The organism is Actinomyces bovis (genome assembly GCF_900444995.1).
GTDB lineage: Bacteria > Actinomycetota > Actinomycetes > Actinomycetales > Actinomycetaceae > Actinomyces > Actinomyces bovis.
Genome location: NZ_UAPQ01000009.1, coordinates 1 through 57,671 on the forward strand (window position 1 = coordinate 1; position 57,671 = coordinate 57,671).

Here is a 57,671-nt window from a genome sequence, read left to right on the forward strand (position 1 = left end):
CCCCGCTACGAGATCGCCAAGACCTACGTCGCCATCGTCGAGGGCCAGGTCGAGCACTGGGTCCCGCGCAAGCTCAAGCGGGGTATCGAGCTCGAGGACGGGCCCGCCCAGGCGGACCGCGTCGTCGTCAAGGACTCCGGGCCCGCCGGCTCCATCGTCGAGATCACCCTGCACTCGGGGCGCAACCGCATCGTGCGCCGCATGCTCGACGCCGTCGGGCACCCCGTCACGCGCCTGGCCCGCACCCGGCTGGGGCCGCTGACCGTCGGCTCACTGCGTCCCGGGCAGATGCGACGGCTGACCGGCGACGAGGTCGCCGCCCTGCAGCGGGAGGTCGGACTGTGAGCACAGCCGCCCCCAGCGGACCAACCCGCACGCCGTTGTCTCGACCACCGGGCCGGTGCTCGTCGTCGGCACCGGGTTGCTCGGCACCTCCCTCGCCCTGGCGCTCTCCGCCGCCGGCATCGAGGTCCAGCTGGGCGACACCTCACCGACCTCCCTGGCCCTCGCCCGCGACATGGGCGCCGGGCGGGTCCGCGAGGCCTCCAGCCAGCAGCCGCGCCTCGTCGTCGTCGCCACCCCGCCGGACGTGGCAGCCGCCGTCGTCCTGCGCGAGCTCGAGGCCCATCCCGAGGCCGTCGTCACCGACGTCGCCAGCGTCAAGGACCGGGTGCGCGCCGAGGTCCTGGCCCACGCCGGCGAGCACGCGCGCCGCTACGTCGGCTCCCACCCCATGGCGGGGCGTGAGCGCTCCGGCGCCGCCGCCGCCGACTCCGACCTGTTCGTCGGACGCCCGTGGGTCATCGTCGCCGACGGCGCCGACCCGGCCGCCGAGCTCGCCGTGCGCAACCTCGCCGTGGACGTCGGCGCCACCCCGATCCGCATGGGCTCAGCGGAGCACGACGCCGCGGTCGCCGCCGTCAGCCACGTGCCCCAGCTCATGTCCTCCCTGCTGGCCGCGCGCCTGGAGGACCTGCCCGAGAGCGCCCTCGCCCTGGCCGGGCAGGGGCTGCGCGACACGACCCGCATCGCGGCCTCCGACCCGCGCCTGTGGGCCGCGATCCTCGTGGGCAACGCCGGTCCCGTGGCGGGGCTGCTGCGCCAGGTGCGCGCCGATCTCGACGCGCTCATCGGCGGCATCGAGCAGGCGGCGCTGGACCCCGCCTCCGAGCAGTACGCCGCCCACGGGGGTGTCGAGACCATCCCACCGGGCGCCGTCGGGGCCGTCATGGACGTCATGGGCCGGGGCAACGCGGGCCGCTCACGCATCCCCGGCAAGCACGGCGGAGCGCCGCGCCGCTACACCGAGGTCCAGGTGCTCGTGCCGGACGTCGCCGGCTCGCTGGGCCGCCTGTTCTCCGACGTCGGCGAGGCCGGCATCAACATCGAGGACTTCTCCATGGAGCACTCGGCCGGGCAGAGCGCCGGCGTCGCCATGCTCTCGGTCGTGCCCAGCGCCGCCCAGGCACTGGAGGAGGCGCTGGACTCCCGCGGCTGGCGCGTCGTGGTGGTGGGCTGAGCCGTGCGTGTCCTTCTCCTGGGCTCCGGCGTCATCGGATCAAGCTACGGCCTGCTGCTCAGCCGGGTCACCGACGTCGCCGTGCTGGCGCGCCCCGAGCGCGCCGAGGAACTCTCCCGGGGCGTGCGGGTGACGCTGCGCGACCCCGCGGGCCAGCGGTGCCGCACCGCCACCTGGCGCCCGAAGGTCCTCACGGTGCCCCCGGACGAGGGACACGGGCCGGACCTGGTGCTGGTGAGCGTCGACCGGACCCACCTGTCCCACGTGCTGCCCACGTTGCGCCGGCTCGCCGGGCACGCCCCGATCCTGTTCATGCTCAACCACTGGGACATCACCGGCCAGCTCGACGGCGTCCTGCGGCGCAGCGACTATCTCTTGGGCTTCCCGGGGCAGGTCGGCGGTGGTCGGTCGCCGGGCGCGGTGGACGCCACCCTGTTCCCGCACGGAACCGTGCTCGAGCGCGGCGAGGGCCGGCGACGGGCGGAGGCGGACGCCGTCGGCACCCTCCTCACACGTGCCGGGCTGCGGGTCACGCGGCACGGCGACCTGCCCGGGTGGCTCGCCGTCCACTACCTCCAGCAGTCCGTGACCCCCGGTGCGCTGGCCGAGGCCGGAGGCTACGACGCGCTCGTCGAGGACCGGCGGGCGCTGCGCCGCATGGTGCTGGCGCTGCGCGAGGGGCTGGCCGTGTGCCGGGCCCGGGGCATTCGCACCGGGCGGATCATGCCGGCACCGGCCCTGGCCCTGCCGACCGGACTCGTCGCCGCAGGCCTGGGGCGCATGCTCGGGCAGGAGCCCACGCGCCGCATGGTGCTCGGACACATGGCCCACGGCCTGCCCGAGTGGCGTACGGGCCTGCGCGACGTGGCCGAGTCCGGCCGGCGCCTGGGCGTCGACATGCCCGTGTGGTGGTCCTACGAGGAGCAGCTGGCGGAGCCCACGGCCTGAGCAGGGCGGGTCGCGGTGGCGGGCCGAGCGTGCACGATCTCATGGGCGGTGCGCAGGGCCAGGTCCCGGGGCGCGTGGCAGGCTTGGGCGCAGATCGTCACCACGCCCCGGACCGGGCGCTGAGCAGGAGGCTGCCATGGGAATTGTCGTCGCCATCGACGGACCGAGCGGATCGGGCAAGTCCACCGTCTCTAAACGTGTTGCCCACGCTCTGGGATTGGCCTATTTGGACACTGGCGCCATGTATCGGGCCGCCGCTTGGTGGTGCGAGCACTCTGGCGTTGATTTGACTGACGCCGCTGCTGTCACCCGCGCGGTCTTTACCATGCCGCTAGAAATGGGCTTGGATCCGCAGGCTCCGGGTGTCACCTGCGACGGCCAGGACATCAACCAGGCCATCCGCGACCCGCATATTTCCACCGTGGTTTCTAAAGTGGCCACCAACTTGGATGTACGTGCTGAGTTGGCTCGTTTGCAGCGCGAGATCATCCAGCGCGAGGCCTTGGGGCTGACCGGCAGCTTTGCCGGAGGTGCGGGCATCGTCGCTGAAGGGCGGGATATCACCACGGTGATTGCTCCCGATGCCGACGTGCGCCTGCTGGTTACCGCTTCTGAGGAGGCCCGGCTGGCTCGGCGCGCCGGTGATCTGGAGGCGGCGGGTAAGAGCGTGGACGCGGCGGCGCTGCGGGATCAGGTGGTGCGCCGTGATTGCGACGATGCCACCGTCTCCCAGTTTCTTACCGCCCCTGAAGGCGTGACCTTGGTGGACTCCTCAGATATGACGTTGGAGGAGACCGTTGCGCAGGTGCTGGGCCTAGTGGAGGAGGCTGTCAGCGCTGCTGCTGAGCTGGATGCGGAGCAGGAGTTGCAGGTCCAGGCGATGCGCGTAGGCCTGGAGGATTACGAGCTGGATGAGGAGGACCTGGCACTCCTGGAGTCCAATGAGGATGTGCCCTTGGCTCCGCACGTGGAGGCGGGTTTGCCGGTGCTAGCCGTGGTGGGGCGCCCGAATGTTGGCAAGTCCACGCTGGTGAACCGTGTGCTGGGCCGCCGCGAGGCCGTAGTGCAGGACACTCCGGGTGTTACTCGCGACCGGGTGTCTTATCCGGCGGAGTGGTCGGGGCGTCGTTTCACGATTGTGGACACGGGCGGCTGGGAGGTTGACGTTGAGGGCTTGGATGCCGCCGTCGCCACTCAAGCTGAGGTGGCTGTGGAGATGGCTGATGCCGTGCTGCTGGTGGTGGACGCCCAGGTGGGCATCACTGAGACAGATGCTCAGGTGGTGCGGATGTTGCGGCGCTCCGGTAAGCCGGTGGTGTTGGCTGCGAATAAGGTGGATTCTCCGGCCCAGGAGGGCGACGCCGCTAGCTTGTGGAATCTGGGCTTGGGGGAGCCTTTCCCGGTCTCGGCTTTGCATGGGCGGGGTAGTGGCGATGTGCTGGATGCTTGTTTGCAGGTGCTGCCGGAGGTCTCCCGGGTGGCGCCGCCGGCCCCTGATGGTGATTTGCGCCGGGTGGCGCTGGTGGGGCGGCCGAATGTGGGCAAGTCTTCTTTGCTGAACTCTTTGGCGGGTTCACAGCGTGTGGTGGTTAATGAACTGGCGGGCACGACTCGTGACCCGGTGGATGAGGTGCTGGAACTGGATGGCCGCCAGTGGGTCTTTGTGGATACTGCGGGGATTCGCCGTCGGGTGAGGCAGTCGAGGGGCGCCGACTATTACGCGGTGCTGCGCACTCAGGGTGCCATTGAGAAGGCTGAGGTGGCGGTGGTGTTGCTGGATGCCTCGGAGCCGGTCAGTGAGCAGGATGTGCGCGTGATTCAGCAGGCGGTGGATGCGGGGCGGGCGCTGGTCCTGGTGAATAACAAGTGGGACTTGGTGGATGAGGAGCGGCAGAAGCTGCTGGGTTGGGAGACTGAGCATGATTTGGCGCATGTTTCTTGGGCTCCGCACATTAACCTTTCGGCTTTGACTGGCTGGCATACGAATCGTCTGGTGCGGGCCTTGGATGCGGCGCTGGAGGGATGGGAGACGCGTATTCCTACGGGCAAACTCAATGCTTTCCTGGGGGAGTTGCAGGCGGCGACGCCGCATCCGCTGCGTGGCGGGAAGCAGCCGCGGATTCTGTTTGCTACGCAGGTGCAGGCGGCCCCGCCGAGGATCATTATTTTCACGACTGGCTTCCTGGACCCGGGCTATCGGCGTTTCATTGAGCGGCGCTTGCGTGAGGACTTTGGTTTTGTGGGTACACCGATTCAGATCGGCGTGCGCGTGCGCGAGAAGCGCGAGCGCCGCAATCGGTGAGGTCGACTGCGTTATTCGGTTAGGTGGACTGGGCGGTGGGCATGGCAGGCCTCTAGGTAGGGCCTAGAAGGGATCTTGCTGAGGATGTTCACTCCGGTGACCACGATCAGCGGCACGTCTGCCCACTACATTGGCGACCGGGTCAAGCGTGGCTGGGCAACTCGTACCGAGGCCCGGACCGGGGTTGATCGCTGGATCGAGGTGGTCTACAACCGGCGTCGGTTGCATTCCTCGCTCGGGTACCAGTCGCCAGTCGAGTTCGAACAACACAAGCAACAAGCTGACGTATCAATCAAGGATCAAGCCGCGTAAGCGGGACGTGTCCTCAACTTGCGGAGAAGCCCACTGGGAAGATCCACTTAATGATATTACCTTTATCGTCGAAACGTGCCCACCTCGCTCCTAACGGTAAATGAGTTGCATTGTCGAGCCGCAGCCTTGGCGGAAAAAGAATATCCTCGCGATGCTTCTCGTTAAAGGTTGCGTCCATGAAGTTGGCGTCGGTGGTGAAGGTGGCACACTCGAAGGATGCAGGGGAGGTAAAGATTGTGCGTTCGAAGGAAGTGGTACCAATGAAGGTGGCATCCTTGAAGCTGGCGTCGGTGGTGAAGGTGGCACCCTTGAAGCTGACATTGGCAGTGAAGGTCACACACTCGAAGTTGGCGTCGGTGGTGAAGGTGGCACACTCGAAGGATGCAGGGGAGGTAAAGATTGTGCGTTCGAAGGAAGTGGTACCAATGAAGGTGGCATCCTTGAAGCTGGCGTCGGTGGTGAAGGTGGCACCCTTGAAGCTGACATTGGCAGTGAAGGTCACACACTCGAAGTTGGCCAATTCGGTAATGATGGCGCCGTGAAGGTCTATGGTGCAGTCACACCACAGTTGGTCGTCACGGACGGCTTGTTCGATGGCTGAGGACTTGCGGTGCTTGCGGAGATGTTTGCCAAGAACCTCTATCACGGTGGACTCAACTGCTCCGTCATGACTCACGTAGACTTTCTTTGTGGCAGGCTCGCTTGCGCTAGCATTCGCGTCTGTGACGCTTTCCCATGTGCCACGCTTTGTCCGCAAGTATCCGCATAAGATATTGACGACGCGCTGACGGTAGTCACCCTTAAAAGTGTCCGCAACGTACGCAAGAGAATAAACTCCTGCAATCCGAATCTGGGGAGACTCTCCTCCCAAATGTCCTACAGCATTGTGTAGCCTTTGCTCTGCGGCGACACTCTCGGCGCTAGCCCGCTCACGGTATTTGATTACTAGGTAGCCGGTGCCGCCGATTCCACCAATGGTCGTCAGTGACACCTTGATGACGTCTAAGCCGGTCACGTCCTTTCCGGCATTCCGCCAGTTTGTCAGGAAGCGGTCCCAGGTCCAAAAAACACCCTTACCCCAAAGCCATCCCAGCAGCGTGAACACTATGAGTGCCAAGACAACCCATAGGAGAATTACTCGGAACAACGGCCAGTTTCCAAAGCGGAGCAGCTCCACACGAGGTTTGCCCTTCGCCATATTGGCTCCTTCCACCATGTTTGCCGCTAATAGCAACCTGCTATGGAGCAGAGTCTCCGTCGCGCAGACAGCCCAACCTGCTTCTTCTCCGAGACAAGCAGTAATCTAGCGCTCATGGCGTAGGAGAGCTTGCCTTTTGACTCCTTAAAGCCCCTTGTTCTTCGTTGGAAGTAACCAGCTGTAGTTCCACCTCGGCGGGGTCTAGTCCAGTTAGGTAGGCGACGGTCTCGAGCATTTCATCCTGCGCCTCTTCCAGCTGCTTGACCTGGGAGACAGCCCCGAGCTCCGGCACCTCCAGCACCCACCAGTTACCTCTGCCACGCTCAGCGCTCACCGTAAACCTTCTCAACGGAACCCCTCCACAGACACTTAATTGCCGCTACTAACGGCCCACCCCTGACCGCACTAGCCCGCCTACACTGGCCGCATGATCAAGCCTGTTGACGCCACCGAGACCGAAGCCTGGAACACCCTCACCAAGCTACACGAGTCCTTTAACCCTGACCTGCGCGCCTGGTTCGCCACCGACCCCGGCCGCGCCGCGCGCTTCTCCTACGAGATGGGGGACCTCTTCGTCGACCTCTCCAAGAGCTTCCTCACCGACGATATCCGCGACGCCCTTGTCAAGCTGGCGCAAGAAGTGGACGTACCAGGCCGCCGAGACGCCATGTACGCCGGTGAGCACATCAATATCACTGAGGACCGCGCCGTCCTCCACACCGCGCTACGTCGTCGTGAAGATGACGTCCTGACCGTGGACGGGCAGGACGTCATTAAAGACGTCCACGAGACCCTCAACCAGGTCTACGCCTTCGCCGAGCGGGTGCGCTCGGGCGAGTGGACCGGCGTGACCGGCAAGCGCATCGAGACGGTCGTCAACATCGGCATCGGCGGCAGCGACCTCGGCCCCGTCATGGTCTACGAGGCCCTGAGGCCCTACGTCCAGGACGGCCTGGAGTGCCGCTTCATCTCCAACATCGACCCCGCCGACTGCGCCGAGAAGGTCAAGGACCTCGACCCCGAGACCACGCTGTTCATCATCGCCTCCAAGACCTTCACGACGCTGGAGACGCTGACCAACGCGCGCATGGCCCGCGACTGGTTCCTTGCTGCGCTCAAGGCCAAGGGTGTCAGCACCGAGGGGGCCATCGCCAAGCACTTCGTCGCGGTGTCCACCGCCCTGGACAAGGTTGCCGAGTTCGGCATCGACCCGGCCAACGCCTTCGGCTTCTGGAGCTGGGTGGGCGGGCGCTACTCCGTGGGCTCCGCCGTCGGCACCGTCCTCGCCGTCGCCATCGGCCCGGAAAGCTTCCGCGACTTCCTCGCCGGCTTCCACGCCGTCGACGAGCACTTCGCAACCAAGGCCCCCTCCGAGAACGTCCCCATGCTCATGGGGTTGCTCAACGTCTGGTACGTCAACTTCTTCAGGGCCGCCACCCACGCCGTCCTGCCCTACGCGCAGTACCTGCACCGCTTCCCGGCCTACCTGCAGCAGTTGACCATGGAGTCCAACGGCAAGAGCGTGCGCTGGGACGGCACCCCCGTGACCACCGAGACCGGCGAGGTCTTCTGGGGCGAGCCCGGCACCAACGGCCAGCACGCCTTCTACCAGCTCATCCACCAGGGCACCCAGCTCATCCCCGCGGACTTCATCGCCGTGGCCAACCCGCAGCACCCGGTCAAGGACGGTGAGGTGGACGTGCACGAGCTGTTCCTGTCCAACTACCTCGCCCAGACGGCGGCGCTCGCCTTCGGCAAGACCGTCGAGGAGGTGCGTGCCGAGGGCACACCCGAGGAGATCGTCCCCGCCCGTGTCTTCGCCGGTAACAGGCCGACGACGTCGATCCTGGCCCCGGCGCTCACCCCCTCGGTGGTGGGCCAGCTCATCGCCCTGTACGAGCACATCACCTTCACCCAGGGCATCGTGTGGGGCATCGACTCCTTCGACCAGTGGGGTGTCGAGCTGGGCAAGAAGCTCGCCCTGGAGATCGCCCCGGCCGTGCAGGGCGACGAGGCGGCCCTGGAGGCCCAGGACTCCTCGACCCAGCAGCTCATCCGCCGCTACCGCGCCCTGCGCAAGTAAGCGCGACGCCGGGGCGCTGACTGGCTTTGTCTACAGCACAGCAGCCAGTCAACGCCCCGGTGACAGGGGTCACGAGCGGACGATTTCAGTCCAGGCGGGACGGTGGGCTAAGGTTCTACTCGTTCCGAGCGGACCTGCTCCGCGAGGCAACGGGCTGTGGCGCAGTTTGGTAGCGCACTTGACTGGGGGTCAAGGGGTCGTGGGTTCAAATCCCGCCAGCCCGACCAAAAGAACATCACTTCGTGCGTGGCTCCTAGAAGGAGGCCAGCACCGGAATCAGAACCGGGCCGTTCGCCAAGGCATGTCACTCTCCGATGATGGGGAAACAGACATCGGTCACCCAGCTGGCAGGATCGGGGTTCTGAGCGGGCCCAACGCGGTAGATATTGAACATGGGGCCAGTGCGCAGTTCGTGAGCGGCGAGGTAAGTACCAAGAGCGGCGGTAACCTCAGGCATCCCCTCATAGCTGCCCCGCAGAGTAGCAACCACATTGTCGCAAGCAGGCACCTCATAGCATTCAAGGGGAGCTACGGGAGCAAAAGGCTCGGCAACTTGCAACCACACCTCCACCTCGACGTCAGAGTCGCGGTACTCCGGGTCGTGGAAGGTTGCGCCACCAATGCCATCTTCGGACATGGAGGCGGAGCATTGGGCCATAAGCGGGCCTAGCTCTTGCCACAACTGGCCCTCATCGTTGTAAGACGGGAGAACGCGACGCAAAGCAGCGACGGTCATCGCGGGCATACGGATCTGGCGGACGTTGATTTCCATAGTGGACTCCTGAAGGAAGGCATTCATGCGATCGAACGCCGCGCTCATCTCCTCCAACCGGGCACGCTCGACCGATAGTCGCTCGCCGTGATGAGACATGATGGCGTGGAGGCGCTCAGGATCACCACGGTGGGCCATGACCTCTCCGATCTCACTGACTGGCAGTCCCGTATCGCGCAGACGCACGATCCAATGAGCGTCAGTCAGCTGCTCTGGGGCGTAGAAGCGGCGCCCCGTGAACGGGTCGATCATGGCTGGTTCCAGGACCTGCTGCTCCTGGTAGTAGCGCAGCATTCTGATGCTTATAGCCGTCAGTCTGGAGAACAGACCAATTCGCAGCAGGCCTTCACCGTTGTGTTCCATGCCTTCAGTCCACATGCTCACATCGTGACAGATACAAGCCACAACCAGTGGTGCTGTCACCTAGAGCAACTCAAATGGCGCCAAGTGTGTAGTAACAGAGCAGCGCCCGAATGCGCTGCCAACAGTGCCACTCCCGACACTGCTACACCGCTGGGCGTCACCTGCTTGGGCACGCCCGCCACACGCAGCTCATGAAATGCGAAAACACCGTAACCGAGAACCAGCGGTGCCGTCGCCACACCTGAGGTGTAGCCGCGCATCATCAAACTGGAGCCGATGTGGGCAAAGCCATGCAGACTCCAAGCGGCAGCTGCATTCTGAAACCAAACTGATCGACCGCCACTACGAAACCCAGCTAACGAGGCGCCTACCCAGTGCATACCAATCAGACCTACGGCCAAGTTGATATGCGCCTGGTTTACACCCTGTTCACGGAGCGAGAGGGGGAGTGGAAGCCACTCAGGCAGGCGCTGCACGACCTTCGCCGTCGAGGACCGCATAGTCAGGAGTTCTTCAATGTCGTTGGCGAAGTAGCACAGTCCTAGACCGAGAGTGGCAAGGTCCAGTCTGCTAAGCCCGAGGCTGTTCATGATGGCACCATAAGGGGAATCTACCCCCACATGTCCGCCAGATCAGTCAGCGGCGTCAGCAGTGCTGTCGTAGTCCAAAGTGCCTCCAGCAGGCGGGGCAGCCACCGGCCGACCGCTGCGTTCGAAGCGCGCCCAGCGGGAGCCGAAAGGCAGGCCGGTGGGGTCCTGGAACTGGTTGGAATCCCGCAGTGCAAAACGCACTCGGCCCTCATTGCGCAGTGCGTGGTTAAAGACCGCTCCGGTGAAGCCATCCGAGTTGCGCAAGAAGCTCTGCTGGAAAGCTACCGAGTCAAGGAAAGTCGCATCCTTGAAACTGGCGAACCAACTAAAGGTCGCAGCAGAAAAGACAGTTTCATCGGCGAAAGCTGCCGCGGAGAAGTCCGCCAGACGGCCAAAGGTCGCGCCTCGGAAGACAGCAGGCGCCTTGAACACGGCCTCCTGAAAATCTGCCTTCTCCTCGAAATGCGCCTCAGCGAAGTCAATCTTCGCATTGAACACCGCCCCACTCAGGTCAACTGGGGCCAGAAAAGTCACTCCGCGGAAAGGCACCACGCTGCTGAGCACGGCCCCGTGCAGATCCAGCTTGCAGTCGCACCACAAACGGCTGTCCTCAAGCTCCTGAGGCACATCTGAGCCCTCGCTCGCCTTCTCACGAGCCTTGCTAAAGTGCTGCGCCAGCACGTGAAGAACCGTGGACTCCACTGCGGTGTCTTCAGAGACGAAGCGGCGCGAAGGGCGCGCCCGCCGTGAACCGGGGGCTGCCGGAACCTCCTGCCAAGAACCGCGTTCAGTACGCAGGTATCCACACAACAGATCCACCACACGCTGCCGAGTGGCGCCACCGCGCGTGTCCGCCACCTCAGCCAGACCGTACACAGCCGCAATCCGCACCTGCGGCGAGGTCGATCCGAGCTGCTCCACCAGAGAACTCAGACGCGCATCAGCCTCACGCCGCTCCGCAGCCGCGCGGTCCCGGAAAGTGATGACCACTAGCGACACGGCGCACATGGTCAAAACGGCCAGCAAAGCCGCCAGGACCCGCACCCCGGGGGCTGCACCGCTAAATGAGGTCACGCTCCAGGATGAAAGCAGCCGACTAAAGAAGCTCCGCTGCGGGTCCCCCCAGAACCAGCCGAGTGCGGTGAAAACCAAAGCGGCTACCACCAGCCAGGCGGCGACGGAACGGCCCAATGGCGAAAGCCGCGGACGCCGCTTCCACGCCGGACCAATCTCTTCACCCGCGCGCTGCGCCGCTTCAGACCAGGCGGTGCGAGTGGCCTTGGCTGCCTGCTTGGACCAGGCGCTGGCCTTCTGCAACTGGGCCGCTTTGGCGGTGGGCTCGGCCGGGACAGTCTGCTCTTGCTGGGTCATGCCTCACCACCAGCGCGGCAGAAGGAAGTGGCTGGTGCCGTGGTGACAACCAGTTGGAGGTTTAAGGACAGGGACATCATGCGGCCAGGCTAACCGTGACTCCTATGAAACCTCCGTCTTGCAACACAAACTGTGCTGAGTGTCCGACGGTCCGCAAAGTCCGCAAGGAATCTAGCCTGCGGGAAATTGGTAGGGGCCCTGAGCTGCGGCTAGCGCGTCTCAGGGCCCCGTTAGGCAAATCGGCAGCGTGGTTCAGTGTGCGGCGCCCTCAGGCTGGACGGTCCAGGTGGGCGGCTCATCGCGGCCCGCCTCCTCATCGGCCTCGGCCAGCTCTGCGGTAGCCTGCACGATGCCCTGGGCGTGGTGCACAGGAGCGTAGACGGTGTAGAGCCGCAGCGGCTCGTCACCAGTGTTGATCACATCGTGCCAGGAGCCGGCTGGAACCTGGATAGACCAGCCATCCTCGACCTCCTGCTCGAAGGTCAGCTGGTCTTCGGCGGGCCCCATCACGCAGCGGCCTTTTCCGGCGTCAATGCGCAGGAATTGGTCAGTCTCGGGGTGGACTTCCAAGCCAATGGATTCGCCTACGGGGATGGACATGAGTGTGACCTGCAGGTAGCGGCCGGTCCAGGCGACGGTGCGGTAGGTGTCGTTGGTGGTGGTAGCCGTCTCGATGTCAAAGGCATTGGGCTTAGGGCCGTTGTCAATGATTTCCATTAGTAAACCTTTCGGATCGCTGGCGAACTCTTCATGAACAATAATAACCGAACTTCGCGACGTCGTCACCCTGATTTCACTAGTTTGGTTTGAACCTGGATACGGGAAGTAGCTGCCGTTGAGCTTCCGCGAAGGCCGTCAGCAGAACTTGGTTGAACAGCACAAAACGCACCAATTCAAGGCTCGCACCCTCAGCGCCGACAGCCTGCGCGATCTCCTGGACGGCCGCCATGGCCTGATGTGCGACGGCGTCGGCATCCCAGCCATAGACGCCAGCAGAGACTGCAGGAAGCGCAACACTGTGGCAGCCGAGCTCTGCAGCACACCACAAAGAGTTCAGAAAAGCTGCTCGCAGCAGGGCTGGATCGGTTTGACCGGCATGGCGGTTCGGCCCGACGGTATGGATCACCCACTTTGCAGGCAAGTCAAAGCCAGGAGTAGCGATTGCCTGGCCGACCGCTAGGCCACCAGGAAGTCGGGTGCGCCTAAGCTCCTGGCAGGCGTGGAGCAACTCTGCTCCGGCAGCCCGATGGATCGCACCATCCACCCCTCCGCCGCCCAACAGGCCAGAATTGGCGGCATTGACTATGGCCTCTACCGCTTGCGTGGTGATGTCACCAAGCTGCACTTCAACCAGCATGGTTACTAGCATGCGCCTTCCAAGACCTACTTGCGGTCGCTTTGCCTAGGTAGGTTTACGCCGTGCCAGAAGCGTCACTCCTAGCGATCAACGCAGGGGGCGGTCGCGAGCGGACCGTAAGGAATGCTCAGAAGACCCCGAGGCGGCTCATATGCGTGATGATTCGCTCCGCAGACTCGGCTGGCCGGAGCTTGGCAGTGTCCAATTGGATGTGCTTACGGCGCCAAGGCTCGTAATCCCGGTCCTGCACTTCCTGCCAGGTGGGATTGCGCATACCGACGACGTCGAGCGTGCGGCTCTCTAAGCGTTGCCGGTGCTCCTGCGGGTCCGAACAGACAAGCTCAACCTCCAGCAGCTTGGAGTCACAGCGGCGCGCTACCTCCAGCCAAGCCTCGCGGGTCAGCTGGAGGGGGTTGACGCACTCTGCCACCACATCCAAGCCTAGGCGCAGTTGGTCAGCAGCTAAGTGATAAGCCACCTCATAGCCCTCGCCACCAGTCAGTAGAGTGCGCCGGTGCTGGGCGCGGGCGATCGCCGTCTCGATCGTGTCTACGCGCAGATATGCCGCTTTGAGGTCCTCAACTAGCAGCCGAGCTACCGTCGTCTTGCCTGTGGCTGGCAACCCGCAAATAACGATCAAGCACGATTCCATGTTCGTAACGCTACCCGCGGTAGGCCAAGCTCTCGACTCGAAATTGGACAGCGTGACAATTCCCCGGATGTGATCTCCCACGCGGGTCAGCGGCCTCAGCATCAGCAGGCCCTGAAGAACAGCAAGCCCTCAGTCCTCATCCCACAGCGCGGAAACATCCTGATGCCTGCCACCACCCATTAGCGCATCCAGCTGGCGCCTCTCCTTCTTGGTCGGACGACCAGCGCCACGCGCGCGAATGATCGCTGCCGGAGCCTCCAAAGGGGACGGTCGGGGAGGGGAGAAGTCCGTATAGCAACGCTGAGCCAACGGCGCGCCCACGCGCTTCACCAAAATGCCCTCCACCCGTAGAAACCGGTCAAAGCCATCTACTCGCAGGCGTACCTCGTCTCCCACACTCACGTGCTGTGCGGGTTTGGCGGTCTCTCCGTTAATCCGTACATGCCCAGCCTTGCAAGCCGCAGTTGCCGCCGAACGCGACTTCAGCTGCCGCACGCTCCACAGCCAAACATCCACACGTGCCGAAGTAAGCCCACTGCCCGCCACGCCATCTTTGTTCAAAGCTGCTGCCACAAGCTGATACTAGGCGCCCAGGCGTCCATAGCGACGCCGTCGGGGCCAGAGCAAAAGGCCGATGCCAAGTAACGCCAGGCCTGCCAGGAGCATCCCCAAGAGCATCGGGTCGTTCCACAGCCGGTGGGCGCTTTGGCTAACCGTCCGGGTGGCCTTGGAAGCGCTGGTGCCATCGCCGCCAGCCACACAATCTGCCAGAACCTGCTGCAGGGCATTGCGGTCGGCTGCCGGCAGGCCCAACTGGTATGCCGAAGCCACGGAGACGAAGCGAGCGGCGTACTCGCAGCGAAACTCCTGACGCGGAGGCCACCAGCCGCGACCAGACTCGGTGCGCCACGAACCATTCGCCGTGGTACCAGAGGGGCAAGTGGCAGGGCCACAGTTGCCCTTGTCCTGATTGGCCTGCCCAGCAACAGCCAGCAAGTTCAGGGGATCATTGGCCACCAGTAGGCGACGTCGCTCATCCCACTGCCAGGCGCCGTGCGCGTAGAGGTAGTTCAGCGGCACCACATGATCGATCTGAACCGCGGGGGAGGAGCCCTCACCCCTCTGGTAATCCACCACAGCGCCGGTGTACGGATCGTGGAGACGACCGGTCCAAACCGTGGCATCACGACACACAAAAGCGCCTTGACCGCGGCCTTCCTCCCGACTCTGCAGACCCTCCGCGCGAGAGTAGTCCGCCTCAAGCAAGTCACGCCCCAAAATGTCATTGCGGGTGTCACAGCCATTGCCATCGATATCCATCCAGGACTCGCCAAACCAGCCTTTGCGGCTGCCATTCCCATCCCAGGACTCCGGCGCCGGGGAGTCCGCAGGCAAGGACTCAAGCGCCCCCAAAGCCTCCACAACGCTCAGCGCCCCCGCATTCGACGCGCTGGCGGGATCGTCTGCAGCCACAGCGAGCTCAGGCAGCAGCAAGGCTGCACCCATAAAGCAGACTGCCAAGGGATGAAGGAAACGCACAGGCCGAGCGTAACGGCGTCGCCACCGCGATCCCGAGTTATCCACAGGCGCGCCGAGACTCCATAAGATGCGGTCGTGCCGATCGAGAAGCCCACTGCGCCCCAGCCGAATATCGAGATGTCTAACCGCCCTGCACGGCCAACAGCGCCCCGGAACCTAGGCCGCGCCGAATGCGCCTGGCGTTCCCAGGTCCTGAGGCTAGAGGCCATGAAGGTGACGCTTGACCTGACGCAGGCCCCACAGGCATCCGCAACCTGCTTCACCGTGCGCACCGAACTCACCGTAACGGTGCAAACGGCAGTTCCCGACGGCGCCTGGGTGGACTTCCTCGGTGAGTCCATCGCAGAGGTCTTGGTGGACGGAGTAGCGCAAGACCCCGACTGGGACGGCTACCGCGTGCAGTTGCCGTCCCTACAACCCGGCCAGCACAACATCACCATCGACGCCGTAGGCCACTTCTCCAACACTGGGCAAGGCCTGCACCGCTTCCAAGACCCCGTCGACGGCGCCACCTACCTCTACACCCACTTTGAACCAGCCGATGCACGTCGCGCCTGGCCCTGCCTAGAACAGCCAGACCTCAAGGCACCATTCACCCTGACAGTGACCCATCCACAAGGCTGGACCCTACTGTCAAACGGGGTACTCGCAGCCAAAGCAACAGCGGAGGGCGCGCCAGGAATGGAAGTCACGCACTTCGCCTCAACCAAACCCCTGCCAAGCTACCTGACGGCCTTGGCAGCTGGCCCCTGGCACCAGGTTACGGGAGAGTGGCGCTCCACCCTGCGGCCAACCGATCCGCCGGTGCCGCTCAGCTGGTCTTGCCGAGCCAGCCTGGCCCAACACCTAGACGCCAAAGAACTCCTGGCCATCACAGCCACAGGCCTAGACCTGTATGACCGCAGCTACGGCTTCCCCTACCCCTGGGGCTCCTACGACTCCGTGCTCGTGCCTGAGTACAACCTTGGCGCCATGGAGAACCCCGGCTGCGTCACCTTTAACGAGGACCACTACCTCTTCCAAGGCCCCGCCACCCGCGCCCAACGCGGCGAGCGAGCCAATGTGATCATGCACGAGATGTGCCATATGTGGTTCGGGGACCTGGTTACCCCCAAGTGGTGGGAGGACACCTGGCTTAAAGAGTCCTTCGCAGATCACCAAGGCACCTGGGCTCAGGCGGAAGCCACCGAGTTTAGCGATGCCTGGGTAGCTTTTGCTGCGGGGCGCAAGGCCTGGGCCTATGAAGAGGACGCCCGCGCAGAAACCACTCACCCGATCGTGGCCACCGTGGAAGACATTGAGGCTGCGCGCCAAACTTTCGACGGCATCACCTATGCCAAGGGGGCGGCCGTCCTCAAGCAGCTGGTGGCCTATGCCGGGCAAGAGGCCTTCACCCAGGCTGCACGCCAGCTCTTCCAAGCGCACGCCTATGGGAACGCAACCTTGGCCGACCTCATGCAGGTTCTGAGCGCCGCCACCGGCAAGGACATGGAAGCCTGGGCACAAGCCTGGCTGCACACCTGCGCCCCTTCAATCATCAACAACCACCTAGAGGTGCAAGACGGGCGCATCAAATCACTGCGCCTAACCCAACAGTGCACAGACCCGCGGACCGACACTCAGGTGCTGCGCCCTCACACCCTCAAAGTGGGCTTGTACTCCTGCGACGGCGTGGGCGCACTTGTGCGCACGCACAGCCTGCCCGTCACTTTTGCTGCTCCGGAGGTCAGGTTGAGCGACGCCGTCGGTCTGCCTGCACCGGACCTGGTGACCGTAAACGATGAGGACCTTACTTACGCCGTCGTGCGCCCTGACGCTGCCTCTGTGCAGGTGGTGCTGCACCACCTAAAGGAGCTGAAGGACCCGCTGACCCGTGCGGTGTGGTGGTCCGTTCTCCACAACCTCATGCGTGACGCCCTGCTGCACCCCGCCTGGTTCATTGCAGCCGTGCTCAGCCAAGCCGACGACAGCACCGCGCCAGCCACTCTGGCCAAGCTGCTGCAGCAGGCCCGCCTAGCCACGCGCTACCTGCCCACAGTCGACCGGCTTCCCGCTCTGCTCAGCTTGGCCGGGGCGGCGGGTGAGGTAAGCGGTCCCGATGCCTGGACCCTGCTGAAGGCCGCACCCGCAGGTTCTGATGCGCAACTAGTGCGCGCGCGAGCCTGGGTGAATGCAGCCGGTGAGCTTTGGCAGGCTAAGCCTAAGGAGATTGACCAGACCGCAAAACGACTGCGAGCGCTGCTGGTGGAGGAGGGCCTGCCGGGGCTGAAAGTCGATCACGAACTGCGCTGGTCTGTGCTGACCTCCCTGGCTCGGCTAGGCCGGCTCCAGGAGGCAGAGATCGTGGCGCAGGAACAGGCTGATCCGAGTGCTGGTGGCGTGACGGCTGCCCTGCGCGTACGGCATGCGGCCCCTGAAGCAGGTATGAAGGAGCTGGTGTTCGAGCGGCTTCTTACTGAACGGTCCTTGAGTAACGATCACCTTGACGCTCTGCTGGCCGCCTTCAGTTCGGACTCACACCTGTGCCTCACTGCTACTTTCACTGAGCGCTACCTAGCTGCGCTGCCTGAGCTTTGGGCTCAGCGCGGTCAGGAAGTGGCTACTCGTTTGGTCAATGGCCTGTTCCCTCATGCGGGCGGCGCCGTCGAGGCTGAGCTTGTTCGCTCATGGCTGGGAGAACACCGTGAGCTTCCCCGTGCGCTTGGTCATCTCCTGCACAAGTACCTAGCTGATCTGAAACGCTCCCTGCAGTGTCAAACCACGTCATTCGCGGATTGATACTGCGCTCTAAGTAGTAGTTGCGATCGTCAAGGAGCGTGCGGAGCCGGAGTGGAACCGATATCCTGCGTCCGTGGGCTCACCGCTATGGTTGGGTCCGAGACAGTGCGCCCGCACTGGCGGAATGGGAAGGGTAGCGATGACAAGCACGCCGAATGATCTGGAGCCGAGTTCCACACAGGTTCTCGGAGCAGTCGACGCCGCTCCTGAGCCCGCCTACGTGCCGGCGGGCCTCAACGGCCAGGATCTAGCCGCCATCCAGGCCCTGCCGGCGGGCACCGCTCTGCTGATCGTGCAGCACGGCCCTACCACTGGGGCTCGGTTCCTGCTGGACGCCCCGGAGACGACCGTGGGACGCCACCCCCGCGCTGATATCTTCCTTGACGACGTCACCGTCTCCCGCAAGCACGCTGTCTTCGTGAAGCTCCCTGAGGGCGGTTACGCCGTGCGCGAGTCAGGCTCCCTCAATGGCACCTATGTCAACCGTTCCCGGGTTGAGATGGCGCCACTGGTGGCTGGTGACGAGGTACAGATCGGCAAGTACCGCATGACCTACCACCCCGGTCCGCTTGCGCCTGCCGGGGAAAAGTGACCTCCGCAGCGGCCAGAGAGCGGCAGCCCAGGGTAGCTGTAACTGTCTCCACGGCGGATAGCGAAACCTGGCCCCACGGCCTATCACATGAGCCCGAGATGAAGATCGGGCAGGTAGTTGACGAGCTCAAACGCGAGTTCCCGGCCCTATCAATCTCCAAGGTGAGATACCTGGAGACTGAAGGCCTGATTAACCCCCACCGGGTTGGCAACGGTTACCGGCGCTACTCCCGTGCAGATGTTGAGCGGCTTCGCTACGCCCTGCGTGCACAACGAGACGAGTACCTGCCCTTGTCAGTAATACGTGAGCGCCTTGAGGAGATGGACACCAGCTCCAGGGGGGCCGCCATGCCGAAGGTCGTGGCGCGCCACGGTCAGGTTGTGGCCGACGGTCCGCTTGACCTCACCGATCTGGTGGAGCGCTGCGGTGCCAGCATCGCCCAGGTGGAGCAGATGATCGAGATCGGTTTGGTCTCGCCTAATGCTCGCGGGCTCTTTGGTCCCGAGAGTGTGCGTGTGGTGGCCGCCGCTATGGCCGCTGTGCGCGGCGGCATCCCCTTGCGCAACCTGCGCGGTGTGCGGATGGCTGCTGAGCGTGAGGCGGACATGATTGATCAGGCAGTCACTCCCACCCGGGCGCGTTCTGACTCTGCTGCAGTGGACCGGGCGGCAGCACTAGCGGGTGTAGTTGCTGAGCTGCACAGCGCGCTGCTGCGCAGGTCTGTGGGGTCACTGGGCTGAAGCGCTTACTGATTGAAGCGCGCTGCCCGTTCGTCAGACAAACGCAGGCCTGACCCGTAGCCTTGGGACGTGCGACCGATGAAGCTCGTTGGCGTGCGATCAACCGCAGCTGATGAAGGACTCGTGGCCGTGCTCTTGGAAGAGCGCGGTCCCGGGATGATCGCGGTACCGGTCACTCCCCGTGAAGGCCTGGCTCTATCTGCGGTAGCTAATGGCTTGCCGCCTACCTGGTTGAAGCTGCTGCACCGGTGTGTGGTGGCCGCAGAGGGAGATGTAGAAGGCGTTTCCGTCAACGTGGGACCAGATGGTGAGTTGCTCGGCTCACTCGAACTGCGCGCCTGCACCGGCATCATGCGGCAGGTGTCTTGCACACCAGGAGAGGCGGTCGCCGTCGCCTCTGCGGCCGAGTTGAGAATCTGCGTTAGTGATCGCTTGCTGGCTCAGCAAGGTGTGGATCTGGGAGAGGCGCCGGTACATGAGTTGATGGCGAAGATGCGAGATCAGCTAGAGCGCGCCCGGGTGGATGATTTCCTGCAGTGACAGGGCTGGCTGACAGGGGCGAGCAGGCGGGAGGTGCGCTTTAAGCGTCCCGAAGTGCTGTTAAGCATGTTACTCGTGTTACTGGAGATGTGAACTAGGTCACTTCAAACAGGTGTTCGAGCTGCGCTAAACTTACGTAATATCAAGTAAAAGTGGTGGTTTTTGAGATTTCGCTTGACCTCAGGTTGAGGTTGAGCGCCACCGGTCTTTCGACACCCCGCGTCGCATGATTGAGGGGTGCTCGGAGCGGCCCTATCGTTTCCCACGTGCTGCCAATCCGAGCAGCCCCGGCATCCCCACCGCCAGAGAGAACCCGATAGGAGCAAGCGTGAGTGCTAACGAGGCTAGAGCCCAACTCCCGCAGCAGCAGCGCGGTCAGGGAATGCTGTTCGGCGACCCGCTCCCGGAGCTCGACTCAGATTCCGGTTACCGTGGTCCCATCGCATGCCGGGCGGCGGGCATTACCTACCGTCAGCTCGACTATTGGGCTCGCACTGGACTAGTGGAGCCTTCTGTGCGGGGAGCCAAGGGCTCTGGCTCGCAGCGCCTCTACTCCTTCCGAGACATTCTGGTTCTCAAGGTAGTCAAACGGCTCCTGGACACTGGAGTCTCACTGCAACAGATTCGCACCGCAGTTGACGCACTGCATCAGCGGGGCGTGGATGACCTGGCTTCAATCACACTCATGAGCGACGGCGCCTCCGTATACGAGTGCACCAGCAATGACGAGGTTATTGACCTAGTGCTGGGCGGACAGGGCGTTTTTGGAATCGCGGTGGGTCGTGTATGGCGGGAAGTTGAGGGGTCGCTAGCCGCTCTGCCAGTCGAGCACGCCGGCGATGTCCCCATGGTGGAGGACGAACTCGCCAAGCGTCGTGCAGCGCGACTGCGCGCTATGTGATTGGACGCTTGAGGCCTAGTCCTCAGTGATCCTTTAGTGACTGCCCAGGAGGCCCATCGCTAGGCGACGGGCCTCCTGCCTTTGGTAGAGCAGACTCAGTGCGTCCGCGCACCTAGTGCATAGGAACGCGTGTAACTGTCGGTCGTGTCCGTAAGAGACACTCGTACCACGCCAGTGGCATCAACCTCGTAGCGCTCTTTTATAAGCCTGCCAGAACCGACGTCGCCCCGCCGCACCTCGACCGAACGCAGATCCTCCACCTCGCGCAGCGCCGGATCGAAGGGGAAGATGATCTCCTCATAGGGAGCCAGCTCGCCCCGCGGTTCCCCACTGGCGTCCACGCTAGAGCACTCCGCTAGGCGGAACCAGCCGATGTTGTGGGCAGAAAGGTACTCGCGCTCAACCACTGTGCCTTCACGCTTGGTCTTGGAGCCCGCCACCAGCGAGTCTTCGCGCAGGATTGGGTCAAAACTGGTCCGCTCGCCAAAGTCCTGTTCACGGAAGACGCCGAAGCCCCGTGAGAGTTGATCTGTCAGTTCATAGCCTGAGTCTCGGTCTGCGGCGATCGCCAGGCCAATCGCGGTTGATGCACCTGGATACGGGGAACGGTTAACGCGCCGACCAAAACGCTCCCGTAGAGCGCGTGCCACTGGCGGGAAGCAGCTGCCGCCACCGACCAGGTAGACGCCTGCCAGTTCAGACAGGTCCGGACTGCCGTCATCAAGCAAGTCCACGAGTGGCGCCATAGCCTCCAGTGAACGTTCAATGAGTGGCTGGCAGGCCTCGTAGAGCTCTTTAGTAGCTACCACAACGTCTTTTCCGGCAACCTCTAAGACCAGACGGCGGGTCTGTGGGGAAAGCCCTTCTTTGGCATCGCGGCACTGTTCCAGCAAGTCGTCGAGCTGGTGCGCATTGAGTGACTCTTCACTGGTGTCTGCAGCGCGCAAGGCCAACTCGGCGAGAATAAGGTCGACGTCGTCGCCGCCTAGGTCGCTCACGCCGCGGGTGGCAAGCACGCGGTGGTCCTTACCGCTGACGCTGACCAAGGAGGTGTCAAAGGTGCCGCCGCCCAGGTCATACACCAGAACCTGGGTGCGGTTTGCACTGACTTGGGAGGCCCGGCGGTGCGTGAACTCAAAACCTGCCGCGCTGGGCTCGTTCAGCAGGGCCGTGACTGAGAAACCTGCCCGGGAGAAGGCGTCCAGGGTGAGGAGTCGCTGCGCGCTGAAAGCGTGTGCGGGGACGGCCACGGTTAACCGTGCGTCAGGTCCTTGTAGCGCAGTGGCGCCTATGTCCGGGTTCTGTTCCAAAAGGAAGCGCAGGTGCTCAAGGTAGGAGACCAGCACCTCCATGATGGATGTTGTGTGGCCGCCGATCTCGACGGGAGTGTCAGCCCGCACGCTGGGGGAGGCGAGGGTACGTTTCAGGCTCCGCAGGTACGGTGCCCCGCTGCGGGCTGCCGCCTCTGCTGCAAATCCGTGCACCAGGCCCTCGTCCGTTAGTGCAGTCAAGGAGGGTAGGTACTCCTTGAGGTCTCCATGGCTGTCGGGGAATGAGACCACTGGGTAGTTGCCGCGGTCTGCGCGAGCGACGACCGTGCGCGTAGTACCCAAGTCGATGCCCAGGTCCAGGCCACGAGATTGTGGGTTTGGCTTCTTTTTGCTTGCAGAGACGTTATTCCGGCGACGTTCAGCCATGTAACGACCCTATAACCGATAAGCCTGCAGCTAGTGGAGCGGCATACCGCAAAGAGAGGACCAGATGACGCACGTTTGACATAGTGCTAACCTCCCGACATGGCTGAAGATCTACAGGCAATGGCGCTTACTGCGATCGCAAGCTCCCAGGCGCAACAGGACCCCGATTACCCGAGCTATCACCTGGCCCCACCCGTCGGGCGTCTAAACGACCCCAATGGTCTCCTGGTCGATGGCTCCACCTATCACGCCTTCTTTCAGTTCACCCCCTTCCACCCTGAACGCAAGCTGGTCTACTGGGGGCACGCCACTTCCACAGACCTGCTCACCTGGCGCCACCACGATCCCGCCGTCGCGCCCGACAGCCCCTACGACCTCAACGGCGCCTACTCCGGCACAGCGCTGGTGCTCGCTGACGCCGAGGTCGCTGTGGCGCCCGGGCGGGCTGGATATCAGTTCTTCTACACCGGCAATCTCAAGGATCCGCAGACCGGAGAGCGCAGCGCCAGCCAATGCCTGGTCACCAGTCAAGATCTGCAGCACTTCAACAAGTTTCCGACAAATCCCGTAGTCCCCAGCCATGCCCCTGGCTACACCGCTCACTACCGCGACCCCCAGGTCTTCCGAGACCCGGCGCGGCCAGGGGAGTACCGGATGCTGCTTGGGGTGCAGCGCGCAAATGAAACCGGCGCCGCCGTCTTCTACCGCTCTAAGGACCTGGTGAACTGGAGCTTTGAAGGCGAACTCCGCTTCCCAGACGCGGGTGACGCGATGGATCACCTGGGCTATATGTGGGAGTGCCCCAATCTGGTGCGCCTCACTGATGAGCTGACGGGTCAAGAACGAGACGTGCTGATCTTCTGCCCTCAAGGAATCGCGCCTGAAGCTGAGGGCTACGAGAATATTTTCCCCTGCGTCTACGCCGTCGGCAGGCTGGAAGGCCTGGATTTCTGCGAATGTGACGGCAGCTTCTTTGAGGTGGACCGCGGTTTCGAGTTCTACGCGCCCCAGGTCTTTGCGCACCGTCCTGGCGAGCCAGGCCCCGAGTTGCTTATGGGGTGGGCAGGCAATGCCACGCAGGACGATCAGCCCTCTCTTAGCTCGTCCGGCTGGGTGCACACAATGACCGTGCCCCGCCTGCTGTCTTTGCGGGCCAACAAGCTCATCCAACGGCCTGTGGTGTCAAGCAATGGGCCCGCGGCCACCGCTTGTGCGCTTTCCGGTGCGACGATAGGCCCTGCTTGGCAGGAAATTCCGGAACTTACCGGCTCGCGACACTGGCAGCTGGCGCTAAACCTGACGCTGGGGGAGCAGCCAAACTTGACGCTTAGGATCGGCACGGAAGACTGCTACGTGGACATAACAGTCGCAGGAAATGTGCTGACCGTAGATCGCAGCACGTCCCGGTACTCCCAGCATGGAGGCCAGCGCAGGATCACCCTGCCTAATGGGGCCAGCACGCAGCTAGAGGTGCTGCACGACGCCTCTGTCACCGAGCTCTACTTGGGTGACGGCGCCCTGGCGTTTACGCTGCGCAGCTTCCTGCCATCTGAGGCTGCAGGGGTGCGGTTGTGCGCAGCAACTGGCCAAAAGCTTGAAGGTCTTCGCGCCCTGCGACACGACTAGCGCCACACTCGCCGCAGGCGCTTGTGATCGGGCTCTTGTGCAGTGGGTTGGATCGCGCTAATATGTCATACGTTTGACATACATTGGTGACATCCTAAGCGTCATCGCTGTGTGATCAAGCCAAGTTCAACGAAGAGCAAACAGCAGATCCCCTTTCACACAACACAGCAGCACTTCAACTCAGCATCACTTCTTGAGAAAGGAGCCCCGTGTGGCTATGGATCACGCCCGCGTGGCGAGAGACGTCATCCGTTACGTCGGAGGCGTCAACAACATCTCCGCAGCTGCGCACTGCGCGACACGCCTGCGGCTAGTACTAGCAGACCAGGAAAAGGTCGATCAGAAGGCACTCGATAGCGACCCGGACCTTAAGGGCACTTTCCTGGCCGGAGGCATGTACCAGATCATCGTGGGCCCGGGTGACGTGGACGTCGTCTACAAGCATATGGTCACCGATGGGGGAGTACGCGAGGTCTCCAAAGACGAGGCTAAGGAGGAAGCTGCTCAGGGAGGCAACCTTTTCTCTCGCTTCATCAAGATGATCGCGGACATCTTTGTGCCTGTGCTGCCAGCACTGATCGCTGGCGGTCTAATGATGGCGATCAACAACGTCCTGACCGCTAACTTCTTCTCCGGCTCTGCCTACATCACGGACAAGAATCCAGAGGGCCTGTACTCCCTGGTAGACAAGTTCTCCTGGCTCACCGACTATGCCGCCCTGATCAACATGATCTCTGCCGCGGCATTCTCCTTCCTGCCGATCCTCATCGGCTTCTCCGCTGCTAAGCGCTTCGGTGGGAATGTCTACCTGGGTGCGGCAATCGGTGGCGCCATGGTCTCCTCCGACCTGCTGAACGCCTGGAACACCGGTGCTGCACTAGCCGGTGAAGCCCAGGTTGAGTACTGGCACCTATTCGGCATGCAGGTGGCCAAGATTGGCTACCAGGCACAGGTCATTCCTACCCTGGCGGTCACCTTCGTCATGTGTGTGATCGAGAAGTGGTTGCACAAGCGCCTCAAGGGCACCGTTGACTTCCTACTGACGCCGCTCGTCACCATGCTGGTGACAGGATTCTTGGCCTTCATCGCCATCGGGCCGGTCACTCGACTCATCGCAGAGGGCCTGACCAACGGCATCTCCTGGGGCTACGACCACCTCTCAGCCTTTGGTGGCCTGCTATTCGGTTTGGTCTACTCGCCGATCGTTGTCACCGGCCTGCACCAGTCCTTCCCCGCAGTGGAGATCCCGCTTATTACCAGTGGCGTTGGTGACTTCATCTTCCCGATTGCCTCTATGGCTAACGTGGCACAGGGTGCAGCCGCCCTGGCGGTCTTCTTCAAGGCTCACGACGCTAAGCTCAAGGGTCTGGCGGGCGCCGGTGGCGCCTCTGCGGTATTCGGTATTACCGAGCCAGCAATCTTCGGTGTCAACCTGCGACTGCGCTGGCCCTTCTTTGTGGCCATGGGGGCCGCAGCTTTGGGCTCCATGGGTGTGGCCCTGTTTGATGTGCGCGGCCAGGCGCTCGGAGCCGCAGGATTCGTGGGTCTGGTATCCATTAAGCCCAACGACATCCCCATGTACCTAGTGCTTGAAGCCCTGACCTTCATAATCTCCTTCGGTGCAGCCTTTGCCTACGCCTCCACCCCGCGGGGCAAGGCCAGTTTGGGAGCAGAGGAGGCAGCAGCCGCTGCCGCCGACGCCGACGATGCTGAGGCGCAGGTAGATGAAGGGGGAGCCGTCTCTCCACTGCCGGAGGGTGCGGAGCAGGATTTTGCCGTCGTAGCACCCCTGGCAGGCAAGGTAATCCCCTTGCCTGAGGTGGAAGACGAGGTGTTCTCCTCGGGTGCTCTAGGTGATGGTCTGGCCATCGAGCCCAGTGGGGGAGCGGTGGTTTCTCCGCTGGACGGGGAAGTCATTCTGGCATTCCCCACCGGTCACGCCTATGGCATCCGCTCCGCCAGCGGCATTGAGGTGCTAGTCCACGTGGGCATGGACACCGTCAAGATTGGGGGGAAGGGCTTTAGCCCCAAGGTTAAGCAAGGCGACCAAGTCCGCAAGGGCCAGTTGCTGGTTGAGGTTGACTGGGACGTGGTCAAGGAAGCCGGCTACCAGACTGTGACGCCGGTAGTGGTTTCCAATGGCGCCCAGTTCGCTGGTGTCAGCGGCAAGACCGCCGGGACTGTGAGCTGCGGAGCCAAGCTCTACACAGTGGAGCCCGCCACAGTCAGCGCCTGATCCTGATAAGAGTGGCCCGCCCTGCATATTGCGGGGCGGGCCACTCTTATTGATCTGCTGTGATGCTCAGGTAGTCCAGCCGTCGACCAGCTCCACGGGAAGGACGCAGGGGAGTGGGGGAGCAGAGTCCTTCACGGGCGCGCCCACCTGCCGCTTTCCGATCTGCTCTACCAGAATGCTCACTGCCTGCTCAGCCAGGTCGGCGATGGGCTGGCGTACTGTTGTCAGACCCGGCAGGGCCCGACGCAGCGCCGTCGTCCCGTCAAAACCGACCACCTTAAAGTCCTCGGGAACCTTTAGGCCACGACGGCGGGCCCAGTCCAGCACGGTAGCGGCGGTGAGGTCATCAGTCGCGAAGACTGCGTCAATCTGTGCCGCCACAGAGTCCAGCTCCTTAAAGATCAACTGTTCGCGTTGGACGTCAGCGGTGTGGAAGGGCACGGTTAGTACGACTGGCTCGGCGCCGGAGTGTTGCAGGGCCTCGCGGTATCCGGTCTCGCGGAGGTTGCGTGGGCCGCTGGAAGAGCTGAGCAAAGCTGGGTGCTTGGCGCCAGCATCGAGAAGCCGCTGCGTGGCTAGCTTTCCTCCGGCAACGTTGTCGCAGCGGACATTTGGGACTCCGGGGATCTCGCGGTCGATGGAGACCAGCGGCATGCGGACCGTGGTGTATTCGGCAATATTCTCGTTGTGGGCCCCGGTGATGATTCCATCCACACGGTTGGAAAGCAGCAGGTCCAGGTACTGCTTCTCACGCTCTACATTGCCCATGGATGAGCAGATAAGCACGCGGTAGCCGTGCTTTGCCAGCGCATTCTCCACGCCAACAGCCAGCTCGCCGAAGAAGGGGAGCGCCGTTGAGGGAACGATTAGCCCGACGGTGTGTGTGGACTTGCCGTGGAGGGCCCGTGCGAGCTGGTTGGGGTGGTAGTCGAGTTCTTTAATGGCCTCGGCTACGGCGTCGCGGGTGCGCTGAGAGAGGTAGCCGCGGTTGTTCAGTACGCGGGAGACTGTGGTCAGGGAGACGCCAGCGAGCTTCGCGACGTCAGCGAGCGTTGGTTCTCTCCGCTCTGCCACGGAGTTCCTCCTTGTAAGACAGTTAGGTGCTTATCTGCCTGACCATGATAGGGGACAGTTACAAAGACGCCATTTGTCGACTGGCTGGCCGCAACCGAATTGGGCCTATGACTTGTCCCTACCGTGCTCCAGCGTGCACAGCTGGGGGAACAAACTGCGATAGACCTCGATCATGGCTCGGGCTATGGCGGCGTGACCGGCGTCATTGGGGTGGATGAGGTCGCCTACGAGCTGGTTTTCATCACCATTTACGGCCTGGCTGACCGCATCGGTTGACTGGAGTCCGACGGCGGTGGCGGTGTCGTGGACCATGGTCCGCACGACGGCGAAGCGTGGGCCCCGCTCCAACCAGGGAAAGAAGGGCGCCACAAGTATGGGCGTGCCAGGCAGGCGAGTGCGCAGGAAGGTCAGATCGTGCTCCACGGCCTGACGGACCAGTTCAAGCTGCGAGGGCAGCAGAGCGGCATCGTTTAACCCCAGGGAGACGGTGACGAGGTCTGGCTCGCAGCGCAAAACCGCCTCCAGCCAGGTCGTGTCGCAGGCGGAAGGTGAGCTCGAGCCGCCTGGGAGTTTTCCGCCGCGCCGGCAGAAGAAACCTAATCCGTCGGCCGCCAGATTGACTTCACGCCAACGCAGATGTTCACAAACCAGCGAGGTCCAGCGGTTGCGTGGATGGGTGATGGAGCCCCAGCCGGTGGTGACCGAGTCTCCCAGGAAAACCGCCGTGGGGAAGGGGGTGGGGCTCGGTGAGGTAGGCATGAGCTGAGCCTAGGTCCTGACTCTCGTGACGGTGGGAGGTGCGCAAGCTTTGCCGAAAATGACATAATGTACATTATCGGCGATACCCTTAGAGTTGATGCATCTACCAGCGGCCCGACTGTCCAGTTAGTGCGTCTGTAGGCGCATGCCTAAGTGGTTTGCTGGAACGGCGCCTGTGGCGCCATGAGTTCCGTGAGCGTCACTTGCCGTAGCGCTTGTAGACGGCCTGCTTGGATACGCCCAAGCTGGCGCCGATGGCCACCCAGCTAAAGCCGGCGTTTCTGGCGCGCCGCACAGCGATCGCTTGCGCCGCATCTAGTTCCTTGCGTTCGGCGGCAATCATGCGGAGCGTGTCTAAGGGGCCGTCTCCAGCGGCGTCTACTGCGGTTTGCATGTGTCATACCGTAGTTGACTTGCGCGGTTTAGGCAATCTCGGCAACGCAGGGTTTTGTCATAAGTAAGACCACAGTTCGACACTAGGCAGTATCGAACTGCCCTACCAGACAGGCAGAATCACCATATGACCAAAACTAGCCAGCCTGCGCAGATCTCCACCGCCGACTCACACGACTACATTCGCGTCACCGGCGCCCGGGAGAACAACCTGCGCGGCTGCGACGTCGTAATCCCCAAACGGAGGCTCACGGTCTTCACCGGGGTCTCTGGCTCCGGCAAATCCTCCCTGGTGTTCTCCACCATCGCCGCCGAGTCTCGGCGCCTGATCAACGAGACCTACCCCAGCTTCGTGCAAGGCTTCATGCCCTCCACCGCCCACCCCGACGTCGATTCCCTGGAAGGTCTCACTCCGGCAATCATCGTCGACCAGGAACGCTTGGGCGCTAATCCACGCTCCACCCTAGGCACCGCTAGTGATCTCAATAGCGCCCTGAGAATCCTCTTCTCTCGCCTGTCCACGCCCCAGATCGGTGGCCCCCAAGCCTTTGCCTTCAACATCCCCTCTGTCACCGGCGGTGGAGCCATAAAAACCGTCAAGGCCGGACGCACCGTCACGCAGCACAAGCACTTTAGTATCCAAGGTGGGATGTGCCCGCGCTGCGAAGGCACCGGCCGCGTCACAGACATTGACCTAGCTGCCGTTTATGACGAGAAGCTCTCCCTGCTAGAAGGGGCCATCAAGGTTCCCGGCTACACCCCGGATGGCTGGCTAGTACGGGTTTTTGCAGAGTCTGGCTTCCTGCCAGCGAGCAAACCTATTCGCAGTTTTACCAAGAAGGAGCTTGAAGACTTCCTCCACAAAGAGCCCACCAAGGTCAAGATCGACACCCACCAGATGACCTACGAGGGACTCTTACCCAAGCTCCGCAAGTCAATCCTTTCCAAGGACCCTGAGGCACTGCAGCCACATCTGCGCGCCTTCGTAGACCGCGCCGTCGTTTTCCAAAGCTGCCCCGAATGCGAAGGCACCCGCCTGGCCGAATCAGCTCGCCAGTCCACCATCGCCGGTATCTCCATCGCGCAGGCCTGCGCGATGCAGCTCAGCGATTTGGCCACCTGGGTCAGCGGACTGGAAGCCGCAGCCAAGGCAGAAACCAAGGCACCAACCGACGCCCAGGCGGTGCAGGGAATCACCGGAGTCGCTCCTTTACTCACCCGCCTGCGTGAAAGCCTGAACGCCTTTGTGAGCATCGGCCTTGGCTACCTTTCGCTGGACCGACCCGCCTCCACCCTCTCAGGCGGTGAGGCTCAGCGCATGAAACTCGTGCGCCACCTGGGCTCTGCGCTCACGGATGTCACCTATGTCTTCGACGAGCCCAGCATCGGTCTGCACCCGCACGACATCGCCGCCATGAACGAACTGCTAATTTCCCTGCGAGATAAGGGCAACACCGTACTGGTGGTGGAACACAAACCCGAGGTAATCGCCATCGCCGACCACGTGATCGACCTAGGCCCCGGCGCAGGCAGCGCTGGTGGCCAAGTCGTCTTCACAGGCAGCGTGGATGAACTGCGCGCAGCCGACACGCTCACCGGCAAGCACCTAGCCTTCCGCGCCAGTCTCAAATCCAGCCCCCGCTCCCCCACCGGATTCATTGAGATCCGCGGTGCCAGCACGAATAACCTGCGCCAAGTCGACGTCGACCTGCCCCGCGGTGTCCTCACAGTCGTTACCGGGGTGGCAGGCTCCGGCAAATCCAGCCTCATCCACGGACACCTCTCCCCTCAAGACGGCGTAGTCACCATTGATCAGTCCCCCATCAAAGGCTCGCGCCGCTCAAACCCCGCCACCTACACGGGCCTGCTGGAGCACATCCGCAAAGCCTTCGCTAAAGCCAACAGCGTCAAACCCGCACTGTTCTCCGCCAACTCCGAAGGCGCCTGCCCCGTTTGCAATGGCGCCGGCGTGATCGACACGGAGCTGGGCTTTATGGAGACCGTAACCACCACCTGCCAGGCCTGCGAAGGGCGCCGCTACAACGACGAGGTGCTCATCTACACCTTCGGTGGCAAGTCGATCGCGGAGGTGCTGGCCTTGAGTGCTTCTGAGGCATTGGAACTGTTCAGTGCCAAGGAGAGCCGCGTGCCCGCCGCCACCAAGATCCTGCGATCACTATGCGATGTCGGCCTGGGATACCTCCGGCTCGGTCAAGCGCTCAACACCCTGTCTGGTGGTGAACGCCAGCGGCTGAAGCTGGCGGTCTACCTACGCGAAGCCGGTGAGGTGCTCGTGCTTGACGAGCCTACTGTAGGGCTGCACCTGGCAGATATTCAGGCAATGCTGGAACTGCTAGATCATCTAGTGGACACCGGCAGGACCGTGGTGGTCATTGAGCATCACCAAGCGGTGATGGCTAACGCTGACTGGATCATTGACCTGGGCCCCGGCGCCGGACATGACGGCGGCCAGGTGGTCTTCACCGGTACGCCCGCTGAGCTGGTGCACAGTCGGGAAACTCTCACCGGCGAATACCTAGCGCGCTATCTCTAATCCCCCAGTGCGGTCCCGACGGCGCGGGCCGCCTGGATCCACTCGTGATCCCGAGGCACCTGCTTAACCTTTCCAGCCACCTGTTTGAGTGGCACTAGCTCGGTGCCCGTGCCACGGTCGCCAACCATGACGCCAAAGTTTCCCTCTGCTACCGCCTGGGCACCTGCCACCCCCAGGCGGGTGCCCAACAAACGGTCGGTAGCGTTCGGAGTGCCGCCACGCTGCACGTAGCCCAGGATGGTTACGCGGGCTTCCAGGCCTGTGCGTTCCTCCAACTGCGTGGCCAGAGTGAAGGTATTGGCCCGGTGAGATGCCTCAAGTCGCTTCACCCCCCGCTTAGCCGCTGCCTTGGCCTCCGGGGTGGAAGCATCAGCCACCAAGGCTTGCGCATCATCGATCTCTGCCCTATCGGCCTTGCTCAGCGCGCCCTCAGCCACCGCTACCACAGAGAAAGTAGAGCCGTAGGAGCGACGCCGCTCAATCCGCTCGGCGATCGCATCGACGTCGTAGGGAATCTCTGGCAGCAGGATCACATCGGCGCCCCCAGCAATGCCTGCCCCCAGGGCCAGCCAACCGGCCCGGTGCCCCATGATCTCCGTGAGGATGATGCGGTGATGAGAGTGAGCCGTGGAATGCAGGCGGTCCACAGCTTCCGTGGCGATCTCCAAAGCAGTGGAAAAGCCAAAGGATGAGTCCGTGCCCACGATGTCGTTGTCGATCGTCTTGGGCAGGTGCAGGACATTCAAACCAGCTTCCATGAGGCGCTTGGCATTCTTGGCGGTGCCGCCTCCACCCAAACAGACCAGGGCGTCGAGCTTATTGGCCTCGTAGTTCTCCACAATCGTGGGGATCATGTCACGGACTTCGCCATCCACCAGCATGCGGTGCACCTTGTCCCGGCTGGTGCCCAGCATGGTGCCACCAATCGTAAGGATTCCCGCTAGGGCACTGCCGTCCAACTCAATGGTGCGGTTTTCAGCCAGGCCACGCATACCATCCCGGAAGCCGATCAGCTCCCAACCGTGCTCTTGAATTGCGGCTTTGCCAAAGCCACGGATAGCTGCGTTCAGACCAGGGGCGTCGCCGCCAGCGGTGAGGATGCCAATGCGCTTGGGAGTCATGGGCCAAGTATTACCCCAAGTGGTGGCCTCAAGCGGCGGCTTTGGTACCGCCTTCAGCAGAGGATGGGCCGAGTTGGTAGGCAAACCGGTAAGATATGTGGCGGTGCGCCTGCCGGGAACCAACCCGTCCACTGAGGCGCCACCAAACTGGTGGGTTCTGCCCCACCGTCCCCACCCACCTAGGAGAGGCAAAAGCATGGCTGACCGCGCACTGCGAGGGATGACCATTGGCGCAAAGTCAATGGAAACCGAGGAGGGCGTTGAGTTCGCCGAGCGGATGAATGTCAGCTATGAGTGCCCCCTGGGGCATATCACCACGCTGCCGATGTCTGTTGAGGCGGAAGTGCCCCCCACCTGGGAGTGCCCCGAATGTGGCCAGGTGGCCAGCCTGCGTGGCGAGGAGGAGCCGGAGGCTGAGGCTCCTAAGAAGGCTCCGCGCACCCACTGGGATATGCTCTTGGAGCGCCGCAGCATTGACGAGCTCAAGGTGCTGCTGGATGAGCGGCTAGAGATGCTGCGCACCGGTGAGATTTACCGCGAGCGCATGTGAAGCGCTGCTTCAGCAGTTGCCTGGCGTTCTAAGCACCAGATTTAACCCGACGGCGGTGCCGCTCCCCTATCCGGGAGGCTGGCACCGCCGTCGTAGCTTTGAGCGCCGATTTAGCGTTTGGCGCGGAACTTGGCCAGGGCATCGGCTGCTGCGTTCAGCCCTTTTTGTGCGACTTCCAGTGCCTGTCCGCCCCGCTTGGCCAAGCCCCAACGGGTGACCAGGGAAAGCTCCTCGGTGAAAATGCCGCCGGAGAGTTTGGACTGTCCGGCCTCGCGCTCCAGGAAGGTAATCGGCATCTCCACGATCCGGCCGCCGGCCTCATCGACCAGCTTGGTCATATTGACCTGGAAGCCGTAGCCCAGCGCCTCTACCTTGCCCAGGTTGAGGCGGCGCAGGAACTCCGCACGGTAGACGCGGAAGCCAGCAGTTGCGTCTTTGACGCGCATGCCGAGCATCGCGGAGATGTAGAGGTTGCCAGCGCGCGACAGGGCCACACGCTTGGCGTCCCATCCCTGGGTGGCGCCCCCGCTAACCCAGCGGGAGCCAATGACTAAGTCTGGGGAATCGGCCATCTCTGCGCGCTGGACCAGCAGCGCTAGGTCCTCGGCGCGGTGAGAGCCATCTGCGTCCATTTCACAGATCAGCTCATAGCCTTCCTTTAGCGCCCAGTCGAAGCCTGCTAGGTAGGCCGGGCCCAGACCGTTCTTCTCGGTGCGGTGCAGGACGTGAATCTGCTCATCTGCGGAGGCACGCTCGTCTGCGTAAGCGCCGGTTCCGTCTGGTGAGGCGTCGTCGACCACCAGGATGTGGCCGGCGGGCAGTTCCTTGCGGACGCGGTCCAGGGCTCCGGGGAGGGAATCAATCTCGTTGAACGTCGGGATGACGACCAGGGTCTTCAAGTTGGGCCTTCCGATGTTTTAGCGACGCTGTGCGCGTCTGCGGGCTACGGCGTCGATTGTGGCGCCAAGGATACCTGCCAGTGCCAGGGCAGCTGCACCGAGCTCTAGAACGATGCCGGGCCACGGTCCTAAACGATCCGCCCAGGTCTGCGAGCTGCGCAGCGGCACCTCGGCAACCAGCCCGGCCTGGGTGTAGGCCTTGGTGGCCTGCTCTACCTGCCCTGCCGGGTTGATAATCGCGGTAATGCCTACGGTGGAGGCCTGCACGACGGCGCGTCCGTGCACCACCGCCTGTACTCGCCCTTGCGCCAGTTGCTGACCAGCCTCAGAGGAGAGCAGGAAGCTGGCGTTGTTGGTAGGTACCACAATCAGCTCGCCTCCCTCCAGCACTCCGGCACGCAGGGCAGAGTCATAAGCGACCTCAAAGCAGATGCCGACAGCCAGGGGCACCTCTCGGCCTTGGGAGGCTGCTGGGACGGCAAGGGTGTGCCCTTCGGTGCCGGGCAGCAGGTCCACGCCAATCCGGTCGACCTCGGTGGTGATGTGGCGGACAAATCCGCGCCAGGGGATGTACTCGGCAAAAGGTACCGGCAGATGCTTGCGGTAGTAGTTCCCCGCCCCCTGCTTCTGGTCCCAGAGCAAGAGGTCGTTGTAGCGAACCGTTCGGCCTGCTGGCCCGTCATTGGCGTACTTGATAGCGCCGACAAGCACCGGTGCGCCTGCCGTCGTTGCTGCCTCTTGTACCAGCGCAGCGGCACGGGGCTCAGCGCGGGGGTCTAGATCGGCAGAGTTTTCCGGCCAGATCACGACGTCGACGCCACCGGGGCCGGTCTCTTGGGCCACGGCGCGCGTGGCTTCCAGGTGGTTGGAGGTGACTTCCAGAGCCCGGCCAAAGGCATCTTCAAAGTCTTTAGCCACATTGCCTTGCACCGCCGCCACGCGCAGCGTTCCCGTTTGAGCCTGCGTGGAGAGCGGAAGCACGGAGGGCAGCACCACCACCAAGGCACCACAAGCAAATACTGGGGCCAGACGGGGCCAGTGGCGGACCCGGAGAGCCTGCATCACCTCTGCCAGGCAGGCGCCCAGGCAGGCCAAACAGGCGGTTAAGGCGATTGAGCCTCCGTAGGCGGCGATGGGCAGCATTGGAGCATCAGCCGCCGCAAAAGCCAAGCGTCCAAAAGGCATGCCGCCCAGGGGCCAAGAGGCACGCAGTTCCTCCACCCCGCACCACAGCAGGGTGAAGGCGCCAACCCGAGCCAGGCCAGTCCACCATTTGGCTTCAGCACCAAAGGCCTTGAGCCTGCTGGCTGCAGCCCACGCCAAGCCCAGGGCTGTCAGGTAGAGCAACTCAGTGATAGTCAACGCCACCCAGCCAACGGCATTGCCCATCGCGATAGCAGCAAAATGCAGCAGCGGTGCAAACAGGCCCAGGCCAAAGCAGGAACCGAGAACCGCCCCGGAGACCAGGCTTGAGCCCCGCAGCAGGGCCCCCCAGAGCCCCACTCCAATAGGTGCCAGCCACCAGGAGCCCTGCAGCGGCAGCGCTCCGCTAAGGGGCGGTGGGAAGGCCGCATAAACGAGCACACCGGCAAGCAAGGAGAACAGAGACCGCCAGATCCAGGCGTGTTTCAAGGCCCCTAGAAGAACCTGCTGTTTCTGGGCGGGCTGGTGCTTGGGGCGAGTCCTCATGCCTGGTTGTGGCGCTTCCGTTTGGGCAGGATCTGGTGCAGACCGGCCCATAGCAGCGCGAGCGTGCAGCCGATGATGGCACCGATCAAACAGGAGACAGCGGTCTTGCAAAGCCAAGCGAGCACCGGATTGGAGACAATCCGCTCGGCCTGCTCTATGAAGGCATAGGGGTAGTGCAGGCCAAAGTGCTCCAAGTTGTGGGAGAGAATCTCTCCTCCCACCCAAAGCATTGCGATGGTGCCGATATAGCCGATGACGGTGAAGGTCCCCGGAGCTGCTCGCACAATCAGACGCCCGAAACCGCGCCCAGGTCCAGTGCTTGCGTTCTGGGCCAGATGTACGCCGAAGTCGTCAGCTTTGATGAGCAACGCCACCAGACCGTAGACCGCAAAGGTTATGAGCAAGGCAATCATGGCTAGAACGATCAGTCGCCGCAGCTGAGTCTCGTTCACCGAGGCAATAGCCAGCAAGATCAACTCAGTTGAGAGCACAAAGTCAGTGGTGATAGCTCGCCGGACAATCGAGTCCTCGTCATTGGCCTGCTCCTCCTGCGCCGAAGCTTCGTGATGCAACCACCGGCCGAGCACCTTCTCTCCTCCCTCAAAGCACAGGTAGGGGCCACCGATTATCAGGGCCACTGGCAGGAGATCAGGGGCTACGGCGGTCAGCAACAAGCCAAGTGGCAAGATGATGAGGAACTTGTTCCGTAGCGAACCCAGGGTGATGCGCTTGATAATGGGCAGTTCGCGGTCCGGGGAGATGCCGGTCACGTACTGGGGGGTGGCGGCGACGTCGTCCACCGCGGCCGCAGAAACCTTTGCGGCGGTCTTCACCGCGATACTCGCCGTGTCGTCAATAGTTGACAGCGTCATCTTGGCGAGGGTCGCGATGTCGTCTAGCAGGGCGAAAAAGCCGGACAAGTGTCACCGTTCCTGAGTCAGGCCGGGCATTTTAAGGCGCAACCCGGCAGGTATGAGCCTACAAGGAGGACCAGGAGACCACGCCGCGCGCCACATCCTGAGCGGCCTGTGCGGCCACCAAATTTAAGGGCGTGCCCTTAGAGGCAACGCCTGCTGGTTCTAGCTTTACTCCGGGAGCATCCATGGGGAAGGCCGCGATCTGGGTCAGCACATCGAGCAGCTGCTTGCACCAGCGCACGAAGTCCCCGGCGGTCAGCTCACAAGCCTCCAACACTTCCCCAAGCTCAGCGCCCTCAGCCCAAGCCTTCACCGGCCCAGCCAGGGCGGCCTCAGCACCAGTGGAGTGCTCAATCCGCGCCAAAGCTTCCAACTCATTGATTCTGCGGGACACGCCCAACTCCGCGCGCAGGACCGCCCCTAGACGAGAGCCCGGAGATACCGGCAGGCCCAAAGTGTTGGAGGTTAAGCGCGGCTCGTAGACGCAGGCGCTAACAGCCCCAGCCAGATCTCCGGAGCTCAGATCCGCCCAGGTGCCGGTGCGCAGGCACTCGGCTATCAGCAGGTCACGTTCGGCGTAAACGCGCGCCAACATCCGCCCCGCCGCTGTCACTCGCAGTTCCCGCTCAGGATGCCCCCGATCCACCGGCTCCAGGTACCCCAGGGTCAGCAGCACCTCGCATACGGCGTCAAAAAGCCTGGAGATGGTGCCCGTGCGAGTCACTACGCGGTTCTGCAATCGCTCCGCCTCAGCCAAAGCCTTAGCCCATTTTCGTCCGATGCGAGCGTGCTGCACCCGGTCAGCACAGGCATGGCAGGGGTGAGCGCGCAGTTGGTGACGCAATTCCTCCAATTGCTCAACGGCGCAGTGGCGGCTGCGCTCTTCCTTTCCGCCACGATGCCGTCGCCTCCCCTCCTCCTGCAGCTGACCTGTACGGATGGCCGTAATCAGGCGACCTACCAGACGGTCGCGGTCGCGCGGGCGGCGCAGCTCAGCACTATCTGGTACCCGCAACTCCCCTACTCGGGTTACGCCATCGGGAGCGGTCTCCGGCGTAAGCATGGTTATCCGCCCATCCTCGCCCAGAACTGTCAGCGCAGGCGTGCCCAAGCGATCCTGACCTACCTCCAACACCACGGCGTGCTTGACCCGCCGTCCTTTCCGGTAGATCACCACTGCGCCGCGGTTCAGCGCGCTCATGCTGCGGCCAGCATCTAAGCGGCGCGCAGCAGAAGTCTCCTGCTTCAGCGTGGACTCGGCCTCAGCAATTTGCTGGCGCAGGCGGGCATACTCGCGGAAGTCGCCCAGATGGCAGGTCATCTGGGCTTCCAGTCCCTCCACACTGCGGCGCTTCCGGCGGGCTGCTGCCGCCAGTTCCACCACGCCACGATCGGCTTGAAATTGGGCGAAGGAGGATTCCAACACCTCCCGGGCTCTCGCCCGGTTGGTGCGCCCCAAGAGATTGACCGCCATGTTGTAAGTAGGGCGGAAGGCTGAGACCAGCGGGTAGGTGCGGCGCGAGGCCAGGGAGGAGACAGTGCTGGGCTCCAGGTCATCAACAGCTAGGACGACGGCATGTCCCTCCACATCGATCCCCCGCCTGCCGGCGCGCCCGGTCAGCTGCGTGTACTCCCCCGGAGTCAGGTTGACATGCGCTGAGCCATTCCACTTGCGCAGGGACTCCAACACCACTGTGCGGGCGGGCATATTGATGCCCAGAGCCAGGGTCTCGGTGGCATAGACAACTTTGACGAGCCCGGCACTGAACAGCTCTTCTACGGTCTCTTTGAACACGGGCAGCAGACCTGCGTGATGCGCGGCCACCCCGCGTTCCAGGGCGCGGGCCCAAGCATGGAATCCCAGCACGGCCAGATCAGCCCCGGGAATATCTGCAACGCGCCGTTCGATTACTTCACGGATGCGTTTGGCCTCAGTATCAGTGGTGAGGTCCACTCCCCCAGCCATGGCTTGGTTGACGGCCTGCTCGCAACCAGCCCGAGAGAAAACGAAGACGATAGCCGGGAGCAGCCGTGCCTCCCCCAGGGCCTGAATAACGGCGGGTCGGGCGGGGGGCCGCAAGCGGGCGACGCGGGCACCATCCACGCCGCGCCTCGGGGCTCTTAGACCACGGGTCTCCCCACGCTTCCATGGCTGGCGGAACCCCTGTCCGCCGCTGCGCTGCTCGCGCTTGGAGACGGCGTTACCCCCGGCTGCGGCGCGCCTCGCAGAGCGCACAGCGTTGAGAAGCTCAGGGTTTAGAGGCGGTTGGGATGTAAGCGCGGCTTCTGCGGCAGCGTCCTCCACTGCTACCGGCACCGAGTACAGGGGCAGCAGCCTGCGGCCCACCAGCATGTGTTGGGTTAGGGGCACGGGCCGGTGTTCGGAGACGACGACGGTGGTTGAGCCGCGCACCTGGTCCAGCCAATCACCAAACTCTTCTGCGTTGGAGACCGTGGCAGATAGGGAAACAACTTGGACCTGCGGGGCCAGGTGGATGATGACTTCCTCCCAGACGGGGCCACGGAAGCGGTCGGCTAGGTAGTGCACCTCATCCATGACCACAAATCCCAGGCGGCTAAGGTCGGAGGAGCCGGAGTACAGCATGTTGCGCAGTACTTCGGTGGTCATAACCACCACCTGCGCGTGTGGGTTGACGGAGGTATCGCCGGTGAGCAGGCCCACCTGATCCGACCCAAAGCGTTCGCACAAGTCCAGGTATTTCTGATTGGACAGCGCCTTGATGGGCGTGGTGTAGAAGGCCTTGAGGGCCTTGGCTAGAGCCAGGTGGACGGCAAACTCCCCCACCACGGTCTTGCCTGCGCCAGTGGGGGCAGCTACGAGCACACCCTCACCTCGTTCCAGAGCTTGGCAGCCAAGCTCCTGGAACTCGTCCAGTTGGAAACTCAAGGTCTCGCGGAAACGGGCAAGCTCAGTGCGCGCTGCCTCCTGACGTCGACGTGCGGCGGCATAGCGTTCTGCAGGCGAGCTCATGGCTTTAGCCTACGTGGCACCTCTGATCCAGCAGGGCCTAAGCCCTGGACTGGCGCAGGCGTACTCAGGCGGGCAGGAGCACTGTGACCACATCACGCACCGCTTCTAGGCACAGAGGTAAATCCGCGATGGCTTCACCGTCGGCCATCGGCTGGGGTGGCCTCCGCCAGCCCTGCTCCGCGGGCAAGGCCTCAATAGTGAGCAGCTGCGTGCGTTCCAAATGCACAGCGGGATCACCCAAATGATCGCCTTTGAAGAGTTGCTTCAGCAGGCGCAGCAGATGCCGGCGCGAAACCGGCTCCAGCCGCAGCACGTCCAGTAAACCGTCCGTGGGTGAGGCTTCCGGAGACAAATCCATGCCACCCCCGAAATACCTGGTATTCGCTGCAGCTAGCAGCAGTGCCGGCCCTTCCCAGGTACCTGAACCTGTGGTTATGCGGTAACCGTAAGGGGCTAGCCGGGCCAGCTCCTCCATGACTGCACGCACGTAGCGGCCTTCACCTGCAGGCCAACTGAGCGTATTGGCCCGGGCATTCACAGCGGCGTCAATGCCCGCTGAGCAGACGGCCAAGGACCACTCGTGCTCATCAGGCACTGGACTGCCATCCGGGCGGGTGGTGTGAATGGCGTCCAGGCGGATACTGCTGCCGCGTCCGGCTAAGGCCTCGGTGATGACAGTGGCGGCAGCATTTGGGTCTCGGGTGGGGAGTCCCAGGTGACGGGCCAGGTCGTTGCCGGTGCCCACCGCCACGATGCCTAGGGGCACGGGGGTTTGGGCCACGACGTCGAGGCCCAAATGCACGGTGCCGTCGCCTCCGACCACCACCAGCGCATCCAGTCCTACCCGGTCCTCCATCAGTGCGGTGGCGCTGCGGCGGGATTCGTCATAGCTGGTGCCATAGGCTTCAACGACGTCGTGTCCCGCGCTGACCAGCGCAGTGGTGACGATGCGGGCGGCGCCACCGTGGCGCCCACGCCCGGAGGTGGGGTTGACGACAAGGCCTACGCGCATGGATAGCTACTGCGTTCTATCAGGGGCTACTGCCAGGGGAAGGGGGCTGCAGGTGTTATTCGGCCAACGCGGCCTCAAGGGCAGCGTCTTCTGCAGCGAGGCGTTTAGCGAGCCGTTTGTCATGTTGTATGGAAATCCCGCAGGCTCCGAAGTAGAGGCCAGTGATCGGTATGGACATAAAAATCACGGACCAAGGGTCAGGCAAGGGGTTAACGATCGCCATGAAGATAACAATGGCGACCACCGCCCAGCGCCAACCCTTGAGCATAGTGCGCCCCTTCATAAGGCCCAATTGGTTCAAGCCCACCATGATCTCTGGGAGCAAGAAGGCCGCACCGAAAGCCAGCACTATTCGCATGACGAAGGACAGGTAGGTGGACACGGACATCACACCTGCTACGGCGTCGGCGTCTGGCATAAAGCTAGTCAGCACGATCACGGCATGCGGGATGATGTAGATGCCCAGGGCCACACCAGCGGTGAAGAGCAGCAGGGCGGCGATGCCGTAGCCCCACACAAAGCGCTTCTCCTTGCTGGTCATACCAGGGGCCACAAAAGCCCAGAACTCGTAGGTCCAGATCGGCGCTGAAAGCAACACCCCTAGCCAGATGGAGAGACGCAATTTGAGGTCAAAGGAAGACATCACGGTCTCAAAGTTCATGACTAGGTTACGGCCATGCTTATTGGCCTCAACAATGGGCTGGGTGATGACCGTATACGCCCAGTCGGATAGGAAATAACCAACCACAGAGCAAATGAGCACCGCAATAGCAGAGATGAAGGCGCGGTTGCGCAGTTCACGCAAGTGGTCCCCAATAGCCATCCTGGCTTCAGGGTTGTTCTTGCGCTTCTTAGTTAACGCGACCTTCGGCAGGCTCGGCACGGTTTTCCTCTCTACACGGTCACCAGGTACCGGCACCTGGCCCGCGAGTGGGGCTCAGGCAACCGGAGGCTTGCAGGCGCGCCCTAATGGGCGGAGCCTGCTCAGGCCTGGGGGGCGGCACCGTCCTGCGGGTTGACCGGCTGCGCTGGGGCGGCCTGGCCGGGCTGGGTGGGCTCGGTGTAGTAGGTGCCCTGCTGCGGCTGAATCTGTGCAGGGGGCTGGGCTGCGGGAGTGTCATCATCCTCGCGCAGCTCCTTGACCTCCTTCTTAAAGACCTTCATGGACTTGCCGATGCTTCCGGCGAGTTCAGGCAGCTTGTTGGCTCCGAAGAGTAGAAGGACGACGACCAGGACGACGATCCAGTGCCAAGGCCTCATGGCTCCCATGTGAGTACCTGCTTCCAAGATTGAGGTGGGTTGGCCGAACGTGGCGAGTCTAGCGGTACGCGCTGCATGTGCCGAAAACGCAGGCGTGAGGTTCCACCCAAGGCGTATGAAACTCTTGGGTAGTGCTGCCCGGGGATCAGGCGGGGTAGGCCGCCAGTCCGGCCTGCGCGGCAGCCGCTGCTCGTTGTCTGAGCGCGGCCGGTTCTACCGCCAGCACATGCCGCCCTGCCGAAAGCACCAGGCGCGTTAACCAGTATTCATCACGTCCGCGCACCACCACACGCCAGCGACCGTCCTCCAGCTCAGTGGCGGATTCGCAAGGAATCTCCTCAACCAGCCAGCGGCCTGTGGGCGCCAGTGTCAGTTCCATGCGGGGCCGCTGGTCTGCAGCAGCTTTGCGACGACGGTTCACGAGTCGGTGGGTGACGGTGCCTTCCAGCAGCTGGGCGCTAAGCACCCGGTCCAGACGGAAATCGCGTTCCGCCTGAGCGTGATGGCACCAGGCCTTCAGGGTCAGGTGACTGCCGTCACCGCTCAGGTTCAGCGGCTCAACATCGCGGCTGGTGTGCACGTCATTTGCGGAAACGTATTCCAGGTGGAGCAGGCGATGCTCGCGCAAGGCCTGCCGGACTCGCTCGATGACGTTGGACGCCGCCTGTTGCAGAGTCGCTTTGGGGTGGCTGGATGCTGCCGCGCTGGGCTGAGCAGCTGTGGCCTGACTGCTTGGAGAGGCATGACCTTCCAACGCCGCTTGGATCACCACTTGGGTCTGTGCCAGCGCGGCAGCTGTGTTGTGATCATTGGCAAAAACGCCCTGCAAGACCCGCAGCGCGAGCAGGAGGCTAGCCGCCTCATGGCGGGAGAGTCGGACGGGCGCGTCCAGGCCAAGCCCCTGAGTTAGGTACAGCTCACCGTCCTCTTCCAATGCGTCATAGTCAAAGTCCACTAGGTCTCCCCCGGCCATGCCGGGCAGCCCAGTCATCCACAAGGTGAGTATGTCCTGGCGCAGTTGCTCCGCCTCCACGTTGAAATGCCGCGCCGCCTCTTGGAGGCTTACGCCTGGGTGTGCGCTCACCCAGGCTGGCAAAGCCATAAGCCGGACGAGGCGCTCTGAGCCCGCTGGTCTGGCCATGCTCAGTCCTCACTCTCTTCGTCAGCGGCTTCTAGGGCGGCGACGGCGGCTAGGTGGGCGCGCACGGCCTCCTGCAGATCTTGCGGTGCTAGAACCACGACGTCAGGGCCCATAGCGGCCAGGAGTCCCGCAAAACCCAGGGCGTCGTCGTAAGGCACGCAAACCAGGTCCCGGCCTGCCGGAACAGTTAGCTCCCCTACTTTCGGCGGTGGAGTGACGGCAGCGGCTCGCAGGGCCAGTCCTTTGCCCGGGCTCAGCGCCAGGATCGCCGTCTGTTGCTGTGCTGTGGTCTCCAGGCGGCGTTGGAAGGCGCCTGGCTCACCAATGGGAGCGACTTTGCCAATGATTCGCTGCAACCGAAAAGTCAGCTCACGCCCAGAGTTGGGTTCCACCGCCTGGAGGTACCAGGCTCCTTCGCGCAGCTCCAAGAAGTGGGGCTCAACAGTGCGGCAGGAGACCTGCCCCGAAGAAGGCGAGGCGTAGTCAAAGCAGATTAGGCAGCATTGATCGACGGCGGTCAGTAGTTCCGCGGGCACGCCGGCGTCCACCTTCAGGTTGATCTCACTGCCCGCACCGGTGGGGGTGTCCGCCACCGCCAGCAATTTGGTAACTGCCCGGCGTGCAGCCGCAGGTAAAGCTCCCTGCTGCCAGGAGCGAGCCGCTAGCAGCAGGGCGTCGGCCTGCTGAGAGTTCAGGTGGATAGTTGGCAGCGCGTAGTCCGAGTCCGCGATCCGGTAGCGGGTTTCCACGCCCTCAACCGCTGCTCCCTCACCTTCGGTACGGATCTGGATGCCGAGCTCACGCAAAGTGTCCTTATCTCGCTCAAACTTGCGGCGTTGAGAAGGTCCAGTGCCGTCATATCCTGCGACGCTCTCCAGCAGTTGCACGGCAGTCAGACCAGCTAAGGAGTGGCGCAGTGCGTGAAGCAGGTTGAGTTGGCGTTGCTCAGCCGGCACTGCTTCAGGCTCATTAGTTTCGGGGCTCACGAGCCCAGGCTAGGCGCTGTGGGCCGGTACGGTGGTCACATGATGTGGCGTGAGGGCGTGGTGCGTTCCCTAAGGCGTTCGTGGGGGCCCGCAGGGGCACGCTGCGCGGAGTTGCAGGTGGAAGTGACGGCGGCGCCAGCAGGCGCTGAGTTTCTGGGGCCAGGGCAAGAGCTGCGGGCTGTGGTCTATGAACAGCTCTATGGCATTCCCAAGCCTGGTGCCACTGTGCGGGTGGAGGTATCAGCCTTGGAACGGCGCCTGGGCACTGGCGGACACGGCATGGTGACTGCCTGTTTGGATGAGTTACCGGCAGATCAGCGGGCGCCTGGGCACTTGGTTAAATGCCGTTACACGCCCAGTCAACTGCTGGTGCAGGGGGTGGATGAGCAAGACACCGCGCATCATGGCGTGCTGACCGGAGCCGCTGGCCCCTTAGACCTGGGCGGGATGCCCGTGGTAGTGGCGGATTTGCACTCTTCTTTGCCGGCTCTGCTGGCGGGGATGTTGCCTGCTGCGGCAGGCCAGCAACCGCGGGTGGTTTATGTGATGACCGACGGCGGCGCCCTGCCGTTGGCCTACTCGCAGGCAGTTGCGGCTCTGCGTGAGGCCGGACTGCTGGCTGGAACAGTGACGGTGGGGCAAGCCTGGGGCGGCGAGCTTGAGGCCGTGTCGATTCACAATGGGCTATTGGCCGCCCGGCTGGTGCTAGGGGCAGATATTGCGGTGGTGACTCAAGGACCAGGCAATCTGGGAACCGACACTCCCTGGGGTTTTTCCGGGGTGTCCTGCGGGGAGGCACTCAATGCCGCCGCCGTGCTTGGGGGGCAGCCCGTGGCCTGTTTACGTGTCTCCCAGGCGGATGCGCGTAGCCGTCACCAGGGAGTCTCACACCATTCTTTGACGGCCTACGGGAAGGTGGCTTTGGTGGCCGCCGACGTCGTAGTGCCAGTGCTTGCAGGCGCACTCGGCCAGCAGGTACTGGCGCAGGCGCGGGAGCTGTGCGCCCCGCGGGCTACTGGATCACAGCACCGGCTGGTCGAGATGGAAACTACAGGGCTGCGTGCGGCGTTAGAACGCCTTGAAGCGCAGGCAGGATTGCGGCTTTCAACGATGGGCCGTGGATTGGACGCTGACGAGGCGGCGTTCCTGGCTGCCGCTGCGGCGGGTAGACATGCGGCAGCACTGGCAGGATTCAAGACCGCCGTGCGCTGAGCTTCGCACTATTGCCGTTAAGCTCACAGAAGCTGGGCTTAGGTCACCGGCTCTACGGTGACTCTGCCCCGCAGGCGCTGGTAGGTGGGCAGATCTACTACCCCGGCCACCGGCGTAACCACTGCGGCCACTGACAGCGCCACAGCCTCCTCAAGGGTGTCTCCAGTCAGCCCAGTTGGGTCACGGTGCAGGGCTGCGGCCAGCGCCGCGACCACCGAGTCACCGGCGCCGGTGGGGTTGACTACTTTCACTTCCGGAGCAGCGGCGTGCCAGGCTTGACCGGCACTGCCACCTGCGAAGAGATACATGCCGCGTGGTCCATCGGAGACGACCACCGCCCCAGTTCCTTGCTGCAACAGGGTTTTAGCCCCGGCGCCCAGGTCCTGGGTGCCGGTGGCCTGCGCGAGTTCTTCTCGGTTAGGTTTTACCGCGTCAACCAGGCCAGCACAGGCAACCAGCAGCGGCCCGGAGGTGTCCAACACGGTGCGAGCGCCGCGCTCACAAGCGGCTTGCAACAGCGTCGCCAGGTCTTCAGTAGTAGTTCCTGGGGGGCAGGAGCCAGAGACCACCAGCACGTCGTCGGCTCTAAGAACTGCCATAACCGTCTGCGTGAGCTGAGCCCAGGCCGTGGCGTCAACAGTCGGACCGGCCTCGTTAAAAACGGTTACGGAGCCGTCCTGAGCGCGGACTGCCACCGAAGAACGGGTGGGGTAGGTCGGCCCCAGCTCTACCCAGTCCTGGTCCACCGTCCAGTCTTGCACCAGCTCTCGCAGCTCCGCTCCCCCACGGCCACCCAGGAAGCCGGTGACCCGGCTGCGCAAGCCAAGCTGTCCCAGCACGGCAGCGACGTTCAGACCCTTCCCACCGGCACGGCGCACAATGCTGCTCACGCGGTGGACTTCACCTAGGCGGGGCCGGGGAACCTCATAGGTGATGTCGATAGCAGGGTTCGGGGTGACGACGACAAGCTGCGGCATAGCCACATCATGCCCTAAAGCGAGCGTTATTGCATTAAATCTATGCATTTGGAGCAGAATCGCGCATCGAAGATTGCCTGCTTACCGGCAGCTCTGCGCACTTGCACTAGCCTGACCACATGAAGACTTTTGAAGAACTCTTCGTCGAGCTGCAGGAGAAAGCCACCGCCCGCCCGGAAGGCTCCGGCACCGTGGCGGAGCTAGACCGCGGCGTGCATTTCATCGGCAAGAAGCTGGTGGAGGAGGCCGCCGAATCCTGGATGGCCTGCGAGCACGAGTCCGACGACGCCGCCTGTGAGGAACTCAGCCAGCTACTCTACCACGCACAGTGCATGATGATCGCCAAGGGCTACTCCCTCCAGGACATCTACCGCTTCCTGTGAGCATCCCAGACCCCATTCCCACCCTTCCCTCTGACTAGACAGGCCCCAAAAGTGCTTCGCATTGCCGTACCCAATAAAGGCTCCCTCTCTGAGCCCGCCGTCACCATGCTGAAGGAAGCTGGCTACCGCACGCGCCGCACCGGCCGCGAACTGGTGCTAGTAGATGCGGAGAACGACGTCGAGCTGTTCTTCCTGCGCCCCCGCGACATCGCCGTGTACGTGGGTCAAGGCACAGTTCACGCCGGTATCACTGGCCGGGACCTGCTGCTGGACTCTGGAGTGCAAGCTATTGAGCACCTAGCGCTGGGATTTGCCCGCTCCACTTTCCGCCTGGCCGCTCCCACGGGGACAATTAGTTCCTTGGCGGATGTAGCCGGTAAGCGCGTGGCCACCTCCTATGACGTGCTGGTCCGCAACTACCTCAGCACGCAGGGCATTGAGGCTGCCACCGTGCACCTGGACGGTGCCGTGGAGTCCTCAGTGCAACTGGGCGTGGCGGACCTGATCGCCGATGTGGTGGAGACCGGCACCACCCTGCGCGCGGCTGGGCTGGAGGTCTTTGGGGAACCGCTGTTGGTCTCAGAGGCCGTGCTGATCACCACCGAGCAGTTCCGGGATGAGCCTGCCCTTGCCACCCTGGTGCGTCGCCTTGAAGGCGTGCTGCGCGCTCGCTCTTATGTATTGGTGGACTACGACGTCCCCAAGGAACTGTTGGAGCAAGCCAGCGCACTTACTCCAGGCATCGAATCCCCCACGGTCTCTCCCCTGCACAACCCGCAGTGGGTGGCAGTGCGGGCAATGGTGCCGCGCAAGGATATGAACCGCGTTATGGATGAGCTTTACGAGCTGGGCGCCCGCGCGATTCTGGTCTCTTCACTGTTGGCCTGCCGCCTCTGAGGCTCTATGCCACAGGTCTGAGCTGCGCTAAGTGCTAGCAACCCAGACCTGTTTGTGGCGGCCTTGAGCTAGCCAACGGTGAGCAGCGCGTCGCAGACGGCATCGGTGGTCACTGCGGTGGGGCCAAGTAGCTGGTGGCTGGAGAGGAAGTCAATGGTCTCCCCCACCTGCTCAGGTACCAGGGCACCCACGGTGGTTCTGCTGGCAGGGCGGATGAGCTTAGCGGTGGCTACCGCCACTTCCTTGGCTGCTGCCGCCTGAGTGGAGTCAACTAGGTCCGGCTGGCGGGATTTGGTAGCTTCAACTGCAGCGTCGGCGTCGTCGCAGAAGCGGGTCATGCCCTGGGCGCAGGCAGCCACCAGAGTCTTAAGCTCTTCGCGGTGAGCACTTAGGGCTGTGCGACTGGTGATCAGGGAAGCTCCGAGCAGCGGCACCTGCTCACCGATGCTGATCTCCCTGACGGCAGTGCCTGCCTGACGGAGCTGGACGGCGTCGTTGTTGGAGTAACCGATGATCGCGTCCACCTTGTTGGTGCTGAGCGCAAGTTGCTGGGTGTAGCCGATCTCCCGGATGTCTACGTCCTGATCGCTCAAGCCGGCGTTTTGCAGGGCTAGTTGGAGCGCGAACCAGTTTTCCCCGTAGTGACCAGGCAGGCCAATACTGTGGCCCTTGAGGCTAGGCAGATCCTTAATATCGGAGTCCTCGCGGGTGATAACGGCTACGGGGTAGCGCTGGTAGAAGCCGCCGATAATGACCAACTCATTGCCGTTGGAAGCAGCGACGATAGCTTCGTCTCCCCCAGCCACTACCAGCTGCTCAGTGCCGGAGAGCAGGGCGTCAAAGAGGCCTTCCTCCGCACCGTGGTGACGCAGGGTATTGGCACCCAGAAGGCCTCCGTCCTGAGCCAGGTAGAAAGGCGCGAACTGGATATTGGGCGTGTAAGTCAGTCCGATAGACAGTCCACTTCCGCTGACAGACGTCGCACCGGTGGTGGCGGAGCTCCTGGCTGCTGCCTGCTGGGCGCGGGTGCCAGAAGCACAGGCAGCCAGCAGAGCCAGGCTGGGGGCGGTGAGCGTAGCTGTCAGGAGGCTGCGGCGGGTCAAGGGGAGCTGGTTCATGGTTTGGCCTTTCGGTTAAGGGGCAGTTCAGTGGTCGCGTTGGCCGCGCACGTCGGCGACGACGCGGCTGCGCTGCTCCAGTTGGTGGAGGCAGGCGTGAATGGTGGTGGCGAGCACGCATAGCAGCGTGATCGTGGCGAAGAGCCCGGTGGTATCTGCGCTTTGGCGTTGGGAAGCCAAGACCATGCCCAGTCCGGTGCCTCCCATAGTCATTTCACCGACGACGGCGCCGGTGATGGACAAGGTGAATCCGGTGCGCAGGCCGGCGAGTATGGAGGGCAGGGCGAGAGGCACCTCTAGGTGCTGGATTAGTTGGAGGCCGTGGGCGCCGTCGAGACGGGCTGCATCCATGATGTCTGGGTCCAGGCCGCGCAATCCCACCAGGGTGGTGACGGTAATGGGGAAGAACACCATGAAAGCGCACAGCAGGACTACAGGCCAGGTGCCATAGCCGAACCAGACCACGAATAATGGCGCCAAGGCGATCGCTGGGACCGCTTGGGAGGCAGCTACGTAGGGCAGCACCGTGCGGGCAAAGAGCTGCCAATGGGCTAAGGCCCAGGCCAGAGGCAGGGCGGTGGCGGCGGCTAATAGGCAGCCCAGCAGGGCTTCTTCGAGGGTGGTTGCGGCCGCGGGCAGGAGATTGCTTTGGGTGACTCCGAGCCATAGCCGCTGGGCTACCTTGAGCGGCTCAGGTAGCACGTAGGTAGGTAGGGCGCCGGTGCGGGCGATTAGCCACCAGCCGAGCAACAGCGCTACCCCGAGGGACATGGCGGGCAAAGGGCTGCCCTTGGGAGTCATGAGACCTCTGCGGGAGATGGCGGGGCCGCTGGCGCTCAATGGCGATCCTTCCCGGTATTGGCCCGGGGGCGGTCCCCGAGCGGCTCCGGGGTGAAGGGCGCTATGGTGCTGCCCGCTTGACGCCCGAGGCAGAAACGACCTGCCGTTGCTGCGGCTGGGGCTGTGCCTTTTGGGCGCCCGTGCTGCCTCCCATCCGGACTTTGACCGTCGGTCCTGGAGTTCCACCAGGTCAGCCAGCCTGGTCACCCCGGTGGGATGACGTGGCCGGGTCGCGGACTGTTACCGCCGGCTCGGAATTTCACCGACCCCGGAGCACGTGCTCAAGGGCGACGTTAGCGCCTCCCGGCCCACCCGCGCAAACAGCAGGTGCAGGTGGCAACTGTTGTGGTCTCAGTAGCTCCACTCAGCGCGCCACCGCTCTGGGCGGGAGTCTGTGCAGGCGAGGACTAACAAGATAACCGGCCCAAAGGGCGCAAGTCCCACCAGCAACCACAGTCCAGAACGACCCGAGTCATGCATACGCCTAAAGAACACCGCCATCCGGGGAACGGCGTTAAAGAGGTTGAAAAGAAGAAAGGCCCCTGCTGTCGCCACAAAATAGCCATTAGAGGTAGGATCAGCCTCCACCCCAGATGCTTTACTGGCGGCGGCCGAGGCGGCTAACAACAAGCAGAATATGAGCGCAATTAGGGCATTAACCAACCAAGCCCACCAGTACTCAGAGCGCGAGGCGTATCCGGTGAAAGTGAAAGCGCGCTTGAAATAGCGCTTATACGCTTCAACTGGGGACACGCCATAGGCTGGGGCTAGCTGTGCTGGCACCCGCATAGCCGCAATCCACTCCTGCTTGGAAGGGATAGTTGCCTGAGACGGATATGGCCTCAGCCCTCCCGTAGAGCCAGTCTCGTAAGAATTGCCAGATGCAGAACTGGTCTGGTCATCGGGAAAGTACACAGGAGGGTTCATGAGCTGCCTCTCGTAGATCAGGGAATCACTCTTCGCGCAGCCTGGCAGCACAGACTGCTGGCGACCGAAAGCTTAGCTCCCCAGCACCTGTTGCCGCTTAGCCTCCACGGCAGAGTCAGCCTCTGCGGCCACCTCCGCCAGATCCTTGCCGATTCCGGCCGCCGCGTAGGCACCAACCAGCCCTTCCACCAGAGGCGCGGCACTGAGTCGTACCCGTCCCTCTGCTTCTGGCCCCAGAAGCTCCAGGGCCATTTGGGCACTGAGAACCCCACTGCCCAGGTCCGCTAAGACCAAGACCCCACCGCCATCATCGGCCTTTTCAATCGCCTCCATTACGGCGGTGGCGTCAGTGCCCAGACTGCCGTCCTCCAAACCCGCAGCCAACTCCACCGGGACTTCGAGACCGGGCACCAGCCCGCGCACCAAGCCCAGCACTGCCTCTGCTAAGGGCAGAGAGTGCGAAACCAAGACGATGCCCGTCATTTGGTATCCCCTGAAACGACGTCGGCCAGCGCCCGCACAATCAGCGCCGTGGAGGCCGCGCCCGGGTCAATATGTCCAATCGAGCGTTCCCCCAAATACGAGGCCCGGCCCTTGGTAGCCAGCATGGGTTCAGTGGCGGCCCGTCCAGCTTCTGCTGCCTGGGCTGCTGCCTCCGCCCCGGAAGGCAAATCCGCCGCGCCGCGCAGGGCTTCCAGCGCCGGATACCAGGCGTCAAGCATGGTTTTCTCCCCTGCCTGGGCTTTGCCGCGCTGCACGATGCCGACCACACCGGCCTCCACCGCCGCCGTTAGTGCCCCAAGTTCTAAGGTGGCGTTGCCCTTGCTGCTGGTGGACATGCGCAGGAAGAAAGTTCCGTAAAGTGGTCCCGATGCCCCACCGACCTTAGAAATCAAGGTCATAGCTACCTTTTTGAGCACCGCTTCCGGGCTGTCGAGTGTGTCAGCCTCCACCGCCTCAACGGCGGCGGTCATGCCCCGGCGCATATTTGCGCCATGGTCGGCGTCACCGATAGCGGCGTCCAAAGCAGTGAGTTCATCTGCATGCTCGGTAATCAGCGTGCAGGCACGTCGGACCCAGGCGGCCAGCTCGGCCGCCCCTAGCTCTGTTGCGGTCATGCTCAGGCACCCCAGGTGAGGCCGGGGGTACGCACCGGGGCGTCCCAGAGGCGCAGCAACTCGTCGTCAGTACGCAGCAGGGTTAGGGAGCAGCCCGCCATATCCAGGCTGGTGATGTAGTTGCCAACCAGGCTGCGCTCAACCTTTACACCTGCCTCCTCCAGCAGCTTGGCCACCTCTGCGTACATAACGTAGAGCTCGATCAGCGGGCTGGCACCCATGCCGTTGAGGAAAGCGATGACGCCGTGCCCCTCACCGGCAGGCAACTCCGCGAGAATAGGCTCCACTAGGCGCTTAGCGATCTCGCTGGCGGGCTGGACCGGTTCGCGGTGACGGCCCGGCTCCCCGTGGATACCGATGCCGATCTCCATCTCCGCCTCGGGAAGATCAAAGGAGGGCTTGCCATTGGCTGGGACGGTGCAGGAAGTCAGTGCCATTCCCATGGAGCGTCCGTTGTCTGCCACGCGCTGCGCGATCTGGCGGACTTCCTCTAGGTCCTTGCCCTCCTCCGCGGCAGCACCCGCGATTTTCTCCACCAGCACGGTCACCCCCACGCCGCGGCGTCCCGCAGTGTAGAGAGAATCCTCCACAGCGACGTCGTCGGCAGTGACCACAGTGGCCACCTGCGTGCCGGACTCGGCAGCCACAAGCTCCGCAGCCATTTCAAAGTTCATGACGTCGCCGGTGTAGTTCTTGACGATGTGGAGCACGCCGGCGCCCCGGTCCACCGCAGCGGTGGCCGCTGCAATCTGGTCCGGCACCGGGGAGGTGAAAACCTCACCAGCGCAGGCGGCGTCCAGCATGCCCATGCCAACGAAGCCGCCGTGCAGAGGCTCATGCCCACTGCCACCACCGGAGACCAGCGCTACCTTGCCCTGCTCCTTGGGTACGGCGCGGTAGACGATGTGCTGCTCGGGGTCCACCTTGAGTGCCTGCGGGTGGGCTGCTGCCATGCCCTTGAGGGCGTCCGTGACTACGTCGTCGACGGCATTGATTAGCTTTTTCATGGCGACAACGCTAACCCGGTGAGGTCACAGTCACACTCCCGTTGCGGAGAACTGTGCGGGGAGTGAACCTACGTGCACGCAGCGCAGCCACGACTGCGACATCATTTCATCAAGGTCTGCGTCCGCAGCTCTGTCAGGACGCTGGCGCAAGCACAATCGCCACTGCCCAATCGCCGTCATGGGTCAATGACACCAGCCAAGCGGAGCCCTCTGCTGCCGCCTGGCCCAGGCTGCCAGCCACGGCGCCAGCCACCTGACCGCTTAGCCGCAGTGAGGGACGGCGCCAGCGGTCATTGATAACCTCGATCTCCTGCCAGTTCACAGCCTCAGGCGCGATAACTGGCGGCACTGAATGCCCCGCCTGCTGGTTGATGGCCTGGGACCAAGCCTTGATAAAGGCCTCCTTAGCCGCCCAACGCGCAGCAAGATGTTCAGCTTGCAGAGAGCCTCTTTCATCAGAGCGGCGCACGGCCTCACGCAACTCACGTGCCGTGAAAGCCCGCTCAGCAAAAACCGTGCCCGGAATAGTCAGTTGATGGGCCAGCGCCGGCACATTCACCAGGTCCAGGCCCACCCCCGCCACTTCGGCAGGCAACTGCGGCAACTGTGGTTCCTGCACACCCACCACCTAAGAAACTGCTTGCTCGCGAGGCCAGAGCACCGGCTTCCCTATCTTCCGATTGGTCAGCATAACGATGTCCCGGCCTCGCGAGCATTGATGAGGTCAGTAGGTGCCGTCAGCACCTAGACGGGCAGTCGGGTCCAGCAGCATCGCTGCCTCAACCTCGTGCGGGTCACGATCCACCGTAGCCTCGCCCAAACGGCGTCCCTGCACCTGTTTGAAGAAAGGCGCCCGGCCAATCATGGCGGCCCGACGGCGCCGAGTACCGGCAGCCAAGCGGTCATTGGCGCGGGCCAGCCAGCGGCTAACCGCCTCCTCGCCACCTTGCTGGCGCAGCGCCGCCTCGAAGGCGCCGGGGTGGACCATGGCAATCAGGCCAGAGACGTGTCCGAAGCCCAAGCTGGTGAGCAGACCAGCGCGCACCGGGCCAGCGCCCGGCACCCGACCGCCTACGCCACCGCGGCCAGCCAGACGCATCGGCGTGCGCGGCCACACCCAGAAGACATCCTTCTCCAGGGGCGCATCCACCACGTCCAAGCTGGCATTGCCCGGCACCAGGCCAGTAGCCAGGATCTCCGTCAGACCCGCCACCTGGAACACGGCGGCACCACCCTTGGCGTGGCCGGTCACCGACTTCTGGGACACAGCCACTAGCGGGTTGCCTTCAGTGCGGCCCAGGGCTCGGGCCAAACGAGTGTGGAGCTCTGACTCATTGGGGTCATTGGCCTTGGTGGAGGTGTCGTGTTTGGAAACCACGGCGATGTCGTCGGCCTCCACCCCCAGGGCAGCCAAGGCTCGAGCCAGCCGCGACTGCTGGCCACCCCGACCGGCGCCTAGGGCGCCTAGGCCCGGGGCAGGGATGGAAGTGTGGGCACCATCGGCGTAGGAGGAGACGAAGCCGACCACCCCGGCCACCGGGAGGCCCAGCTCAGCTGCCACGGTCGCCCGGGCCAGGATCACGGTGCCGCCACCCTCGGCCTCCACGAAGCCGCCACGACGGCGGTCATTCGCGCGGGAGAAGTGACGGGCGGAGATGCCCTTGCGGTACATGGCAGCTGCCTCAGCAGTGGCATTCATATTGCCGAAGCCCACCACCGATTCGATGGAGATGTCGTCAATGGCGCCAGCAACTACCACATCCGCCTTGCCTAGGGCGATCTTGTCCCAGCCTTCCTCAATGGAGACAGCAGCTGTAGCGCAGGCCGAAACCGGCTGCACCATGGAGCCGTAGCCGCCGATGAAGGACTGCATGACGTGTGCCGCCACCACGTTGGGTAGCGCCTCCTGGAGAATATCGCTGGGACGCTCCTCACCTAGCAGGCGCCCCACGAACATCTTGCGCATAGATTCCATGCCACCAAAGCCAGTTCCCTGAGTGGAGGCCACGTCACTGGGGTGCACAGCCTGCAAGAGCTCGGCAGGACTGAAGCCTGCAGAGAGGAAGGCATCCACGGCAGTTACCAGGTTCCAGGCAGCAATATTGTCCATGCCTTCAACCATGGCTGCGGGGATGCCCCAGCGGGCCGGGTCAAAGTCCTGCGGGAACTGGCCGCCCACAGTGCGGGACAGGGCTGCGCGGCGAGGCACTCGCACCAAGGAGCCAGACAGGCGGGTGACCTGCCATTCGCCGGTGGGAGCACCCTCCACTACCTCCGGGGCTACACGGGTGTGCTCCGGGTCGGCGGCCTCAAGCGTGCGGGCAGTGGCCTCGTCGGAGACGGTGAAGGTGATGTCCTTCTCCAGGTAGACGGGCACGTCCTCCTCGGCGATGGTGGCGATGACGCCATCGTCAACGAACTCGCGGATGCCGCAGCGGGCAGCTACCTCATCGGCGTAGCGTTCGGCGATCTCCGACTCGTCCACCAGCTCGCCGTCGACGTCGTACCAGCCAGCCTTGGGGCTGTCCTGCCAAGTGAGCAGCCCCATAGCCCAAGCGAGCTCCAGGGTGCCGGCGGCCGTGAGAGACACCGCCTCACCACCGCTCATACCCAGCTCGGCCTCACGACGGGTGCGGCCGGATCCCCAAGTGGAGACCTCACCGGTGGAGACGACAACCACCATGTCCTCCAGCTCAGCCTTGACCTCGCCCCAGTCAGGGGCGGTGGGCTGAGTGGGCACAGCCGGGCTAGGCAGTGCCTTGATGGTGGGGACAGTCTCGGCTTCAGCCGACGTGGCTGGCATGGTGGTAGCAGCCCGCTCACGCAGCGCCACCAGATCCACGCCTTCACCCAAACCACCGGTGAAATCAGCCTGCAAGGGGGCCTGAGCGGCCTGTTCCCGGAGCTGCGGCGTGCACAGAGTTAGCAACTCGGTGGCCATCTCCGCGGTGGACCAAGTGCGCACCCCAGCTGCCTCGACGGCGGCCACGAGCGGGTCGTTGCCACCCATGAGGCCGGTGCCCCGCACCCAGCCGATACGCGGGTGGGCCAGAGTGACGCGGTGCGACCAATTCTTCTCCGAGTGCCACCGGTTTACCACCGCATCCAGGGCGGACTTAACCTCACCGTAAGCGCCGTCGCCACCGAAGATGCCGCGGTTAGGTGAACCCGGCAGAACGACGTGCAGGCGGTGGTCCACATGCGTGTCAGTGCCAATGGTGGACAGGGCAGCAATGGTGCGCTCCACACTCCACAGCAGCAGGCGGGTCTGAGACTCTGCTGCCGGACCGGCATCAGCCAAGCTCCCCATGACGCGCGGTGCAGCGAAGGGGAAGAGCAGAGTGGGCACCAGGGCTTCCTTAACCAAGGTGGAGACACCGCCGGCAGTAACCACTTGCTCATTGCCAACCCAGTCGGCCAGGGCATCCACATCCCGGTAGGAGGCGAGGTTGGCGGGCACGATCCACAGGCGGGCGCCAGCGCTGGCGTGCTCCCGGAAGAGCTTGGTGGCAAATGCCAGGCGCTCGTGGCTCAGGCGCGAGCTAGTGGCCACAACGGTGGCGCCGCCCGCGAGGAGTTCTCCAGTGACAGCAGCGGCAATGGAGCCGGGAGCCACCCCCGTGACTACCGCAACATCCTGCGCCCAGCGGGTGGTGGCGTCGCCAGCCTCGGCCTTACGGCCTGCGGCCTGGCTAATGGCCTCAGCGAGTTCAGCGCGAGCACCGGCATCGGCCAGCTGGCTGGAGCGCAACTGCTTAGCCCACCAGGCGGCCTGGTCAGCTACGGCCTGTCCCAGCCCAGTGAAGCGCTCAGCGGGCAGCAGCCGGCGGGCCTCATCCAAGGAGGTCTCCCCGTTGCCTAGACGCGCTAGATCCTCACGAGCGGTGGCCCAGCGGTCGTCAATGAGCACAGCCTGCTCCGGGTCGAAAGCTGGCGTAACCGACTTCAGCCAGCCCGCACCAAGCTCAGCATCCACGGCAGCAACCAGCATCCGGGTGGAAGCGGCCTCATCAGCGGCGTCAGCAGCCAGGTGCGCGGGCTCGGTTAGGCCCAGCGCGCTGAGTACGGTGCGGGCTGTGGTGGCCAGGACTCCTTCTTCACCGGTGACAGCGGCCGCGAAGGCGTCCAGAGCGGCGGAGTCCACCACGGCTCCACCGGCACCACCTGCAGCGCTGGCCTTGGCGACAGCTATGCCACGCTCGCTGGCCACAGCCTGGACGGCGGCGTCGATAAGGGCGTCTACGGCGGCGGCATTGGTGGCCGGGGCCGAGGAACCCAGCGAAGCTAGGTCTTCTCCACGCATGGAGGCGCCCTCACGGGTGCCTAGCACCAGAGCGGCGGTCACGTGGGAAGCCCAGCCTGCGCCTAGTCCCCAGGTGCTCTTGACCCGCTCGGCTACGCGGTTTACGCGCACGCCGGAGGGGCCGAAGACGCGGCCTAGGCCGGTGCGGACGGCCTCGGTTAAGACTGGGCCGAAAGGCTTGTAGCCGGGGGCGCCCTTGGCCACGGTGGCGGCCAGAGCCGTCATATCGGCGTCGGCGGCGCCGTCGATGCTGGCAAGCTGGAGCTCAGTACCCAGGTCCATAAGGAGCTGGTTGCGTCGAGAAGAGACACCGTTGGTGAGAGTCTCAGTGGTGTCGGTAGCGCCGATCTGCTCGGGGCGAATCCGGGCGGAGTGAGCCAGCAGGAAGGTCAGCGCATCGGTGGCGCTGTACTCCAAGTCCTCAACTGGGCCGGTGGCTGCGGCTGCAGCCGGAGCGGCAGGTGCCGGAGCCGAAGCCGCTTCAGCTGCCTCGGCAGCAGGGGCGGCCTGCGGCGTCGCCTCTGGGGCGGGGCTAGCCTCAGCCGTCTCCTCCACCAGCGGTTCGAGCTCCTCGACGGCGGAGTCAGTGTCCGTGGCAAGTACTCGGGCTTCGTCACGGCGGGCGTTGTAGACCACGACCTTGCGTCCCGCGTGGGCAGGCAAGCGCAGGGTCTGGCTGGCCAGGTTGGCAAGGGTCGGAGAGGCAGCCAAGCCCATCTCGACCACCTGCTTGATGCCCAGACCCCCTTCAGCGATTGCCTTGAAGAGCACGTCCTGGGTTTCGATCCAGCGCACCGGAGAAGCAAACTGCCAAGCCAACAGCTCCACCAGCAGCACCCGGGCCAGGGCGGTCGGGCGGGCAGACCAGGACTCCCAGTCAGCCAGCAGCTCTCGCACCGGCTCGGAGGGAACCACCTCGAGGATTGCCTGTGCAAAGTCGCGGCTCAGCTCAAATGGCCTGGCCACCAAGTTAGGCACGTAGTGTCCTTCAAGGCGGGCAACGTCAAGGTCCTGGGGTACCAGGGAGAGCAGGCGTTCACGGAACTCGGGCACGCCGGGGCGCAGCACCTCAGAGTGGAAGGGCACATCGATGCCCGGCACATACATGAAGGGGTTCTTGCCTCCACGGGCCTCGGCGCGGGCACGCGCATCTGTAGCCAAAGCCTCCAGGCCCTCATTGGTGCCTGCGATGGCGTACTGCACACCGGCCAGGTTGTAGTTGACGATCTGCAGGAACTCACCGGTGCGCTCAGAAACCTCCTTGACGTAGGCCTCTACTGCCTCCGCCTTGATACCAGCCTGGTTGGGGCGCAGAGCACCCATGCGGTAGCGGGAGGCTCCGTGCTCATCGCGCTCCACCAGAGTGTGCATGGTGGAGCCGCGCTGGAAGACGATGGAGATGGTGGTCTCCACCGGCATGACGCGC

At 63.5% G+C, this 57,671-nt stretch carries 48 protein-coding genes, 1 tRNA gene, 3 pseudogenes and 1 riboswitch (1 of these 53 running past the window's edge); of the genes and pseudogenes, 19 read left to right on the forward strand and 33 right to left on the reverse strand.

Features of this window, described 5'->3' with window-relative positions; translation table 11 throughout:
* The 5 genes and pseudogenes from DR039_RS08215 to DR039_RS08235 form a co-directional block, all read left to right on the forward strand.
* Positions 1–345 (forward strand): annotated as a pseudogene (locus tag DR039_RS08215) (pseudouridine synthase); the annotation flags it as partial.
* A gap of 25 nt (positions 346–370) precedes the next feature.
* Positions 371–1,519: pseudogene (locus tag DR039_RS08220) on the forward strand (prephenate dehydrogenase); the annotation flags it as partial.
* A gap of 3 nt (positions 1,520–1,522) precedes the next feature.
* Positions 1,523–2,467 carry a ketopantoate reductase family protein gene (locus DR039_RS08225; protein WP_111836909.1) on the forward strand — a complete coding sequence of 315 codons (945 nt, stop codon included), beginning with the start codon at positions 1,523–1,525 and terminating at the stop codon, positions 2,465–2,467.
* Between the two features lie 136 nt (positions 2,468–2,603).
* On the forward strand, positions 2,604–4,769 hold the full coding sequence (der, locus tag DR039_RS08230) for a bifunctional cytidylate kinase/GTPase Der (protein ID WP_111836910.1): 2,166 nt from the start codon (positions 2,604–2,606) through the stop codon (positions 4,767–4,769).
* 153 nt (positions 4,770–4,922) lie between these two features.
* Positions 4,923–5,081, forward strand: a pseudogene (locus tag DR039_RS08235) (IS3 family transposase); the annotation flags it as partial.
* 13 nt (positions 5,082–5,094) lie between these two features.
* Here DR039_RS08235 and DR039_RS08240 read toward each other — a convergent pair.
* Together DR039_RS08240 and DR039_RS08245 are read right to left on the reverse strand one after the other, a co-directional pair.
* Complete coding sequence (locus tag DR039_RS08240; RefSeq protein WP_170166886.1) at positions 5,095–6,279, reverse strand: pentapeptide repeat-containing protein; 1,185 nt, start codon at positions 6,277–6,279, stop codon at positions 5,095–5,097.
* A gap of 112 nt (positions 6,280–6,391) precedes the next feature.
* On the reverse strand, positions 6,392–6,613 hold the full coding sequence (locus tag DR039_RS08245) for a hypothetical protein (protein WP_170166836.1): 222 nt from the start codon (positions 6,611–6,613) through the stop codon (positions 6,392–6,394).
* A gap of 93 nt (positions 6,614–6,706) precedes the next feature.
* Between DR039_RS08245 and pgi the strand changes: the two genes are divergently transcribed.
* Both pgi and DR039_RS08255 read left to right on the forward strand, forming a co-directional pair.
* Positions 6,707–8,362: a glucose-6-phosphate isomerase gene (gene pgi, locus DR039_RS08250; RefSeq protein WP_111836913.1), complete on the forward strand. Its 1,656-nt coding sequence runs from the start codon at positions 6,707–6,709 to the stop codon at positions 8,360–8,362.
* 150 nt (positions 8,363–8,512) lie between these two features.
* Positions 8,513–8,589 (forward strand) — tRNA-Pro (locus DR039_RS08255).
* 77 nt (positions 8,590–8,666) lie between these two features.
* On the opposite strand, the gene DR039_RS08260 is transcribed toward DR039_RS08255, so the two are convergent.
* The 8 genes from DR039_RS08260 to DR039_RS08295 form a co-directional block, all read right to left on the reverse strand.
* Positions 8,667–9,512 (reverse strand): MerR family transcriptional regulator, encoded by an 846-nt coding sequence (locus tag DR039_RS08260; protein ID WP_197719064.1) that lies wholly within the window; start codon positions 9,510–9,512, stop codon positions 8,667–8,669.
* A 41-nt stretch (positions 9,513–9,553) separates the two neighbouring features.
* On the reverse strand, positions 9,554–10,087 hold the full coding sequence (locus tag DR039_RS08265; RefSeq protein WP_111836914.1) for an HXXEE domain-containing protein: 534 nt from the start codon (positions 10,085–10,087) through the stop codon (positions 9,554–9,556).
* Between the two features lie 42 nt (positions 10,088–10,129).
* Entirely contained in the window at positions 10,130–11,458 is a 1,329-nt protein-coding gene (locus DR039_RS08270; protein ID WP_111836915.1) for a pentapeptide repeat-containing protein, read from the reverse strand.
* A 252-nt stretch (positions 11,459–11,710) separates the two neighbouring features.
* Entirely contained in the window at positions 11,711–12,175 is a 465-nt protein-coding gene (locus DR039_RS08275; protein ID WP_111836916.1) for a cupin domain-containing protein, read from the reverse strand.
* A 79-nt stretch (positions 12,176–12,254) separates the two neighbouring features.
* Complete coding sequence (locus tag DR039_RS08280; RefSeq protein ID WP_111837075.1) at positions 12,255–12,815, reverse strand: O-acetyl-ADP-ribose deacetylase; 561 nt, start codon at positions 12,813–12,815, stop codon at positions 12,255–12,257.
* A gap of 127 nt (positions 12,816–12,942) precedes the next feature.
* The gene (locus DR039_RS08285; RefSeq protein ID WP_111836917.1) at positions 12,943–13,467 is read right to left on the reverse strand and encodes an AAA family ATPase; all 525 of its coding nucleotides are present in this window, start codon (positions 13,465–13,467) and stop codon (positions 12,943–12,945) included.
* 129 nt (positions 13,468–13,596) lie between these two features.
* A complete protein-coding gene (locus tag DR039_RS08290; RefSeq protein ID WP_111836918.1) occupies positions 13,597–14,040 on the reverse strand; it encodes an RNA-binding S4 domain-containing protein in 444 nt (147 codons plus the stop codon).
* A gap of 9 nt (positions 14,041–14,049) precedes the next feature.
* Positions 14,050–15,006: an HNH endonuclease family protein gene (locus DR039_RS08295; protein WP_229116900.1), complete on the reverse strand. Its 957-nt coding sequence runs from the start codon at positions 15,004–15,006 to the stop codon at positions 14,050–14,052.
* A 75-nt stretch (positions 15,007–15,081) separates the two neighbouring features.
* On the opposite strand from DR039_RS08295, the gene pepN reads away from it, so the two are divergent.
* The 5 genes from pepN (at position 15,082) to DR039_RS08320 (ending at position 20,557) form a co-directional block, all read left to right on the forward strand.
* The gene (pepN, locus tag DR039_RS08300; RefSeq protein WP_229116901.1) at positions 15,082–17,784 is read left to right on the forward strand and encodes an aminopeptidase N; all 2,703 of its coding nucleotides are present in this window, start codon (positions 15,082–15,084) and stop codon (positions 17,782–17,784) included.
* Between the two features lie 139 nt (positions 17,785–17,923).
* The gene (locus DR039_RS08305) at positions 17,924–18,376 is read left to right on the forward strand and encodes an FHA domain-containing protein (protein ID WP_111836920.1); all 453 of its coding nucleotides are present in this window, start codon (positions 17,924–17,926) and stop codon (positions 18,374–18,376) included.
* A 98-nt stretch (positions 18,377–18,474) separates the two neighbouring features.
* Positions 18,475–19,116 (forward strand): transcriptional regulator FtsR, encoded by a 642-nt coding sequence (gene ftsR / locus DR039_RS08310; RefSeq protein WP_111836921.1) that lies wholly within the window; start codon positions 18,475–18,477, stop codon positions 19,114–19,116.
* 93 nt (positions 19,117–19,209) lie between these two features.
* On the forward strand, positions 19,210–19,656 hold the full coding sequence (locus DR039_RS08315) for a bifunctional nuclease domain-containing protein (RefSeq protein ID WP_172458376.1): 447 nt from the start codon (positions 19,210–19,212) through the stop codon (positions 19,654–19,656).
* Positions 19,657–20,038: 382 nt separating this feature from the next.
* The gene (locus DR039_RS08320; protein ID WP_111837077.1) at positions 20,039–20,557 is read left to right on the forward strand and encodes a MerR family transcriptional regulator; all 519 of its coding nucleotides are present in this window, start codon (positions 20,039–20,041) and stop codon (positions 20,555–20,557) included.
* 95 nt (positions 20,558–20,652) lie between these two features.
* On the opposite strand, the gene DR039_RS08325 is transcribed toward DR039_RS08320, so the two are convergent.
* Positions 20,653–22,254: an Hsp70 family protein gene (locus DR039_RS08325; RefSeq protein ID WP_111836923.1), complete on the reverse strand. Its 1,602-nt coding sequence runs from the start codon at positions 22,252–22,254 to the stop codon at positions 20,653–20,655.
* Positions 22,255–22,353: 99 nt separating this feature from the next.
* Here DR039_RS08325 and DR039_RS08330 point away from each other — a divergent pair, with 99 nt between their 5' ends.
* Positions 22,354–23,880 carry a glycoside hydrolase family 32 protein gene (locus DR039_RS08330; RefSeq protein ID WP_111836924.1) on the forward strand — a complete coding sequence of 509 codons (1,527 nt, stop codon included), beginning with the start codon at positions 22,354–22,356 and terminating at the stop codon, positions 23,878–23,880.
* A gap of 217 nt (positions 23,881–24,097) precedes the next feature.
* Positions 24,098–26,116: a PTS beta-glucoside transporter subunit IIBCA gene (locus DR039_RS08335; protein ID WP_111837078.1), complete on the forward strand. Its 2,019-nt coding sequence runs from the start codon at positions 24,098–24,100 to the stop codon at positions 26,114–26,116.
* Between the two features lie 66 nt (positions 26,117–26,182).
* Here DR039_RS08335 and DR039_RS08340 read toward each other — a convergent pair whose 3' ends face one another.
* The 3 genes from DR039_RS08340 to DR039_RS08350 form a co-directional block, all read right to left on the reverse strand.
* Positions 26,183–27,190, reverse strand: coding sequence for a LacI family DNA-binding transcriptional regulator (locus DR039_RS08340; RefSeq protein ID WP_111836925.1), 1,008 nt, complete (start codon positions 27,188–27,190; stop codon positions 26,183–26,185).
* Positions 27,191–27,295: 105 nt separating this feature from the next.
* Positions 27,296–27,949 (reverse strand): SGNH/GDSL hydrolase family protein, encoded by a 654-nt coding sequence (locus DR039_RS08345; protein ID WP_111836926.1) that lies wholly within the window; start codon positions 27,947–27,949, stop codon positions 27,296–27,298.
* A 199-nt stretch (positions 27,950–28,148) separates the two neighbouring features.
* Complete coding sequence (locus DR039_RS08350; protein ID WP_111836927.1) at positions 28,149–28,343, reverse strand: hypothetical protein; 195 nt, start codon at positions 28,341–28,343, stop codon at positions 28,149–28,151.
* A gap of 126 nt (positions 28,344–28,469) precedes the next feature.
* On the opposite strand from DR039_RS08350, the gene DR039_RS08355 reads away from it, so the two are divergent.
* On the forward strand, positions 28,470–30,896 hold the full coding sequence (locus DR039_RS08355; protein WP_111836928.1) for an ATP-binding cassette domain-containing protein: 2,427 nt from the start codon (positions 28,470–28,472) through the stop codon (positions 30,894–30,896).
* Here the strand turns inward: DR039_RS08355 and DR039_RS08360 are convergent.
* Positions 30,893–32,017, reverse strand: a complete 1,125-nt coding sequence (locus tag DR039_RS08360) for a 6-phosphofructokinase (protein ID WP_111836929.1) — start codon at positions 32,015–32,017, stop codon at positions 30,893–30,895. The genes DR039_RS08355 and DR039_RS08360 overlap by 4 nt on opposite strands.
* Positions 32,018–32,213: 196 nt before the next feature.
* Here DR039_RS08360 and DR039_RS08365 point away from each other — a divergent pair, with 196 nt between their 5' ends.
* Positions 32,214–32,567 carry an RNA polymerase-binding protein RbpA gene (locus DR039_RS08365; protein ID WP_111836930.1) on the forward strand — a complete coding sequence of 118 codons (354 nt, stop codon included), beginning with the start codon at positions 32,214–32,216 and terminating at the stop codon, positions 32,565–32,567.
* Between the two features lie 110 nt (positions 32,568–32,677).
* Here the strand turns inward: DR039_RS08365 and DR039_RS08370 are convergent, their stop codons facing one another.
* The 9 genes from DR039_RS08370 to DR039_RS08410 all read right to left on the reverse strand — a co-directional run bounded on the left by DR039_RS08370 (position 32,678) and on the right by DR039_RS08410 (position 43,463).
* Positions 32,678–33,466, reverse strand: coding sequence for a polyprenol monophosphomannose synthase (locus DR039_RS08370; RefSeq protein WP_111836931.1), 789 nt, complete (start codon positions 33,464–33,466; stop codon positions 32,678–32,680).
* A gap of 18 nt (positions 33,467–33,484) precedes the next feature.
* Positions 33,485–35,155: an apolipoprotein N-acyltransferase gene (gene lnt / locus DR039_RS08375; protein WP_111836932.1), complete on the reverse strand. Its 1,671-nt coding sequence runs from the start codon at positions 35,153–35,155 to the stop codon at positions 33,485–33,487.
* Entirely contained in the window at positions 35,152–36,075 is a 924-nt protein-coding gene (locus tag DR039_RS08380; RefSeq protein ID WP_111836933.1) for a DUF808 family protein, read from the reverse strand. The genes lnt and DR039_RS08380 overlap by 4 nt, the downstream gene beginning before the upstream one ends.
* Before the next feature lie 58 nt (positions 36,076–36,133).
* Entirely contained in the window at positions 36,134–39,064 is a 2,931-nt protein-coding gene (locus DR039_RS08385) for a DEAD/DEAH box helicase (RefSeq protein ID WP_111836934.1), read from the reverse strand.
* A gap of 64 nt (positions 39,065–39,128) precedes the next feature.
* Complete coding sequence (locus DR039_RS08390; RefSeq protein ID WP_111836935.1) at positions 39,129–40,076, reverse strand: diacylglycerol/lipid kinase family protein; 948 nt, start codon at positions 40,074–40,076, stop codon at positions 39,129–39,131.
* A gap of 55 nt (positions 40,077–40,131) precedes the next feature.
* Positions 40,132–40,959, reverse strand: coding sequence for a twin-arginine translocase subunit TatC (tatC, locus tag DR039_RS08395; protein WP_111836936.1), 828 nt, complete (start codon positions 40,957–40,959; stop codon positions 40,132–40,134).
* Positions 40,960–41,060: 101 nt separating this feature from the next.
* The gene (gene tatA, locus DR039_RS08400) at positions 41,061–41,345 is read right to left on the reverse strand and encodes a Sec-independent protein translocase subunit TatA (protein ID WP_111836937.1); all 285 of its coding nucleotides are present in this window, start codon (positions 41,343–41,345) and stop codon (positions 41,061–41,063) included.
* Positions 41,346–41,481: 136 nt separating this feature from the next.
* The gene (locus tag DR039_RS08405) at positions 41,482–42,477 is read right to left on the reverse strand and encodes a helix-turn-helix transcriptional regulator (RefSeq protein ID WP_111836938.1); all 996 of its coding nucleotides are present in this window, start codon (positions 42,475–42,477) and stop codon (positions 41,482–41,484) included.
* A gap of 2 nt (positions 42,478–42,479) precedes the next feature.
* The gene (locus DR039_RS08410; RefSeq protein WP_111836939.1) at positions 42,480–43,463 is read right to left on the reverse strand and encodes a helix-turn-helix transcriptional regulator; all 984 of its coding nucleotides are present in this window, start codon (positions 43,461–43,463) and stop codon (positions 42,480–42,482) included.
* 39 nt (positions 43,464–43,502) lie between these two features.
* Here DR039_RS08410 and DR039_RS08415 point away from each other — a divergent pair, with 39 nt between their 5' ends.
* A complete protein-coding gene (locus DR039_RS08415; protein WP_111836940.1) occupies positions 43,503–44,675 on the forward strand; it encodes a DUF3866 family protein in 1,173 nt (390 codons plus the stop codon).
* 38 nt (positions 44,676–44,713) lie between these two features.
* Here the strand turns inward: DR039_RS08415 and DR039_RS08420 are convergent, their stop codons facing one another.
* A complete protein-coding gene (locus DR039_RS08420; protein ID WP_111836941.1) occupies positions 44,714–45,652 on the reverse strand; it encodes a 1-phosphofructokinase family hexose kinase in 939 nt (312 codons plus the stop codon).
* Positions 45,653–45,771: 119 nt separating this feature from the next.
* On the opposite strand from DR039_RS08420, the gene DR039_RS08425 reads away from it, so the two are divergent.
* Positions 45,772–46,035: a phosphoribosyl-ATP diphosphatase gene (locus tag DR039_RS08425; RefSeq protein ID WP_111836942.1), complete on the forward strand. Its 264-nt coding sequence runs from the start codon at positions 45,772–45,774 to the stop codon at positions 46,033–46,035.
* A gap of 51 nt (positions 46,036–46,086) precedes the next feature.
* The gene (gene hisG, locus DR039_RS08430) at positions 46,087–46,932 is read left to right on the forward strand and encodes an ATP phosphoribosyltransferase (RefSeq protein ID WP_111836943.1); all 846 of its coding nucleotides are present in this window, start codon (positions 46,087–46,089) and stop codon (positions 46,930–46,932) included.
* 68 nt (positions 46,933–47,000) lie between these two features.
* Here the strand turns inward: hisG and DR039_RS08435 are convergent, their stop codons facing one another.
* The 8 genes from DR039_RS08435 to DR039_RS08470 all read right to left on the reverse strand — a co-directional run.
* Positions 47,001–48,050 (reverse strand): ABC transporter substrate-binding protein, encoded by a 1,050-nt coding sequence (locus DR039_RS08435; RefSeq protein ID WP_111836944.1) that lies wholly within the window; start codon positions 48,048–48,050, stop codon positions 47,001–47,003.
* 27 nt (positions 48,051–48,077) lie between these two features.
* Positions 48,078–48,851, reverse strand: a complete 774-nt coding sequence (locus DR039_RS08440; protein ID WP_111837079.1) for an ABC transporter permease — start codon at positions 48,849–48,851, stop codon at positions 48,078–48,080.
* A 176-nt stretch (positions 48,852–49,027) separates the two neighbouring features.
* Positions 49,028–49,170, reverse strand: a riboswitch (FMN riboswitch).
* A gap of 71 nt (positions 49,171–49,241) precedes the next feature.
* Complete coding sequence (locus DR039_RS08445) at positions 49,242–49,817, reverse strand: DUF805 domain-containing protein (protein ID WP_111836945.1); 576 nt, start codon at positions 49,815–49,817, stop codon at positions 49,242–49,244.
* A 72-nt stretch (positions 49,818–49,889) separates the two neighbouring features.
* Positions 49,890–50,300 carry a dihydroxyacetone kinase phosphoryl donor subunit DhaM gene (dhaM, locus tag DR039_RS08450; RefSeq protein WP_111836946.1) on the reverse strand — a complete coding sequence of 137 codons (411 nt, stop codon included), beginning with the start codon at positions 50,298–50,300 and terminating at the stop codon, positions 49,890–49,892.
* Positions 50,297–50,935, reverse strand: coding sequence for a dihydroxyacetone kinase subunit DhaL (dhaL, locus tag DR039_RS08455; protein ID WP_111836947.1), 639 nt, complete (start codon positions 50,933–50,935; stop codon positions 50,297–50,299). The genes dhaM and dhaL overlap by 4 nt, the downstream gene beginning before the upstream one ends.
* A gap of 2 nt (positions 50,936–50,937) precedes the next feature.
* Positions 50,938–51,942, reverse strand: coding sequence for a dihydroxyacetone kinase subunit DhaK (gene dhaK, locus DR039_RS08460; RefSeq protein WP_111836948.1), 1,005 nt, complete (start codon positions 51,940–51,942; stop codon positions 50,938–50,940).
* A gap of 133 nt (positions 51,943–52,075) precedes the next feature.
* Entirely contained in the window at positions 52,076–52,561 is a 486-nt protein-coding gene (gene acpS, locus DR039_RS08465; protein WP_111836949.1) for a holo-ACP synthase AcpS, read from the reverse strand.
* Between the two features lie 105 nt (positions 52,562–52,666).
* Positions 52,667–57,671, reverse strand: the 3' portion of a protein-coding gene (locus tag DR039_RS08470) for a type I polyketide synthase (RefSeq protein ID WP_111836950.1). Its footprint extends 4,445 nt past the window's final position; only the last 5,005 of its 9,450 coding nucleotides appear in the window; its start codon lies beyond the right edge, outside the window; it ends in the stop codon at positions 52,667–52,669.

Excerpts from the sequence above, each read along its gene's own strand:
- der (WP_111836910.1), top strand. The coding sequence starts at position 2,604 with ATGGGAATTGTCGTCGCCATCGACGGACCGAGCGGATCGGGCAAGTCC.
- DR039_RS08240 (WP_170166886.1), bottom strand. The coding sequence starts at position 6,279 with ATGGCGAAGGGCAAACCTCGTGTGGAGCTGCTCCGCTTTGGAAACTGG.
- pgi (WP_111836913.1), top strand. The coding sequence starts at position 6,707 with ATGATCAAGCCTGTTGACGCCACCGAGACCGAAGCCTGGAACACCCTC.
- DR039_RS08260 (WP_197719064.1), bottom strand. The coding sequence starts at position 9,512 with ATGTGGACTGAAGGCATGGAACACAACGGTGAAGGCCTGCTGCGAATT.
- DR039_RS08265 (WP_111836914.1), bottom strand. The coding sequence starts at position 10,087 with ATGAACAGCCTCGGGCTTAGCAGACTGGACCTTGCCACTCTCGGTCTA.
- DR039_RS08270 (WP_111836915.1), bottom strand. The coding sequence starts at position 11,458 with ATGACCCAGCAAGAGCAGACTGTCCCGGCCGAGCCCACCGCCAAAGCG.
- DR039_RS08275 (WP_111836916.1), bottom strand. The coding sequence starts at position 12,175 with ATGGAAATCATTGACAACGGCCCTAAGCCCAATGCCTTTGACATCGAG.
- DR039_RS08280 (WP_111837075.1), bottom strand. The coding sequence starts at position 12,815 with ATGCTGGTTGAAGTGCAGCTTGGTGACATCACCACGCAAGCGGTAGAG.
- DR039_RS08285 (WP_111836917.1), bottom strand. The coding sequence starts at position 13,467 with ATGGAATCGTGCTTGATCGTTATTTGCGGGTTGCCAGCCACAGGCAAG.
- DR039_RS08305 (WP_111836920.1), top strand. The coding sequence starts at position 17,924 with ATGACAAGCACGCCGAATGATCTGGAGCCGAGTTCCACACAGGTTCTC.
- ftsR (WP_111836921.1), top strand. The coding sequence starts at position 18,475 with ATGAAGATCGGGCAGGTAGTTGACGAGCTCAAACGCGAGTTCCCGGCC.
- DR039_RS08320 (WP_111837077.1), top strand. The coding sequence starts at position 20,039 with ATGCTGTTCGGCGACCCGCTCCCGGAGCTCGACTCAGATTCCGGTTAC.
- DR039_RS08325 (WP_111836923.1), bottom strand. The coding sequence starts at position 22,254 with ATGGCTGAACGTCGCCGGAATAACGTCTCTGCAAGCAAAAAGAAGCCA.
- DR039_RS08330 (WP_111836924.1), top strand. The coding sequence starts at position 22,354 with ATGGCTGAAGATCTACAGGCAATGGCGCTTACTGCGATCGCAAGCTCC.
- DR039_RS08335 (WP_111837078.1), top strand. The coding sequence starts at position 24,098 with ATGGATCACGCCCGCGTGGCGAGAGACGTCATCCGTTACGTCGGAGGC.
- DR039_RS08345 (WP_111836926.1), bottom strand. The coding sequence starts at position 27,949 with ATGCCTACCTCACCGAGCCCCACCCCCTTCCCCACGGCGGTTTTCCTG.
- DR039_RS08350 (WP_111836927.1), bottom strand. The coding sequence starts at position 28,343 with ATGCAAACCGCAGTAGACGCCGCTGGAGACGGCCCCTTAGACACGCTC.
- DR039_RS08355 (WP_111836928.1), top strand. The coding sequence starts at position 28,470 with ATGACCAAAACTAGCCAGCCTGCGCAGATCTCCACCGCCGACTCACAC.
- DR039_RS08360 (WP_111836929.1), bottom strand. The coding sequence starts at position 32,017 with ATGACTCCCAAGCGCATTGGCATCCTCACCGCTGGCGGCGACGCCCCT.
- DR039_RS08365 (WP_111836930.1), top strand. The coding sequence starts at position 32,214 with ATGGCTGACCGCGCACTGCGAGGGATGACCATTGGCGCAAAGTCAATG.
- lnt (WP_111836932.1), bottom strand. The coding sequence starts at position 35,155 with ATGAGGACTCGCCCCAAGCACCAGCCCGCCCAGAAACAGCAGGTTCTT.
- DR039_RS08385 (WP_111836934.1), bottom strand. The coding sequence starts at position 39,064 with ATGAGCTCGCCTGCAGAACGCTATGCCGCCGCACGTCGACGTCAGGAG.
- DR039_RS08390 (WP_111836935.1), bottom strand. The coding sequence starts at position 40,076 with ATGCGCGTAGGCCTTGTCGTCAACCCCACCTCCGGGCGTGGGCGCCAC.
- tatA (WP_111836937.1), bottom strand. The coding sequence starts at position 41,345 with ATGGGAGCCATGAGGCCTTGGCACTGGATCGTCGTCCTGGTCGTCGTC.
- DR039_RS08405 (WP_111836938.1), bottom strand. The coding sequence starts at position 42,477 with ATGGCCAGACCAGCGGGCTCAGAGCGCCTCGTCCGGCTTATGGCTTTG.
- DR039_RS08415 (WP_111836940.1), top strand. The coding sequence starts at position 43,503 with ATGATGTGGCGTGAGGGCGTGGTGCGTTCCCTAAGGCGTTCGTGGGGG.
- DR039_RS08420 (WP_111836941.1), bottom strand. The coding sequence starts at position 45,652 with ATGCCGCAGCTTGTCGTCGTCACCCCGAACCCTGCTATCGACATCACC.
- DR039_RS08425 (WP_111836942.1), top strand. The coding sequence starts at position 45,772 with ATGAAGACTTTTGAAGAACTCTTCGTCGAGCTGCAGGAGAAAGCCACC.
- DR039_RS08435 (WP_111836944.1), bottom strand. The coding sequence starts at position 48,050 with ATGAACCAGCTCCCCTTGACCCGCCGCAGCCTCCTGACAGCTACGCTC.
- DR039_RS08440 (WP_111837079.1), bottom strand. The coding sequence starts at position 48,851 with ATGACTCCCAAGGGCAGCCCTTTGCCCGCCATGTCCCTCGGGGTAGCG.
- DR039_RS08445 (WP_111836945.1), bottom strand. The coding sequence starts at position 49,817 with ATGAACCCTCCTGTGTACTTTCCCGATGACCAGACCAGTTCTGCATCT.
- dhaM (WP_111836946.1), bottom strand. The coding sequence starts at position 50,300 with ATGACGGGCATCGTCTTGGTTTCGCACTCTCTGCCCTTAGCAGAGGCA.
- dhaL (WP_111836947.1), bottom strand. The coding sequence starts at position 50,935 with ATGACCGCAACAGAGCTAGGGGCGGCCGAGCTGGCCGCCTGGGTCCGA.
- dhaK (WP_111836948.1), bottom strand. The coding sequence starts at position 51,942 with ATGAAAAAGCTAATCAATGCCGTCGACGACGTAGTCACGGACGCCCTC.